Source organism: Ruegeria sp. C5 (assembly GCF_056537605.1).
On record NZ_JBQFRX010000011.1, the window covers coordinates 1 to 48,787 of the forward strand.

The 48,787-nt window shown below is 50.8% G+C and carries 34 protein-coding genes and 2 pseudogenes; 23 read left to right on the forward strand and 13 right to left on the reverse strand.

All coding sequences use genetic code 11. The annotated features are described in order from the left end of the window. From ACR0AW_RS20680 to ACR0AW_RS20710, 7 genes are all read left to right on the forward strand, one after another. Window positions 1–1,021, forward strand: a 1,021-nt coding sequence (locus tag ACR0AW_RS20680) for a class I SAM-dependent methyltransferase (RefSeq protein ID WP_480776508.1), incomplete at its 5' end; no start/stop codon positions are given. Next, window positions 1,018–2,181 carry a class I SAM-dependent methyltransferase gene (locus tag ACR0AW_RS20685; RefSeq protein ID WP_170734190.1) on the forward strand — a complete coding sequence of 388 codons (1,164 nt, stop codon included), beginning with the start codon at window positions 1,018–1,020 and terminating at the stop codon, window positions 2,179–2,181. The genes ACR0AW_RS20680 and ACR0AW_RS20685, both read left to right, overlap by 4 nt. 3 nt (window positions 2,182–2,184) lie before the next feature. Continuing rightward, window positions 2,185–3,723: an MATE family efflux transporter gene (locus ACR0AW_RS20690; protein WP_170734191.1), complete on the forward strand. Its 1,539-nt coding sequence runs from the start codon at window positions 2,185–2,187 to the stop codon at window positions 3,721–3,723. Window positions 3,724–3,797: 74 nt separating this feature from the next. Continuing rightward, entirely contained in the window at window positions 3,798–4,682 is an 885-nt protein-coding gene (locus tag ACR0AW_RS20695) for a glycosyltransferase family 2 protein (protein ID WP_170734192.1), read from the forward strand. A 62-nt stretch (window positions 4,683–4,744) separates the two neighbouring features. Continuing rightward, window positions 4,745–6,208 (forward strand): O-antigen ligase family protein, encoded by a 1,464-nt coding sequence (locus ACR0AW_RS20700; protein WP_170734193.1) that lies wholly within the window; start codon window positions 4,745–4,747, stop codon window positions 6,206–6,208. 110 nt (window positions 6,209–6,318) lie between these two features. Continuing rightward, window positions 6,319–7,239: a glycosyltransferase family 2 protein gene (locus ACR0AW_RS20705; protein WP_170734194.1), complete on the forward strand. Its 921-nt coding sequence runs from the start codon at window positions 6,319–6,321 to the stop codon at window positions 7,237–7,239. A 1,113-nt stretch (window positions 7,240–8,352) separates the two neighbouring features. Then, window positions 8,353–8,496 (forward strand): hypothetical protein, encoded by a 144-nt coding sequence (locus ACR0AW_RS20710; RefSeq protein WP_170776420.1) that lies wholly within the window; start codon window positions 8,353–8,355, stop codon window positions 8,494–8,496. A 394-nt stretch (window positions 8,497–8,890) separates the two neighbouring features. On the opposite strand, the gene ACR0AW_RS20715 is transcribed toward ACR0AW_RS20710, so the two are convergent. Then, entirely contained in the window at window positions 8,891–10,453 is a 1,563-nt protein-coding gene (locus ACR0AW_RS20715; RefSeq protein ID WP_170734196.1) for a sulfatase-like hydrolase/transferase, read from the reverse strand. Between the two features lie 449 nt (window positions 10,454–10,902). Here ACR0AW_RS20715 and ACR0AW_RS20720 point away from each other — a divergent pair. Continuing rightward, a pseudogene (locus ACR0AW_RS20720) lies at window positions 10,903–11,016 on the forward strand (IS5/IS1182 family transposase); the annotation flags it as partial. A gap of 414 nt (window positions 11,017–11,430) precedes the next feature. Beyond that, window positions 11,431–12,426, forward strand: coding sequence for a glycosyltransferase family 2 protein (locus ACR0AW_RS20725; RefSeq protein WP_170734197.1), 996 nt, complete (start codon window positions 11,431–11,433; stop codon window positions 12,424–12,426). A 658-nt stretch (window positions 12,427–13,084) separates the two neighbouring features. Here ACR0AW_RS20725 and ACR0AW_RS20730 read toward each other — a convergent pair. Further along, window positions 13,085–14,104 (reverse strand): replication initiator protein A, encoded by a 1,020-nt coding sequence (locus ACR0AW_RS20730; protein WP_170734198.1) that lies wholly within the window; start codon window positions 14,102–14,104, stop codon window positions 13,085–13,087. A gap of 420 nt (window positions 14,105–14,524) precedes the next feature. On the opposite strand from ACR0AW_RS20730, the gene ACR0AW_RS20735 reads away from it, so the two are divergent. The 3 genes and pseudogenes from ACR0AW_RS20735 (at window position 14,525) to ACR0AW_RS20745 (ending at window position 17,710) form a co-directional block, all read left to right on the forward strand. Beyond that, on the forward strand, window positions 14,525–15,913 hold the full coding sequence (locus ACR0AW_RS20735; protein ID WP_170734199.1) for an AAA family ATPase: 1,389 nt from the start codon (window positions 14,525–14,527) through the stop codon (window positions 15,911–15,913). A gap of 45 nt (window positions 15,914–15,958) precedes the next feature. Continuing rightward, window positions 15,959–17,014, forward strand: a complete 1,056-nt coding sequence (locus ACR0AW_RS20740) for a ParB N-terminal domain-containing protein (protein ID WP_170734200.1) — start codon at window positions 15,959–15,961, stop codon at window positions 17,012–17,014. A 188-nt stretch (window positions 17,015–17,202) separates the two neighbouring features. Further along, window positions 17,203–17,710, forward strand: a pseudogene (locus ACR0AW_RS20745) (transposase). Window positions 17,711–17,768: 58 nt separating this feature from the next. On the opposite strand, the gene ACR0AW_RS20750 reads toward ACR0AW_RS20745, so the two are convergent. The 4 genes from ACR0AW_RS20750 to ACR0AW_RS20765 all read right to left on the reverse strand — a co-directional run bounded on the left by ACR0AW_RS20750 (window position 17,769) and on the right by ACR0AW_RS20765 (window position 23,874). Further along, complete coding sequence (locus ACR0AW_RS20750) at window positions 17,769–18,665, reverse strand: glycosyltransferase family 2 protein (protein WP_480439588.1); 897 nt, start codon at window positions 18,663–18,665, stop codon at window positions 17,769–17,771. 3 nt (window positions 18,666–18,668) lie between these two features. Next, on the reverse strand, window positions 18,669–20,630 hold the full coding sequence (gene asnB, locus ACR0AW_RS20755; RefSeq protein WP_170734201.1) for an asparagine synthase (glutamine-hydrolyzing): 1,962 nt from the start codon (window positions 20,628–20,630) through the stop codon (window positions 18,669–18,671). A gap of 138 nt (window positions 20,631–20,768) precedes the next feature. Further along, entirely contained in the window at window positions 20,769–22,271 is a 1,503-nt protein-coding gene (xrtD, locus tag ACR0AW_RS20760; RefSeq protein ID WP_480444289.1) for a VPLPA-CTERM-specific exosortase XrtD, read from the reverse strand. 208 nt (window positions 22,272–22,479) lie between these two features. Beyond that, window positions 22,480–23,874 carry a porin family protein gene (locus tag ACR0AW_RS20765; RefSeq protein WP_170734203.1) on the reverse strand — a complete coding sequence of 465 codons (1,395 nt, stop codon included), beginning with the start codon at window positions 23,872–23,874 and terminating at the stop codon, window positions 22,480–22,482. 318 nt (window positions 23,875–24,192) lie between these two features. On the opposite strand from ACR0AW_RS20765, the gene rfbC reads away from it, so the two are divergent. Genes rfbC through rfbA form a run of 4 tightly spaced genes read left to right on the forward strand, consistent with a single transcriptional unit; the run spans window position 24,193 to window position 27,504 of the window. Beyond that, window positions 24,193–24,753 carry a dTDP-4-dehydrorhamnose 3,5-epimerase gene (gene rfbC / locus ACR0AW_RS20770; protein ID WP_170734204.1) on the forward strand — a complete coding sequence of 187 codons (561 nt, stop codon included), beginning with the start codon at window positions 24,193–24,195 and terminating at the stop codon, window positions 24,751–24,753. Continuing rightward, entirely contained in the window at window positions 24,750–25,790 is a 1,041-nt protein-coding gene (gene rfbB, locus ACR0AW_RS20775; protein ID WP_170734205.1) for a dTDP-glucose 4,6-dehydratase, read from the forward strand. The genes rfbC and rfbB overlap by 4 nt, the downstream gene beginning before the upstream one ends. Beyond that, window positions 25,787–26,632: a dTDP-4-dehydrorhamnose reductase gene (rfbD, locus tag ACR0AW_RS20780; RefSeq protein WP_170734206.1), complete on the forward strand. Its 846-nt coding sequence runs from the start codon at window positions 25,787–25,789 to the stop codon at window positions 26,630–26,632. The genes rfbB and rfbD overlap by 4 nt, the downstream gene beginning before the upstream one ends. Further along, a complete protein-coding gene (gene rfbA / locus ACR0AW_RS20785) occupies window positions 26,632–27,504 on the forward strand; it encodes a glucose-1-phosphate thymidylyltransferase RfbA (protein ID WP_170734207.1) in 873 nt (290 codons plus the stop codon). The genes rfbD and rfbA overlap by 1 nt, the downstream gene beginning before the upstream one ends. 62 nt (window positions 27,505–27,566) lie before the next feature. Here the strand turns inward: rfbA and ACR0AW_RS20790 are convergent, their stop codons facing one another. The 5 genes from ACR0AW_RS20790 to ACR0AW_RS20810 form a co-directional block, all read right to left on the reverse strand. Continuing rightward, window positions 27,567–28,157 (reverse strand): polysaccharide biosynthesis/export family protein, encoded by a 591-nt coding sequence (locus tag ACR0AW_RS20790; RefSeq protein ID WP_170734208.1) that lies wholly within the window; start codon window positions 28,155–28,157, stop codon window positions 27,567–27,569. 116 nt (window positions 28,158–28,273) lie between these two features. After that, the gene (locus ACR0AW_RS20795) at window positions 28,274–30,706 is read right to left on the reverse strand and encodes a tetratricopeptide repeat protein (protein ID WP_170734209.1); all 2,433 of its coding nucleotides are present in this window, start codon (window positions 30,704–30,706) and stop codon (window positions 28,274–28,276) included. 71 nt (window positions 30,707–30,777) lie between these two features. Beyond that, window positions 30,778–31,455 carry a sugar transferase gene (locus ACR0AW_RS20800; RefSeq protein ID WP_170734210.1) on the reverse strand — a complete coding sequence of 226 codons (678 nt, stop codon included), beginning with the start codon at window positions 31,453–31,455 and terminating at the stop codon, window positions 30,778–30,780. A 329-nt stretch (window positions 31,456–31,784) separates the two neighbouring features. Beyond that, the gene (locus ACR0AW_RS20805) at window positions 31,785–32,906 is read right to left on the reverse strand and encodes a Coenzyme F420 hydrogenase/dehydrogenase, beta subunit C-terminal domain (RefSeq protein WP_170734211.1); all 1,122 of its coding nucleotides are present in this window, start codon (window positions 32,904–32,906) and stop codon (window positions 31,785–31,787) included. A 110-nt stretch (window positions 32,907–33,016) separates the two neighbouring features. Continuing rightward, the gene (locus ACR0AW_RS20810) at window positions 33,017–34,162 is read right to left on the reverse strand and encodes a polysaccharide pyruvyl transferase family protein (protein ID WP_170734212.1); all 1,146 of its coding nucleotides are present in this window, start codon (window positions 34,160–34,162) and stop codon (window positions 33,017–33,019) included. Between the two features lie 501 nt (window positions 34,163–34,663). On the opposite strand from ACR0AW_RS20810, the gene ACR0AW_RS20815 reads away from it, so the two are divergent. Then, window positions 34,664–37,057, forward strand: coding sequence for a right-handed parallel beta-helix repeat-containing protein (locus ACR0AW_RS20815; RefSeq protein WP_170734213.1), 2,394 nt, complete (start codon window positions 34,664–34,666; stop codon window positions 37,055–37,057). A gap of 104 nt (window positions 37,058–37,161) precedes the next feature. Here the strand turns inward: ACR0AW_RS20815 and ACR0AW_RS20820 are convergent, their stop codons facing one another. Together ACR0AW_RS20820 and ACR0AW_RS20825 are read right to left on the reverse strand one after the other, a co-directional pair. Further along, window positions 37,162–37,338 (reverse strand): hypothetical protein, encoded by a 177-nt coding sequence (locus tag ACR0AW_RS20820; RefSeq protein WP_170734214.1) that lies wholly within the window; start codon window positions 37,336–37,338, stop codon window positions 37,162–37,164. Window positions 37,339–37,525: 187 nt separating this feature from the next. Further along, on the reverse strand, window positions 37,526–38,224 hold the full coding sequence (locus tag ACR0AW_RS20825; protein WP_480439594.1) for a VPLPA-CTERM sorting domain-containing protein: 699 nt from the start codon (window positions 38,222–38,224) through the stop codon (window positions 37,526–37,528). 629 nt (window positions 38,225–38,853) lie between these two features. On the opposite strand from ACR0AW_RS20825, the gene ACR0AW_RS20830 reads away from it, so the two are divergent. The 6 genes from ACR0AW_RS20830 to ACR0AW_RS20855 all read left to right on the forward strand — a co-directional run. Continuing rightward, window positions 38,854–40,065 (forward strand): glycosyltransferase family 4 protein, encoded by a 1,212-nt coding sequence (locus ACR0AW_RS20830; RefSeq protein ID WP_480439596.1) that lies wholly within the window; start codon window positions 38,854–38,856, stop codon window positions 40,063–40,065. A gap of 347 nt (window positions 40,066–40,412) precedes the next feature. Then, on the forward strand, window positions 40,413–41,354 hold the full coding sequence (locus ACR0AW_RS20835) for an ExeA family protein (protein WP_480439598.1): 942 nt from the start codon (window positions 40,413–40,415) through the stop codon (window positions 41,352–41,354). A 52-nt stretch (window positions 41,355–41,406) separates the two neighbouring features. Beyond that, the gene (locus ACR0AW_RS20840; RefSeq protein WP_170734215.1) at window positions 41,407–42,930 is read left to right on the forward strand and encodes a lipopolysaccharide biosynthesis; all 1,524 of its coding nucleotides are present in this window, start codon (window positions 41,407–41,409) and stop codon (window positions 42,928–42,930) included. Window positions 42,931–42,971: 41 nt separating this feature from the next. After that, on the forward strand, window positions 42,972–43,802 hold the full coding sequence (locus ACR0AW_RS20845) for a CpsD/CapB family tyrosine-protein kinase (RefSeq protein ID WP_170734216.1): 831 nt from the start codon (window positions 42,972–42,974) through the stop codon (window positions 43,800–43,802). A 54-nt stretch (window positions 43,803–43,856) separates the two neighbouring features. Then, the gene (locus ACR0AW_RS20850; RefSeq protein WP_170734217.1) at window positions 43,857–45,251 is read left to right on the forward strand and encodes a mannose-1-phosphate guanylyltransferase/mannose-6-phosphate isomerase; all 1,395 of its coding nucleotides are present in this window, start codon (window positions 43,857–43,859) and stop codon (window positions 45,249–45,251) included. 441 nt (window positions 45,252–45,692) lie between these two features. After that, window positions 45,693–48,787, forward strand: a 3,095-nt coding sequence (locus ACR0AW_RS20855; protein WP_480776509.1) for an Ig-like domain-containing protein, incomplete at its 3' end; no start/stop codon positions are given.

Genomic DNA, 48,787 nt, shown 5'->3' on the forward strand with positions numbered 1-48,787 from the left:
CGATTGCGGCTTTGTCTTCAATTCCGTTTTCGATCTGTCCAAGGTCGATTACGCCTCGACCACCGAGGAAAGCCAGCATTTTTCCGGCACGTTCAACCGGTTTGCCCGCGAGCTGGCGACCGAGGTGGCCTCGCTTTATGATCTCAAGGGCAAGCGCACGCTGGAGATCGGCTGCGGCAAGGGCGAGTTCCTGCAGGAGCTGGCGGATCAGACCAGCACGATCGGTCTGGGCGTCGATCCCGGTTTCATCCCCGAACGCCTGCCCGGCGCGGATGGTCACGAGATCACCTTTCAGCGCGAATATTTCGATCCCGCCACCATTGCCGAGACCCCTGATTTCGTTGCCTGCCGTCACACGCTGGAACATATCCCCGAGGTCGGCCGGTTCATGAACGAGATCGCGCAGGTGATCGGCGAACGCTCGGATGTGGGTGTCTTCTTCGAGACCCCGGATGTGTACAGGGTGCTTGCGGAAGGCGCGTTCTGGGACATCTATTTCGAACATTGCTCGTATTTCACCCAAGGCAGCCATGCACGGCTGTTCCGGCGGGCCGGTTTCGATGTGACCAAGCTGTATCTGGCTTATGACGATCAATATATCATCCAGTATGCGGAGCCGGCAGCAAGCCGTCCGGTGTTGGCGCAAGAGGATGATCTGGACGCGGTGCGCGCCCTGGCTGCGGCCTTCCCGCAGAAAGTGGCCGAGATCCGCGCCCACTGGACCGATTTCGTGCGATCGCGCCATGGTGCGGGCAAGCGGGTGGCCATCTGGGGCGGTGGCTCGAAGGGTGTGTCCTTCCTGACCACCAATGATCTGGGGGCTGAGGTGGCGCAGGTCATCGACATCAACCCGTTCAAGCAGGGCAAATACCTGCCGGGCACCGGGCATCTGGTGTCCAGCCCTGAAAGCCTGAAAGACGCCCCGCCCGACACGGTGATTGTGATGAACCCGATCTACCTGCCTGAAATTGGCGCGCAACTGGCCGATATGGGCCTGAACCCGGAGCTTGTGGCGGTATGACCATAACCTTTCCCCTCTGCACCGCCGAGAACGCGCAAGACATCTTTCGGCTGGATCAGGTGCCGGTCATCTGCAACCAGCTCTGGCCTGATGCCGATGCCGCCCGCGCCGCCCCTGCCGGAACGGTGGATCTGAAGCTCTGCCCAGAAACCGGGTTCATCTGGAACGGTGCTTTTGATCCCGCGCGCATGGTCTATGCGCCGGGCTATGAGAACGCGCTGCATTTCTCGCCCAAATTCCAGGCCTTTGCCGAAGAGCTGGCCGCCGGTCTGGTGGACCGTCACGGCCTGAAAGGCAAACATGTGGTCGAGATCGGCTGCGGCGACGGGCATATGCTGGACCTGATGGCCAAATACGGCGTGGCCACCGCCACCGGGTTCGACCCCTCGATGGACGGTCAGCAGACCCCCTTTACCGCCCGCGACAATGTCGAGATTGTGGGTGAATATTTCCGCTCGGATCAGCTGGACCGGCCCTTTGATGCCATCCTCTGCCGTCATGTGCTGGAACATGTGGATGCGCCGGTGCCGCTGATGACCGATATCCGCCGCGCCATCGGGGATCGCGATGTACCGATCTATTTCGAGGTGCCAAATGCCGGATGGATGCTGGATGCGGTGTCCATGTGGGACGTGATCTATGAACATGTGGGCTATTGGAGCGCCCCTGCCATCACCACCCTGTTCCGCCGCACCGGGTTCGAGCCGATCTCGCTCAGCGCCGGGTATGGTGAGCAATTCCTGATGGTCGAGGCCCGGCCTGCCGCGCCCCAGCCGGATTATCTGGATCCCGGGGCCGCCGATATCGCCCGCGCCGCCCATGCCTTTGGCCAGGCCGCCACTGCGGAACTGGATCTCTGGCGCGACCGGCTGTCCGGGTTCGAGGGCAATGTGGTCATCTGGGGCGCGGGGTCCAAGGGGATCACATTCGCCAACGCCTTGGGCAACGCGGCCCGACCGCTGGCGGCGCTGGTCGATCTGAACACGCGCAAACACGGGCTGGTGGCCCCCGGCGTCGCCCTGCCGGTGATCGCCCCCGAGGCCCTGCCCGGTGTCAGCCCCGATCTGGTCCTGATCTCAAACGCGCTTTACGAGGCCGAGATCACCGAACAGGTGCGCAGCATGGGCCTGAATCCGGATTTCGCCGTCATCGCGGGATAGGACATGGCGGTCGAGCACAAGAATATCGCCATTTCCAAAAAACTGGTCGCGATCAATTCCCTCAGCTCGGTGGCCGCCAAAATCGTGAACTTCCTGGTGCTGATGTGGGTCTATCAGTACCTTCTGGCGCGCCTGCCTGCTGCGGAATTCGCGGTTCTGCCGGTGGTCACTTCGCTGATGGTCTTTGCGCCGCTGTTCTTCTCCTTCTTTTCGGGCGGGATCAGCCGCTACATTCTAGACGCCTATGCCAAGGGCGATTTCACCGAGGTTCGGCGAATCGTATCATCTCTGTTCCCGACATTGCTGCTGGCCAGCGCGGTTTTTGTCCCGGCCGGGCTGATCTTTGCCGCCAATATCGAAAAGGTATTCAATATCATCCCCGAGATGGTCTGGGATGCGCGCCTGATGCTAACCCTGCTGGTCACCAGCTTTGCGGCGCAGATGGTCATCATCCCGTTCAGCACCGCTTATCTGGTACGACAGCGCTACGTAGAACTGAAATCGCTTGAGATCGCCCGAGACCTGCTGCGCGCGGCGCTAGTCGTGGTTTTGCTTCTGATGATCGACGCTTCGGTGCTTTGGGTTGTGGTCTCGACATTCGTCTCCGAAGTGGTCTTTACAACGGTTGTCCTGCTGCGATCGTTCAAACTGGTCCCCGAATTGCGGGTGCAGCGGGGGCTGTTCAGCCCAGCCAAAGCGCGCGAACTGATTTCCTTTGGAATGTGGACCACGGTCGGACGGTTGGGGGCGATCATGTACACCAATGCAGCAACGTTGCTGCTGAACCTCTATGGCACCCCGATCGGCGTTACTAGTTACCATATTGGCGCGACTATTTTCAGCCAGATGCAGAGTACAGTCAGCCTAGCTGCCTCACCGTTGCAACCCGCAATCACGGCAATGAATGCGCTGCAGGATAGCCAGAGATTGGCTTCGACGGTGCTGCGAGGAGGGCGCTATGCGCTCTGGGCCTCGATGGCCATTGCAACACCCCTATCAATTTACGCGGATATCTTCATCAATCTTTATCTTGGCTCAAAATATGCCGAAGCGAGCATGGTCATCATACTCTTCATGATCATTTTCCCATTCTCGCACGCTACAGTGCTATTGCCTATCACTTCAACGGCAATGGCCAAGGTACGTGAATTCTGCTTACCGGCTTTCCTGTTCCAACTAGCAGGGCTTTTCCTGATGCTGATCTTTCTCAAAGTCTTCGGTTTTGGTGCCATCGGTGTGGCTGCGGCGCTGACACTGATCACAATATTTGCCCAACTGACCTATTTCTGGAGTTTTTGTCTGAAGCTAATCGATGTCCCATTCGGACAATTTGCCCGGAGCGTGCTGGTGCGGGGCCTCATGCCCGCCGCCTGTGGTGCGGTTGTCTGGGCAGGGTTGAGACTAATTCGGGTACCCGAGGGCTGGGTTGAGTTGTTTTCCTACAGTTTCGCAGGTGGGGCGGTGTATCTGATCATATTGTACAGTTGGGGGTTAGACCAAAAAGAACGCCAGCAACTAGGAAAGATTCTACGACGCTCGTGATGATGCCATAATCTGGGTTTAAGAGAGCAACCAAAGGAGCTTCTGCACCGGGCCTGCTTCTAGGAGAAAATGTAATGAGTACAGTTTTTATTGGATTGCCCGTCTATAATGGCGAGAATTTTCTCGAGACCGCTTTACAAAGCCTCGTGGACCAAACCTATACTGATTTTCACGTCCTGATTTCCGACAATGCTTCGACTGATCGAACCGAAAAGATCTGCCGCCGCTTCGCAGAAAACGACCACCGGATCACTTACTATCGACAGGAAAAGAATCTAGGGGCGGCAGGTAACTTTAATTTCTGTGTCGAACGGGCTCACGGGACTTACTTCAAATGGATGGCTCACGACGACGGCTGCGAACCGGAATATCTAGAACGATGCGTCCACATACTTGAACAAGATGCCGGGGCTGTTTTGGTTCAGGCTCGCGCCAAGTGTATTGATGACACTGGCGCTGTAACAGGCAGCTATACACGAGAATGGAATTTCAATTCACCCGACCCGGTGACTCGGTTTTCACGAGCTATGGCCCTTAATCATTCCTGTTTGACCGTCTTCGGAGTGATGCGACTGGATGTACTTAAAAACACGCCAGCGATTGCCCCCTTTGTAGGTTCAGACCGGGCCCTTCTAGCAGAACTCGCCCTGAATGGCCGACTGGAATATGTACCCGATGAGTTGTTTTTATGGCGCGATCACAAAAACCGATCAGTGCGCATCACCAGCCGAAAACACCTAGCTACTTGGTTCGATTCAAGCACAAACAGCGTAATCCCGACACTCTATGCTCAACAATTCTGGGCTCATCAAAAGGCGATATCCCGCACGGAGCTTCCACTAAAGTCCAAAGTGAAAGCTGTTGTGATGACGTTTCGCTGGGCGGTACAGTATCATAAAATCTGGATACGAGACTTACGATCTCTGGGTGGGCTTATTTTACGCCGTCGCACTTCGTGACTTGACTTGGCTGGAATAGGTTAGTCAAACCAGATTGGGAGTGTCAGAAGGAAAACGTCATAATGGCGGCTGAAACATCAGCACAGGCACCAAGTCAATCTAATTCAAGAACTGACGTGGTCGCAAATTCACATCCACGGCTATTATGGCCTGTGCGTCTCTTTCTCATATCTCTGACGCTTCCATTTTTTCTACAATTGGGCCCGATTCAACTTTTTCCATATAGAATTATTTTGCTCGTCACGTTCATTCCATCCTTTCTATTTTGGCTTCGAGGTCGAGCTGGCCCTATACGAGTTGCTGATATAGCTCTCATTTCAATGTGCTTGTGGGGCGTATTGAGCTTTTTCAAGATTCACGGCGCCAACGTAGCTTTGGAAGCAGGTGGCATCGCATTCCTAGAAACAATGGGAGCCTATTTACTTGCCCGGTGCTGTATTTCGAGTGCTGACGATTTCTACGCGTTGGTACGATTTCTGTTTAGGCTGGTGGCGCTACTACTGCCTTTTGCCGTGTATGAGACAATAACATCTACAAATATCTTGCTGGAAATAGCCAACAAGATTGGCAGTTCACATGATACTGTTCCAAAAGAACCACGCTGGGGATTTGATCGAGTGCAAGCTATCTTCTCTCACCCAATCCTGTTTGGAATATTCTGTGGCAGCACCCCAGCATTGGTATTCTACGTACTTGGCTATGGATCGAAGACCATGAGTCGGATCTACAAAACAACTCTTGTGACGTTCACTGCCATTTTATCATTGTCATCGGGGCCACTTACATCTCTTGTTGCACAGATCTTGCTGATTGGCTGGGATAAAGCCCTGGCCTCTATAAAAAGTAAGTGGCAACTTCTGTCCGGCGGAATCTTGTCAATAGTTGTAGCAATTGAGATTGCTGCAAATCGATCTACCCCAGAAATTTTCATCTCCTATTTTGCATTTAATACCAGCACAGCGACAAATCGAATAAGGATTTGGAAGTTTGGGACAATGTCGGTTGAAAACCATCCTTTTTTTGGGATCGGTAGAAATGATTGGGTACGCCCATACTGGATGAGTTCAAGTATGGACATGTTTTGGTTAGTACCGGCTGTGCGTCATGGATTACCTTCCGCACTTCTACTGCAGCTTGCTTTTTGGTCTCTTTTTCTTTTGGTAGCGTTCAAAAAAAATTTACCGCGCAGGATATCAGAGTATCGAAAAGGGTACTTAATTTGCTTGGTTGGGTTCTACCTAGGGGGCTGGACCGTCCACTATTGGAAAGATATTTATGTGATGTTTATTTTCCTCTTAGGCAGTGGTGCTTGGTTCTTAAATGAAAAAAGCGAACAAAGCCGCTGCGATCCGACTCCGAGCGATCCGATAAACCCGAGAAACAAACTCAGACAGTCAAAATATGAATCCGCTGGAAAGTCCCAAGCTTCAAATCAAGCAACAGCCAATAAATCGAGGGACAGGTCAAAAATCCTGTATTCCAGGTTTCGGCCTAATGAACAAAAAAAAACCAAGAATTTCGATTAAATTTGTTAAGAGGTAATTTCACTTATGCGACGTGACCACTCTGAGTTAGCTGCAGAAAATCATAAAGCCCGTGAGGTGCATAAAGTAGCCTCCAAATTCTGGAGCAGACAATGAATTTTACTGTTTCTGTAATACTGCCAACTTATAATCGATCCCAGAGCTTAAAAGCAGCCAGTGAAAGCGTATTATCACAGTCTTTTAGAAATTTAGAGTTGATAATTGTCGATGACGCGTCCAGCGAAGACATAATGTCAATTGTCGAATCATTGAATGACGATAGGGTGCGTTATGTGCGACATGAGAATAATGAAGGAGCTTCCACGGCTCGAAATACAGGTTTAGCCTTGGCCAAAGGTGATTTTTTTGCCTTCCAAGATAGTGACGATCTTTGGCTGCCCGGAAAACTCGCTAAACAATTAGCCTTGTTCGAAAAACTTCCTGAAGAAGTCGGTGTAGTATTTGGATCAAAGATACTCTATGGGCGAGATTCTGAGCACAATTACGGACCTGGAAAGGTTACCTGCGCGCCCCCGCCGCAGCGGTGCCTAAAACTTACCGAAGACCAAGTTAAGAGATTCTTAGAAGAAAACCGAATTAGCTTGCAGAATGCGATGTTTCGCAGGAATTGCTTTCCAAATATACGATGGTTCGATCCTTGTGCAAAGGCCAACGCAGACTGGGAGTTTACGTCAAGATTGGCGCAGCACACCCTCATTTATGAAGACACCGAGCCCGTCGTGGTTGCCTTTATTTCTGAAGACAGTATCTCAAAAAACCCCCGTAAAAAAGGCCTTGGCCTCATTAGAATAATAAAGAAAAATAAATCTGTTTTGGAGACATACCCTGACACCTATGCGAAAAACCTATTTAGTCTTTCCGGCATAATGTGGCGCTTGGGGAAAAGAAAAACTGCACGGGGGATTTTGCTTCTTTCTGTTCGCAAGCACCTCCGCACAAGCCTTTCCTTGGCGGTTCAAAAATTTATTAAGTTACTACGCTCTCGGGTGTCATTATTTCTATTCAGAGCATAAACTTTTTTACGTTTTTTGCGGCACAGCCCCTGGGTCTTAACCCTGGCTTCGTGCCCCTTAGGGTCTGAACCGGTAGGGGCAGGATGGTACGCTAAGCTGGATTGGCTATCGTTTTAGCCACCTGTACTCGCCGGTCAACAGAATATGCGCCTATGCGGCGGTCAGGCTGGTCATGAGTTAACTTTCACCTTTGGTGACACACGCGCCGCGCGCTGTTTCTCCGCAAGCCGCTCTATCTCTAATGCACTGGTAAAAGATCGCTCATGCGCGGCGTCGGAATAGTCTTCGAACAATTGGCTTAACACATGGATCTCGAACTTCATGGCCTCAATCTGATCCTCGGTGCGCTTGGTGAGCCGCAATTTTCTGGCATTGGCGGCACGGTCAACTGGTTGAGGTTGTTCGCCATACCGACCAGCTGAGCCAAGTGCTCTTTGAATTACTGGGTTCGAAACTCTTCTTTTGACCGAATACCAAAGGCTACGCGGATACAGACAGCACCAGTCCGGTCACATTGCGCAGCTGCATAACTTTTCCGTATTGCTTGAGGAACGCCAATTCGTCCTAATAAAGCGCATGGTTGTCGTGACTGATTTAGGTACGCCTTTTGATATCGGTGCTTTCTCCACGATCAGAAATCGTGCGTGGCTTCGCCACACCGCGCGTATGTAGATTCATTTTTAAGTTGAAATGATAGCCGACTGCAATTCCAAAAGATTGTCGATAGCACAATCTGTATTATCCCGCAAAGTAAGCATAGGATGTGGACGGTCTGTAGCACGAGGCACGACCGTTTGCCACCGGCCGATCACCAACTGCCGCATGGCGTCCAGCCCCTGGCAAATGCCCTTATGCTGTCGCCGTTTGGTCGCCGGGCGTTGCCACTTGGCACGCGGCATTTTACTTTTTGGCGGCTGCCATATGGCACGAGGCAAATGTCTGCTGGTAATAGTAATTTGGCTTTCTAGGTGGTTGGTGCTTGATGATTGCTTAGAAAAGCAAGAGCGTTGGGATCAGCGCGGGTGACGGGTCGCGCGATAACTTGCAATCGCGAGCCCGGTGGTGGCGCGCCTCTACGTGGTGTGGCTTTCGGGCGCAGACCCGGAGGCCAAATTGAAAATCTATGCCGCTGTAAACTCCAAGGGCGAGCCTAGCATGACCGCTACGATGGCTATGGCCGTTGCAGACATGATGCTGTGCCCATCGGCAGAATACAAGCCCATCATGGTCACTTACAGATCCTGTGAAGCGACATAGCAGCAAATCGGCAGAACCACGGACCCGAAAGAGAAATTCCGCATCATGTTTACCCGCCAGTCCATCGCGTAGTCAGCCGGTACTCAAAAGGGCAAACAGGCTTTGGAAAAGCAGTTCACCTGCATTGGCGGCATTGCGGATGCCGCCGCGATGGATTTGAGCAAACGAAAACAAACCGAACCTGCGGCTGAGCCAAAGCCTGACCTTGCCAAAGAGAAAAAGATTGAACAGGTGGAAGGCAAAGCGCTGACCGCAATACCCAAAAAGTCTAAGCCACCCCCTTGATCATTCCAATGACCTGCTCCTCGCTAAATCTGTGTCTCATAGTCCATCTTTGCTTGGATGGATCACCAACTTCTAAATGCCTGATTTCAGGGAGCCGAGTCGCTCACTGTCATTCCCCAGTCAAAGCTTCTACTGTAAATGGACGAAAATCGTTTTCTGTTAAGTTACGCTCGCTAACACGCCCCTCTGGGTGAGATAGTAATGACTGGCCGAATGCGAATTCTGCACCACGCATTCCAATAGCTTCTAACAAAGTAGGTGCGACATCAAAGTGACTGGCTGGACCGTCGCGAACTTCACCTGTGCGAGAGGGGTCTATAATCATGAAAAAAATACGCCTGTCCAATTCAGAAAGCAGCTCCTTAGCTTTGCCTTGGATCAACAAATGATCCGACATCAAAGCAATTATTGTGTTCTCTGCATTGTTTGACTTCTGTATGTGGCGAATAAACTCAGAGACGAGTTGATCGGAACAATGCAACGCTTCCAACATTAAGAGTGCGTTATCCCCTAATGACTTACACGACGGTGAAGGCGTTCCGTATGGATGGTGAGTGTCAAGGGTCAACACAGTTAAGAGAAATGGCGCGTCGGCACTGTTAAGGCCATCAAACAACCTGGTGGCATGTTTAAAAAGGTCGGCATCGTACATGCCCCAGCTGTGCCCAGCAGAGTTAGGCAGTTCGTCAATGCCTAAGACACTATCGTAACCATTGTCGCGGAAGAAATGACGCTTTCCGGCAAAATCCAGCGATGCGCCACCAATATATGCGGTGCGGTATCCGGCACGCGTCATATACTCACCAAGACATGTTATTTCTTTGAAGGGATTATCTACTTCGTTCAAGATACTGTTGCCATGGCGCTGACTCAGCAAGGGAACACCGCATTGACTACTTACAATGCCGCCAATCGTCCAGCTAGTCCCAGGGTATTGACGTACATCGGTAAAGACTACAGCTGCATCACGGCGCAAAGCGCTAAGCTGTGGTAGAAGGCTAGGAAACACCGTTTCATCGAAATAGGTCTGCTCCATGCTTTCCAAGTAAATTAAAACTAAGTTCTTCGGCTGATCAATCTCAATCGAAACGGGTGCAGACCGCAGCTTGAGCGCTTTGATTTCAGCTTCCAACCGTAACGACGTTTGTGCCACCGTGCGATGATGTGCTGTAAAGGCCGAGATTGGATAATTAACCCCAAAACATAAAATCAAACTGCATACGAGAAACGCTCGCATAAAATTCTTAGAGGTTCGATTTAATAATTGGCTTATAATGTTGGGGGCGCTCGTAATCCACCATATAAGAAATGGGCCTAAAACTATATAAATAAATAAGACTAATAAACGAAGGGTATCGGTTTGCCATGCAATTCTCAAAGTAGTGAGATCCATGTGTGAGAAGAACGCATCATTGAAAGGTGTTCCTTGTATTATAAATGACACCGTAAGTGAAAGATTTATAAAGGTAAAAATGGTCACCAAACCCGCTATCGCAGCGCGAACAACGTTGCGTGTTTCAGTCATCCCTGCAACAAAAAGCGTCATAAAGGTGACAGACGCCGCCCACTCTAATCCGCTCTGCCTTGCTGCGGGCCCTAAGTTAACAACAGGGCCGATTACTATTATTGCAGGCAAAGCGATGTATAAAAACAATAGAAACAGCTTGGTCAAAGATCTTTCTCGTACAAATGTTACCGGAGACACCAAAATTTGGTACTACACGGCATGAATCTAAGTCTTTTGAAGGATAGATTTCAAGGAGAATTGAAAACAACTCCCTCAGGCGAAACAGCTTTCTTGCATATTTTTAGAGGAAAGGCTCTAGGGTCAGGACCTATTTATCTTCGCTATGCTGCGTGTTTCGTCGCATCCAAAACAGGCGGTGAACATGTCTGACCTTTTCTAGCTGAGCGGCGGGCAGATGTCACGTTTGGAATCTTTTCCTCAAGTCAAATGGCTAGCCTCGTGTGTATGGTGGGTGAGTATTATTTTCATCAATCGCAACAGTTTATGATGGTCCAACGCACCGAAAGAGTGCAGCCCACATAAGATCTTCCAAAACCGTTGGTAACGGTGAAGCAATAAAGGCATCTTCGCTGGGATACTGATGAGTTTGGCTGCGTATCGAGATCATGCTTAGCAGACTGAAGGATTGGCGACATGTCGCTACCCGATACGACAGATATCCACAGATCCGCCTGTCAACCATCGCTCTCTCAGTTCTTGCCATCTAATGGTCATGAGTCCTGAGCCTAAATTCGCAAAACAATCACGGCACCACAAAGAGGTTGTTTCCGATTTGTCGCAAATTGCAACCCTGGCAGAGCCAAGCACACGTCATTCGAAAGCGAAAAGGTAGAGTAGTTTAATTTTGAGGAAGCATCGCCGCTTCAGTTCAAATAGCAACCTGTCCAGCAGGGCAAGCCAAAATAGTGGATATGTAAGGCTACATCCAAACTTGACGCTCACAATAAAACGGAAGTGTATAGTATCACTCTATGATAAATGAGCCGAAGCGTTGACATGAAGCTCATCAATCGCCGCTGTCCTCAACGTCAGATTTTAGGAACAAATGTATAGCACTAGACTTTAAAGGAACACGGCATCATGTTTTCATCAAATGTGACCGGACAGGAGTCCTTTGATTAATGATTGGCGTAATTATTGTAACGTTTCGATCCGCAGATGTGATTGTAGGTTGTTTAGACAGCCTGAAAAAATCGAACCATTTTAATCTTCGAATTGTGGTCTGTGACAACAACTCATCAGATCAGACTGTTGACGTGATCCGCGATTGGGCAGTGCAAAACGCACTTCATTTGGCGGAAGCAACACCTGCTAGTGAGGACAATCAGGGAACTGTTACCTTATTACACACTGGTGGTAATCTGGGCTTTGCGGGCGGTGTTAATGCGGGGTTGAGCTTTCTTCTGAAAGATCCTGACATTGATCTATTCTGGATACTCAACCCAGATTGTGAAGCACTTCCTGACACTGCTGAGCACTATGCACGATGTGCGTCCGAAACAGAGTCATTCTCAATTATGGGCGGACGTATCTTTCACCACGAACCTTGCCCACGGCGCATTCAGTCTGATGGTGGCCGCATCTCTCGTTGGTCTGGGATTTGTCATAACGTCAACTCAGGAAAACTAGAAGATGAGGCCGCATTTCCCAGTGCAGAGGAGATCGACTACATTTCAGGAGCCAACATGTTGGTTTCCCGTGATTTTATACATCAAGTTGGTTTATTGGAAGAAAACTATTTTTTGTATTATGAAGAAGTAGACTGGGCAGTACGACGCGGAACTCTATCCTTGGTCTTATGTCCAGAGGCTAGAGTTCTCCATCATGGTGGCACATCCATTGGATCAGGCACATTGGCGCGGCGACCGAACCCATTTTCAGAGTACTTTAACAACCGCAATCGAATGCGTTTTATGCGCCGGTTTCGGTATATGGCGCTGCCAGTTTCTTGGTTGATTTCGATGTCACGCGTTGGGAAATTGATTCTGATTGGCTCATGGCATGAAGCTTGGGCCGCATTTTGTGGTTTGAATGGCTTAACGCCCCCAAGGGAAATAAGAAGCACTATTGCGCCGGAAGATCAGAAACGTGCATTTTCCAAGACTCGCATTCACTGATATGTTTTACTAATCCTCCCCCACTGAAGTGGTCCGCTTTTATATTCAGGAAAACTGAGGAACCACATGGCCGGATGATGGCAGGGATCGCACAGTTTGAACGTGACTTGCTCAGCCAGCGCGAAATCCAGTCTGGCAGCCACTCGTGCACGCGGAAAGAAAATCGGTCGACAGCCGGGTAAACGCCAAAAAACTGACAAACTCACCCTGCATGTCATCCAAGCCGTTGCTGATAGACGATCATATCGCTGGATTGCTCGATATCTGGATATTTTCAAATACACCGTAGCGGAAATCATAATGCAGCATAGGCAGGCTCAATGATAGAAAGGAAGAACGATGGCAGAACAAGTGGTTTGGTTGCGACTCCGCTTTCTGAAGGACAAACGCGTGAGCCAAACTGAAGAAGAGAAAAGAGCTGAGTTTAGGCACGCGTCGCTCGAATAAATGACGTCCAGGAAGGAGCGTCACGAGAATGGGAAAGTTATTTCGCGACGGGAGCGTTGGAAAACGCCGATCCACTTGTAAAATCCTATCATGCCTATATCCAGACCTTGATGGAGCAATTGTAAAAAGGCCGCCGCCATCCCGAACATGATCGCGCAGTCAAGGTGTAGCAAAGCTACATTGGTCCCTAGGTTTAGGATACATTGCTAAATCACCCCCCTGCCCGCTTGCGCACCCAACCCAGAAACGCGGCATCCGGCTTCCGCAACCGTGGCGTGCCTGACCGGACCCAGACCCCGCGCCATTCCGCTTCCAGCCCGTAGACATCAACACCGGGCATGAGACGGCGCGCCTCCTTCAGGGTTTCCGCATCCAATACCGGCGGAGGCATGTCCGGCTCAATCAGCCCTGCACGCGGAGTAAACCGGATCAGATCCCCCGGATTCTCGCGCATTTCGTAATCGGGCAAGTGGTCCGCCTCGATCATATCGCGGAGCATCTTTCGGAAAACACGCCGCGGCGACGCGCTGCCTGACTTCTTCAAAAGCGTGTCCACCGAAACCGCCCAACCAGGCTGACGCCCGCAATGTTTGCGCGCCAACTCGTAAATCCTCCGTTCCAGAGGTTTACGCAGACGAAAGTAATCACGCGACAGCGTAAGCACGGATTTCGACAACACCGCCCGATATAACCAATCAGACAGGGTCACCGCCACACTGACCATCCGGCCTCCGCGGGTTTTGCGCACAATCTCCCAGCTTTCGATCAAACCGAAACCCCTGGTGGTCTCTTCCTCTCCGGTGACGATGTTGGTGGTGATGCGAGTGCCCGCCAACCGCTCAAAAGCCTCGCGCAGCCGCCGGTAGGCGTCACCACTGGTCTCACGGTTGGTTGCCACCAGCAAATCATGCGCCTTCAGCTGCAGCGTTCGGCTAACCGTACGCCCGGCGTTGATCGCCGCCATAAGCTGACTGATGCAGAAAATCAGGATGTCTTTGTCATGAATCGTCGCCAGCCCTTTGATCGACGGCGTCACCGTGATTTGCACGCCGTTGTGCTGGTATTCCAGAATGCGTCGATCCGGACGGGTCGCCAGCGAGAACAGCGGGTGCTCCATACTGGCGAGATCATCCTTGGGAATCGCATCGAAAACATCGCAGACGAAGAAATCGCCCTGCTGCCTGCGGTCTGGAAGAAGCCCTCCGACCGTATCTGTGACTGCCCTGCCCATGGCCCTCTTTCCTGCAGCTCTCTTTCGGAGCCTTCGTGTCGAACTGCTATCCGACTCGTTTTTTCGTGGTTTTAGTGACACCTATCGTAGAGTTATCCACAAGTCCGCACAACGGGGGTTCAGAGTCACCAGATCGGGGGATCGGAGTCATTCTATCGGGGTTTCAGAGTCAGTATGTAAAGAAAAAGGTAGATCAGTTACCTGATTTTTAAAGATAATTTCTGGTCAATGAGGACCCTATAACTATAATTAACACAAAAATAACTTAAAAAGAAAATCCACAGCATCCTAAAATGCGCTATATTCGCACCATTACCCCCTTATTTTGCTTAGAAAAATCGACGTTGTGCGCATTTCTCTTTCATGTGCTGTGTTTTTGCGTATTATGGGAAAAAGGCGATACATCAGGCGGTAATCATCATGGCTAAGGATGGAACTTCCCCTCCCCCCTATTTCAATATTGATCCAGATTCCGCGCTTGCCGATTTGGACTTACCCACAGGCTCAGAGGGTTTTGAATCCATCGCTCAAGCCTGCGCTCAAGGTCGAGCCGATCTTGCGAGTCGAGGTTTGAACGATGAGGGACATAAGTCTTTACGCCTGTTTTCCACCTGGGAAATCACCCGCTATCTGATCCCTGTTGCCCAAGCGCATTTCCGCCGCGTCTTGAAGCAAAACCCTGATCTACCCCAAGGGCGATCCGAGACCGAAGGGGGGGCCAAGTGGTTCAGTCTGGAGGAGGTGTTGCGCCTGCGTGCGTTCTTCGGTGCGCAAGGTTCAAAGTCAAAGAACTACCTGCCGTATCGGCCGGAGAAACAGCCCGCCAAATTGGTTGCCGTGGCCAACTTCAAAGGTGGCGTAGGTAAAACATCCACTGCGGCGCATCTGGCGATGTCTGCGGCGCTTGATGGGTACAAAGTACTTGTCGTCGATCTCGACAGTCAGGGCTCAATGACTTCGATCTTCAGTGGTCACGTCGAAGATGAATGGCAAACAGCCTTTCCCTTGCTGGCCCGTCACTACGGTGAATATCTGCGCATAGAAAATCAGCGGCGCTTGGATCGCGGGGACCCGCCGCAGCCGCTCGACGACACATTGAGTGGGGCTTTGGAAATGACAGCCGAAGATGTCATCCAAAAAACCCACTGGCCCAATATCGATCTGATCGGAGCACAGCTGAACCTGTACTGGGCCGAGTTCCAGATCCCGGTCTGGCGCATGCAGGCGAGAGGGTGGAAACTTTGGGACGCTCTTAGCGACCGGTTAGCTGCAGATGGCGTGCTGGAGAACTATGATCTCGTTTTCATAGATACCCCCCCTGCCCTGGGCTATCTGACTATAAACGGCCTCTCGGCAGCCGATATTCTGCTGGTACCGCTTGGGGCCTCTTTTCTGGAGTTTGACTCTACAGGGCGGTTCTTCGACATGTTGCATTCGACATTTGCCAGCATAGAAGATGGTGAGAATGTTGCAGCCCGAGCCTTGGGGCGACCTGAAATGGCATTCGAATGGGATGCCGTCCGCGCGGTTATCACCCGATATGACGGAGCGCAGCAAGGGGAGCTTTCGGCTCTGATGCAGGCCTATCTGGGTAAAACGCTTTCTCCGCACCGACAGGATTTTACCGCCTTGATCGGGCAAGCTGGCGAACAGGTAAGCGGGATTTATGAAGCTGACTACCGCGATTTCAACCGTGAAACCTATGCTCGCGGTCGAGAAACATTCGACGCGACCTATGCTGCATTCAAGCGACTGTTGATCGGTGTATGGCGGCGGGATGAACTGGTAGCGCAACAGGCGGCAGAATAACGATCCCGGGACAAGACACTGCAGGGCATGTGAGGAGAAGCAGAGATGGCAAAACGCAAGCGATTGACCCCGGCCCAACCGAGCTATTTGGACGCGGTGCCCGAGGTGAAATCTGCACCATTAGGGGCCAGTGCGGCCCCTATCGCACAGGTCGCCGGAGAAGCGTCAACCGTGGCCGCGCTTGAAGAAGTTACCCAGGTCTTGCAAAGCGCTCGAAAGGAAGGGCGCATGATTGAGCTATTGCCTTTGGAGGCTATAGATGAGCGTCATCTGGTGCGTGACCGTCTGGAGCAAAACGAAGAAGAAATGGCTTCATTGGTCGACAGCTTGCGCGCCAGGGGGCAGCAAATGCCCATAGAGGTTGTCGTTTTGCCAGATGCAAAAAAGGGGGGGGCACTTACCTATGGCTTGATTTCAGGCTGGCGCCGTCTAACGGCGCTACGCATGCTTTATCAGGAAACTTCGGATTCTAAGTTTGCATATGTAAAGGCGATAGTGATCACTCCAGACACCGCCCAGGATGCTTACGTGGCGATGGTTGAGGAAAACGAGATTCGGGTGAACCTAAGCCACTACGAGCGCGCACGGATTGCAGTGCGGGCAATAAAAGAGGGCGTTTATTCCACACAAAGATCTGCGCTGCAAGGATTATTCGGTAATGCGACCCGATCTAAGCGGTCCAAGATTGGTTCCTTTATCACATTGGTGGAAGCCTTTGATACGTCATTATATTTTCCTTCCGCTATCAGCGAAAAACTTGGGCTGGCGCTGGTTCGCGAAATGACTCACGATCCGGGGTTTGTCAAAGCGTTGAAAACAAAGCTTAATGATAATCCTCGGGACAGTGCTGAGGCTGAAATCCAACTCTTGTTATCTGGACTCGCTGAGCGGCAGGCACCATCTATATCTCCCAAGCCGCCTTCTTACTCTCGGATGCGCCAGGCTAGGTCGACGTCCGAGCGAAGCGAGCAGATAATAACTCATACAGAAAATGGCATCGAAATGCGTTTCACACCGGATCAGGGGCATTTAGAATTGGTGGGTGATGCAATTTCTGATCGGTTTGTTGAGGCGTTAAAGGATTGGTTGCGAAGTCATTGACGGTGCTCTGGATGTTTCGCGCGCGAAACATATTTTGGTGTACATGCTGACCGTCCTACGCGTGCCCCTCTTCCCAAGAAATGTACTGAATCCAGTCTGTCGTCGTTCAGTCTAGGCTCTGGACCTATTGATTTGGTTGCCGTCGTCTCGGCTGAATGATTCAAGCCCGTGAGTTTCAGGGGTATATCATAGGCAACCTATTCTGGCTGACCGACGAGCAGATGGCGGGGCTTCAGCCTTAGTTTCCAAAGAGATATGGCAAACCGGGAGTTGATGATCGTCGCGTAATGAGCGGGATTATTTCCACCAACTGCAATGGGTTACGTTGATCCGATGCGCTGCGTGAATATAGGCCGCCAAAGACGCTGTACAATCGCTGGAAACGATGGAGCGATATGGATGTATTCGCTCGGATCATGAACGGGCTGGCTACTGGGAGATCGTGGCTATGACGCAGACGGGTTCCGCGAAGCCCTCAATGACAGGAGAATTGGACCCTGCATCCCAGATCGAAAATCTCGCGACAAGCCTGTCTGATGCGATAAGCGGCGCTGCAAACGCAGAAACCGCATCGAGATCATGTGCGGACGACAGAAGGATTGGCGGCGCGTCGCCACCCGATATGATCCATGCCCAAAGGTATTACTCCCGGCTATAGCCCTCGCTGCTACAGTCCTATTTTCGGCTGGAACCTAGGGCCAGAATCTATCTTTGGGAATTCTAATACAAATGCGTTCCGGTCTATTTTATATGTTTACCTTCCCCAATCACCTTCGACATGCAGAGATTTTGGTGTCACCAGTACCTGAAGCATTTTGCGCGCGCGATAGAGGCGAATTCTACTTAGGCATATAAAGGCTAGCGCCCTTTCCTGCACACCTTCCACACGCTTTGAAGATAAGACTGTTCCTAATTCTCCTGCTGGGGAGCCGGCAATCGCAATAGCCCGCAATAGCCAACGTGTCTTTCCGAGAGGAGCCTTGGAGTAATCTAAATAGTCGTGGATAATATGTCGGTCCCATTTGCCGGTCAGTTCTGCGAAAGATCTGCGAGCGGGGTGAAAAACGATCATGTTTTCAATATAAGTTGCTCCATAGCCGAGCTCCTTTGCACGCAATCCCCAATCCCGATCTTCGGCAACCCCCAATCCAGCGAAGAGCCCAACTTTTTTAAAGACCTCAGAGCGCATAGCTAGATTGCCAGTGCCAGAAAATCCTTCAGCAATATGCTCGTTATTCCGATAGGAATAGATGCTTTCATAAGGTTCCAAAAAAGTAGGATACCCAGGTGTTGCGTATTTCACCTGAACATCGCCGCCAATAACTTGAGTAGCTGACGTCTCAAATGCAGTTTCGATGGCAGACAGCCAGTTATGGTCAGCATGACAATCTGCGTCGATAAACGCTAGAATATCTCCCTTTGCATGTTTGGCCCCGAGATTGCGGGCTGGGCCAGGGCCGGGAGTATTTTCTAGGTGGAGTTTCACTCCGGGGAAGTTGCTGCATACGTCTTCCGGAAAATGCTTGGAGGCATTGTCAACGACAAGGATTTCTACATCTGATTTGTAGTTGATTTGCCTATGCAGATTATCCAAGCACACATCCAGATACTGTGGCTGGTTGAAATGTGGGATAATGACAGAAATCAACATTTCTCAAAAGAACTCCTGTAGGAAAGTTTCAAGTGCATAGATTGCCCACAGGGTTTTTGAGTGGTCGGCCTTTCCGGTACGATGCTCGTCAGCCAGAGAAATTATCAGCGACTTATCTAGATAGTCCGAAGCTACACTACCCTGAGAGGAAATCAGATCTGTCAGCTGATGGTTGAGTTCTCCACGGAACCAGGTGTCAACAGGCATCCGAAAACCTATTTTACGGCGTTTAAGTACTGCATCTGGGACCCGAGATTGCATTGCCGTGCGTAGGATGCGTTTCGTTGTGCGCCCTTGGATACGCCAACTCTCTGGCAGAGAAGTAGCAAACTCTGCGAGGCGGATGTCCATAAATGGCGCCCTTCCTTCAATTGACGCGGCCATGGTCATAGAGTCCATTCTTTCCAAGAGATTATCTGGCAACCAAGAGGTTTGATCGAACTGCAGCATACGTCGTAGAGGGGAAGCCCCCGGTGCTGCGGTGAACGGTATTATATCTCTCGTTCTATTACTTTCTGGCCCTCTCCACAGCTTGCGACGCTCCTCGTCTGACATAATGCCGAACCAGCGTATCATTCTATTTTCAAAACAAGGCTCTTTCAGAGCGCGAGCGGCTATGCGCAAACGCTTGGTTCGTAGTGGCGCGATAGAGGTGGTCGAAAGAACGGCCTTAGAAGCAAGCGGCCAAAGAGAAGTGGGTAAGAAGCGGCTCAGCTGTGCTTCGGCAAAGTGTTTCGGGTACCCGCCAAATAACTCATCCGAACCTTCCCCGGATAGCACGACTTTGACATGTTTCGCAGCCTCCAAAGACATCATGTACAGTGGAAAATCAGCGCTGTCGGCCATGGGGGCGCCGCGGTGTCGACTGAGCTCTGGCAATGTCGCTATGATCTGATCGGACTTCAGTACAACAGAAGTGTGGTTTGTTCCTATCAGTCGAGCGGTTTCTGCAGCCGCGGTAAGCTCTGTGTTCTTATCTCCTTCAAATCCAATTGAGAAAGTTCTGATTTCTGGAGTTCCCAGATGTGCGAGTGTGGCCACGATAGACGAAGAATCCAATCCGCTAGATAAGAAGGCTCCGACCGGAACGTCAGAGCGCAACCGCAAGCGGACAGCTTCATCAAAAACGTTCAGAAAATCTTCTACCGGGTTCTCGGGCTCAGCAAACTCACTAACTCCCCTCTCTTCAGGCGGAATCCAATAACGATCTTCTTGTATGCGGCCGCTCCTCCAGGAAAGTAAACTGCCGGGGCGTAGCTTTTGTATACCCCGAAAAAATGTTTTGGGCGCAGAGACATAGCGTTGGCAGAGGTATTCGTAAATTGAATCGACATCTAGGGATGTCTCGAATCGCGGATGCTGTCGGAAGCTGGAAATTTCCGAAGCAAAAAGCAGACCCGCACCATCCGGAGTGGTGAATTTATAGAGAAATAGCGGCTTTTTTCCGAAGGGATCCCGAGCTAGTACTACGGAACGATCAGTCAGGTCATATAAGGCGAATGCAAACATTCCCCGCAACCGCGGCAAACTATCTGCGCCCCAGTGGCGCCAAGCTTCCAGTATGACCTCGGTGTCGGAATTTGTTTGAAAGATTGCTCCCTTTTCGCGGAGTTCAGCTTGCAGCTCAAGGTAGTTATATATTTCACCGTTGAAGATGATGGTGAACCGACCATCATGGCTGGTCATTGGCTGATCCCCGCCTGACAGATCGATAATCGAGAGGCGGCGGTGCCCAAAGGCCGCAACATTTTCGTTTGATAGGTCCAAAAACGAAAATCCTGCTCCGTCTGGGCCGCGATGCGAAATTGTGTCCGCCATTTTTTGAAGGACAATCTTATCAGCTGGCGCGTTAACCCATCCTACAATGCCACACATGCTGAATCCCTCGTAAATACAGGCCTTAAAATTCTTACTAACTATAAGTAAATGAAACTGTTTCATATAGAAAGTAGACAAGCCAAACATCGTCAGAACGTATTGGCGCCGGGGGTATTTCTCAAACACCAATGGCGTAATCACCGAAAATATCGTGTCGCAACACCTCGAAAACCACATCGCTGATCCTACCGACATCAGCCGGCAGTGGTTACGTAATACGAGGCACTACATAGGCACAAAGCGCTCCAAGTTGTCTAAGCTTTTGGATATAAATTCGATCAGCCGTTCATCCGCGTCGGCTTCGGTTTCGTCTGGAGCAATCGGAGTAATGTAGCGGACCAGCGCACCGTCCGTGCGGCCCATCATGATACTGTCCATGACAACGCCCATTTTAACCTGAAAATCATTGGTCTGACGTTTTCCGCGCTGTTCGAACCAATAATATACGAGTTGCTGGTTTGAACCTTTCTGAATAACTGCGCGGATCACATCGAAAGTACCATACCCTTCGACATCTGGATTTATTTCAATAGTGTTAAGGCTGAAGATTTCCCAGCCGTCGGCCGGCAGGCACACTTCCGGGGAATGAATGTAAGATCCTTCAGTTTGCTTATCATAGAACGCTACGAACATGTTGACGTAATCTGGTTCTCCAGATCGAGTGTATAGCACATTTAGGTATTCGGTCGCATCCAGGGATTTCTCAACTTCGGGCTCCAATCGAACGCTCGACCCGGACCAGTCATCAAACTGCTGTGGGAAAAGGGCAAACGGTTCACGATCAATCTGTCGGATGTCAGAGGTGGGCTGCAAGGCCCAGGCTGCTGAAACAGTCACTGTCAAAAGCGTTGCAACTGCCAATGCACGTGAGGGGCGGATCGAAAGAATTTCAGCCAGGATCGGGACAAAACCATGTGTGTCTAAGTCTATTGCTTCGGCAAGTGGTTTTGGATTTGGAGAGAGGCGCTGCAATGCAATTGCCATGGTAAATAGAATTGCTATGCAGATAAGAAAAATCACCCAGCCTTCAAAAAAGTGTAAGAAGCCTTCTGCAGCCGCGATACCATAACTGTCCACAAGAATTCCGATAATTCCTATCCTGACCGAGTTCATTAATATGGTCAGAGGGACAGCCGACAAAAGTAAGACTAACTTATGCCAAAGGGGGCCACGATAGAGCAGCGCGAACAGATAGGAAAAACTGAGGATTGGAAACAAATAACGTAACCCAGAACAGGCCTCAGCAACTTGTAGCTTGTAGACTCCCAGATCAATTATGTTCCCCTCCAGAAAGACGGTTACACCTGCTAAATCGACCAGCCAGACACCTATTACGGAGGATACCCACTGAAGAAAAATTGTTAATTTCCAATACAGAAACTGTGGTAAAGGCAGCATGAACACTAGATGCACCACGGGCAATTGATGATGCCATCCGCGTTTCCAGCCAAAGATGCTCAACACCACCCCTCCGATCCAGATGATCATTGCATAGGTTACGATGTCGGGAATGCGGGTTAGATTTCCGAAGACCGCCAACATTAAAGCGGCAAACACGATGATTATTCCAGGCCAGCGATCCGTCACATGCGGGTCGGGTGGTGGCAGTTGACGCATTTCTCGGAGGAAAAGATACAACGAGATGACCGGGATCAGGGGGCCGTGGCTATACTCTGGTGTCGACCAAGCCTGAACCAGTGAGACAAGGCCGATCCAAAAAATCGGCACAGACCCCACCATAAGCAATAAGAACCAGGCCAACCCCGCTGGGTTTATCGTGGGTAGGCCATATGAGTATGAGTCAAAATCGCGTGCGTTAGGCATATAAACTAGCCGTTTTCAAACCAATACTAAAGCCACTAGGAAACGAGGATACTCCGGCTCTGCTGGAGAGCATCATAGGTTCGAGCCGCTGGGAAAGCGAGTCTTCTCGTTGTCAACGGGTTGTGAAGGTCCGCGAAAGTGTGAAGAAAACCTCGTTCGACTGTGTGCGAGGATCGCTTTCGGATTCGTAGTCTATATATTCATAGCCAACTGAAAGATCCCAATCTTCGGTAATCTCACGTACATATGCAGTGCGGAATGTTCCGATCTGGTTGTTTTCCGCGCTGCCAATTCCAATTGAGGAAACGCTGGCATAGTCAAGATTGAAGGTCATGAGGGAAAGCGGATTGATGGCGACTTCGTAGCCCAGAAAGGCGCGGGTGCGACGGGTTTCCTCGCTACGGTCATTGGTACGATAACTGCGATCAAATCCAACGGTTAATCTGGTACGCGACCGTTCGTGAACATATAGGACGCTGCCGATTGGGTTGGTATCGCCCAGCGGTCCACGTGTAAATCCCAGGCTTGTCTCAAGCTCACCTAGTGGCAATTCAAGATCGCGCGCGAACAGGATTGTGTTGCGGCGTCCATTGATACTTAGATTCGACCCAAACTCGACCCCGGCGCTGCCATTGGGCAGTTCGCGAAGCAGCCCTAGACTTCCGACCACTCCGCTTTCACGTATGTCCGGCCCGAACTCTAAGGTTTCATCAATGTCGGTGTAACCAATCGTAGCCTCAAGCGCAGTCGTTGGATCAATATCATATGTCAGCGAAAAGTCGGTGAACCTGCTGGTGCGATCTGTGCCTTCTGTATCCTCTGCTTCATAGTCCTCTTGTGCAAAGATTAGCCGACCTTCCAGTACCGGCGAAAACCTAAAGCGTCCAAACACCTCATTAAAAGTAGTCTCGCGGTCAAAAAGATCAGGATCAGTCGTGTCGTCATAATCGATGCGTGAATAATTTGAAGATAGGCCAACACCAAAAGGATCGTTCACCCCTGTTTCAAATTCCAATCCTGCGCGGGTTGCTTTCCGGGTCCCATCGTCCCGAATGAGTTCATCATCCGTATTATCGAAATCTTCGTCAATGCGTCTCAGAGGGTCTTCAAAGTTCAGGTCAATCTCACTGTAATCCAAATTTAAATCAAGCAGACTGTTGGCTCCGAAACGACCATAGTTGAATGCTGCAGAAGGTGCGTCGAATTCGAATCCACTGGCTTGTTGGGGGGTATCAGAAAATCGAAAAATGCCGCTGAGGCCAAGTGACAGCCGATCCAGAGTTGTTTCTTTCAGCAGATCATAGGTTACGGTATTGTCCCACAGTGTAGTGGTTCCCGGTGACGGCTCGTCCAGTCCGAAGTTGTCGTTAGCCCGCAGAGACGAAGAAATGCCGAAGCTTTGGGTTATCCCGCTTGCTTCAGTCTCTTGAGGCGTCGCGGGTTGGGCTGCAGTAACGATGCAGAGCGCCAAGAAAATACCGGTCGCCCTTTTGCTGCTCATCCTCATTCGGATATCTTCCGTTTATTCTATTTATATATTCACTAACGCTGTTGCTGTGTGAAATCATTCAAGAAGCGTGCGGTAACAGCGCCTGTCTTTCCGGGCGTAACGTTAAAGCCACAATAACCGTAGAGACGTTATATTGTTGATTGGCGCTTAGGAGGAATTGCGTGTGCAGAGCTCTATCCAGAAGGATGGGCGGAATCTCAAGAAAATTGCTACTATTTTGAATAATATCGCTTCAGAGTGCCTACAGGTCCAAATAGATATCAAGTGAATTTCAAAGAAGCACCTCTATGAGGCGTTTGAGCTGTGAGGAGTTAGATGAAAATAGAAGACACGCATTTGTCAGGCGTGCGTATTCTTTGTCCTAGCCGTTTCGGGGACACGCGAGGTTTCTTTAGTGAAAGTTGGAACCGCAAGGTCTTATCCGAACATGGGGTTGACCTGGAATTCGTGCAAGACAATCTTTCGCTCTCTGTCACTTCGGGGACGGTCCGCGGCCTGCATTTTCAGGCACCACCTCACGCACAAGACAAGCTGGTGCGCTGCGGACGTGGGCGTTTGTTTGATGTCGTCGTCGATATCCGCAAGGGATCACCTACTTTCGGGCAATGGTTTGGAGTTGAATTGTCGGCTGAGAATGGGCGCCAACTTTTAGTACCAAAAGGTTTCCTGCACGGGTTCGTCACGCGCGAACCCAACACCGAAATCTGCTACAAGTGTACCGACTATTATGCGCCTGATTGCGATGGCGCTGTACGGTGGGACAGTTGTGGCATCGATTGGGGGCTGACAGGCGATCCGGTCCTGTCTAAAAAAGACGCTGCCGCTCCGGCGCTGGCCAACTTCGACAGTCCTTTTGTATGGGAGGGCGCGGCGTGAAAATCCTTGTGACCGGCGGGGCCGGGTTCATCGGATCGGCTGTGGTCCGGCAGGCCATTGCCGCAGGGCATCAGGTGATCAATCTGGACGCGCTGACCTATGCAGCCTGTCTCGACAATGTGGCGAGCGTGGGCAATTCGCCCGATTATGCCTTTGTAGAGGCTGATATTCGTGACCGTGCGGCGATTGATAGGGTCTTTGCGGACCATAGCCCGGACGCCGTGATGCACCTGGCGGCGGAATCCCATGTGGACCGTTCGATCGACGGGCCCGGAACCTTTATCGAGACCAATATCACCGGCACCTATACATTGCTCGAAGCCGCGCGCGCCTACTGGCAGGCGCAGAACCGGCCCGACGGCTTCCGCTTTCACCACATCTCGACCGACGAGGTGTTCGGCTCGCTTGGCGAAAGCGGTGCGTTCACTGAAGAAACGCCTTACGATCCGCGCTCGCCCTATTCGGCCTCGAAAGCGGCCAGCGACCATCTGGTCCGCGCCTGGCACGAGACCTATGGGTTGCCGGTGGTGCTGTCCAATTGCTCGAACAATTACGGGCCGTTTCATTTCCCCGAGAAACTCATCCCTGTGGTGATCCTGAACGCCTTGGCGGGCAAACCGATCCCGGTCTACGGCAAGGGTGAGAATGTGCGCGACTGGCTGTATGTCGAGGACCACGCCGACGCGCTGCTGACCGTACTGCAGAAGGGCAGGGTAGGGCAGTCCTACAATATCGGTGGTGAGAACGAAGCCTGCAACATCGATCTGGTCCGCATGATCTGTGCTATTCTTGACAAAAAATGTCCGCGAAACAGACCCTATTCCGAGCAAATTAGCTTTGTTTCCGATCGCCCGGGTCACGATCTGCGCTATGCCATCGACCCGACCCGTATCCGTGATGAGCTGGGCTGGCGCCCCTCGGTCACGTTGGAGGAAGGGTTGGAAAAGACGGTGCAGTGGTATCTGGACAATGAAAGCTGGTGGCGGGCCCTGCAAGATCGGCAGGGCGTGGGTGAACGGCTGGGGGTAAAGGCGTGATCCTTGTCTTCGGCCGGACCGGTCAGGTGGCACGGGAACTGGCGGCATATGGGGATGTAGTCTGTCTGGACCGGGCCGGGGCTGAACTGTCGGACCCTGAAGCATGCGCCCAGGCCATCTGCGAACGAAACCCAAAGGCGGTGATCAATGCCGCCGCCTATACCGCCGTGGACCGCGCCGAGGACGAGGAGGCACTGGCCACGGTCATCAATGGCGATGCGCCGGGCGCAATGGCGCAGGCCTGTGCCGATCTGGGGGTGCCCCTAGTTCAGATTTCAACTGATTACGTGTTCGATGGTGGTGGAGATACGCCTTGGACACCGAAAAGCGCCACCGACCCGCTTGGGGCGTATGGGCGGTCGAAGCTGAAAGGCGAACAGGCAGTGAGCGGGGCAGGGGGGTGTTATGCGATCCTGCGGACCTCCTGGGTGGTCTCGGCGCAAGGTGCGAATTTCGTCAAGACTATGCTTAGGCTGGGCAAGGAACGTGACCGGCTGACCATCGTTGCCGATCAGATAGGCGGGCCAACCCCGGCGCGCGCCATTGCGGCGGCCTGCATGGAGATTGCCGGGCAGCTTGCCGCTGATCCGGGCAAAACCGGAGCTTACCATTTCGCAGGCGCTCCAGATGTCAGCTGGGCCGGGTTCGCGCGTGAAATCTTTGCGCAGTCGGGCATCACCTGTGACGTCGCGGATATTCCCAGTTCGGATTATCCGACCCCGGCCAGACGACCGCTGAATTCACGGCTGGATTGCACAACATTAGAGACTGTTTTCAGCATTTCCCGCCCCGACTGGCGGCAGGGTTTGAAAGATATTCTGAAGGATTTGGGAGAGATCTGATGACACAGCGCAAAGGGATCATCCTGGCGGGCGGCAGCGGGACGCGGCTTTATCCGATCACCATGGGTCTGTCGAAGCAATTGCTGCCGATCTATGACAAGCCGATGATTTATTACCCGCTCAGCGTGTTGATGCTGGCCGGTATCCGCGAGATCTGCATCATCACCACACCGCAGGATCAGGAGCAGTTTCAGCGCACGCTGGGGGACGGATCGCAGTGGGGCGTAATGCTCAGCTATCTGGTACAGCCTAGCCCCGACGGGCTGGCGCAGGCCTATATTCTGGCCGAGGCGTTTCTGGCTGGCGTGCCATCGGCGATGATCCTCGGCGATAACATCTTTTTTGGCCACGGGCTGCCAAAACTGATGGCTGCCGCAGACGCCAAATCCTCAGGGGGGACGGTGTTTGGCTATCACGTGGCCGATCCCGAGCGCTATGGCGTGGTGGCCTTCGACGATGCAGGCCGGGCGCGCGAGATCGTTGAAAAGCCGAAGATGCCGCCTTCAAAATATGCGGTGACGGGACTCTACTTCCTGGATGCCACGGCTTCCGAGCGTGCACGGGCAGTGAAGCCTTCGCCACGAGGCGAACTGGAGATTACTGATCTGCTGCAATCTTATCTGGAAGAGGGTGCGCTGCAGGTTGAAACGATGGGGCGTGGATATGCCTGGTTGGATACGGGCACCCATGCCTCGCTGCTGGATGCGGGAAATTTCGTGCGCACCCTGGAGGAACGGCAGGGGTTGCAGACTGGCTGCCCCGAAGAGGTCGCCTTTCAAAAAGGGTGGATCAATTCAAGCGAGTTGGCCCAACAGGCAGAAAAATTTACCAAGAATGGCTATGGGGAATACCTGACCCGGTTGCTAAAATAAGGTAGCGGAGTTTGCCTCTGTGCTTGTTTGCAACATGCGGCAAACCCCGAGAATCAGCGTGTTTATTCGAACAGGCGTCGTTGCGGAACGACGATTACATCACCGGGATTCAGGACGGTGTTGCCCGCGATGCTGGGCTTTTTGCCGGTGCGATGGAAATCGTAATTCATGACCTGATTGTTTCGGCGCAACTGGATGCGTTTGGCTGCGGCAAATCTGGTTAGGCCGCCCGCTTGTGCCAGGGCCTGCAACAGTGTCGTACCCGGTCTCGCGTCGATCAGACCGGGTGCGTTGACTTCTCCCATTACATAAATTTCATCCGTATCTGGATTGGTGACCGCGCCGGAAAACGTGGGTAACGCTCTTGCCGCAACAGCGACATAGACATTGGGGGGAGACTGGAACTGCGAGGAAAGGTTGGAAGTCAGGTCACCGCGGATAGCGGCAACAGATCGACCGCCTGCTCGAACGGCTCCAACGAACGGAAAGTTGAAGGAACCGTCGGGCAACACCAGAACATTCCGGTTGAGGCCGGGATCCTCTAAAACCTCGATTCGCAGTGTGTCGCCGGGGGTCACTTGATACCCGCTCTGTGCTTGCGTGACAGTTGCGGACAGGATCAAGCTGAGAAGGCCGATCAATATTCTTAGCATCTTATGTGTCCTCGAAAACTGAATTTCTTATTGAGCCTAGCGCGGATGATGAGTCCATGTAAGACATCCGTTGCGCGTCGAGTTGGTGTTGTGGTGAAATTGTTCCGCCTTCTGAATCAGTTACCGTCCTGAGTTGGGGTCGGCAAAGCTGCCATCGCATCCTGCACTTGCCGGGCAAGATCGCTGGACATTTGCAACCCGGCGATCTGTTCAAAGGTAGTCAGCGCCTCTGTGTTGCGACCGAGCGCGGCATAGGTTACCCCCAAATGATACAGAACGGTGGCTTCCTCGGGCAGTTGACGGGCCGCGAATTGCAGATGTTTCAAAGCTGCCTCGTAGTCGCCTCGCCTATAGGCGATCCAGCCATATGTATCGTTGAAATGTGGAACCGTACTGTTTTGCAAGCGTCTGGCAATGCGATAGGCTTGGTCCAAGCTTTCCGCATCATCACTATAGCTGGCGAGCAGGCTAGCTAGATTGTTGGCGACAATCTCCGAATTGCTATCTGCCGCATATAGGCTTTTGTAAACTTCTATTGCGCCTTCAATGTCGCCTTCTGTTTCTAACAAGCCGGCTTGCAACCATCTTAAATCCGTACTTTCGGGCAAGGCCTCAATTGCCTGTTCCAAAACTTCGGTCGATTGTTCCGGATTAGTGTTGGACAGCAGTACATAGAGAGCCACCCAAGTGCGCTCGCTATATGGTCTTTCTTTGAGCAGCGCGCGATATAGAGCGACGGCTTGGTCCTGCTCTCCGAGGCCTGCCAAAATTGAGGCTTGAAGGAAACGGAGCATGAAATCCGATGGGGATGCCTCCAATGCGTTTTCCAGATACTCTCGTGCAGAGTTAAGATCTCCGTTGTCTACGTGCGTGCTTACTATTCCAATCTCACTTACATAGTCCCGGCTGTTCTCTCCGTCTGCGATCTCTCCTAGATAACTTAGCAGGGTGTCGTTCTGACCTCGGGCGCTAATTAGGTTGGCAGTCATAACCTGAGCTGGTTGCCGACCCGTCTCACCTAAAGCTTCCAGTGTGTTAATGACGGATTGTGCTCGTTTCCAATCTTCTTGATGAATATGAAAATGTCCAAGTAGAGTCAGCAGTTGAATATTGTTCGGCTGACGTGTTAACGCATCGTTCAACACACTGACTGCGAGGTCGTGCTGTCCTTCACTGGCCAAGAATTCTGCATAACTTTTGGCTTCGTCAGGAGCACTATTCGACGCTTCGACGGCCAGAGACATCATATCTGCCATCAGATTCCGATTGCCGTCGCGTTCGTGCGCCCGAGCTAGCAATGTCATTATTTTTGGGTCTCTGGGGCTGTCGCGTAGCGCTGTGCGCAATATGATGATGGCATCGCCTGCACGGTCCTCTTCAATCAGTTGGCTTGCCTGGATCTTAATGGCTTCGACATGGCCCGGGTCTTCTGTCAGCACCTCTTCCACAAGAGGGTAAGCCTCGACCGGGCTACCCGTTGCAAGCAGCATATGCGTCAGTACGATCTTTGCATCGTTCAAATCCGCCGATGGTTCTGATTGGTTGATAAAGGCTTGCAGATCGGCAATCGCCGCTTCAGGCTTGCCCGCTTCCATCAGTTGGCCTGCGCGTAGTGCTTGGTAAAGCGGCTCCCGAGGCAAATCTTGGGCAAGCATTTTGTCCACTTCTTCTATGGCAGCTTCAGGACCTTGGCTCGACGAAAGAAAGCGTAACAAAGCCATCCGGCTTTTCGTGCCATCTTCTTGTGAGTCGATACGTTTACGTAGAAATTCTTCTACGGCTGCTAAATTACCATGTGACATGTACCAATCGACAAGGCTCTCCTGAATCTCATCATCGGCGGGAAATTGGCGCACCATTTCCTCAAGAGTCCAACCAATTTCATCAGTTCTATTAAGCCTATCTAGAACACCTAGACGTAAATTATAAAAACCTCTCGTGTCAGGGGATACGGTGATGGCTGCGTCCAGCGCATTCAACGCGGCAGACCAGTCCTTTCCCCTAATTCTTTCATTTATAACAATGAAATGGGGGATCACTAAGTCAGGGGCTTCGACTGTTAGTGCCAGCCCTTGTTTTGCAGCGGCTAGTATCGCTGCTTTGTCGTCTGCTGCGATGGCATCGCGATAAGCTATGCTGGTTAGCACAGCCCGAACAATTGGGTCTTGTGGAGCTTGCTCAGCGGCCACTTTAATGTGCCGCTCGACCTCGTTCCAATCTTGGTCCAATGTTGCCATCTGCGCCAAAGCGCGCCGACCTTCTAGATTGTTGGGGTATTGCTCCACCAAGCGTAGATACTGGCTGTAAGCTTTAGATATGTCGCCAGATTCGCGGTGCATTTTTGCATAAGCAAGCCGTGCCTCTTTATGTTTATCATTTAGCTTGAATACATTGCGGAATTCTACAGTAGCCCTGGCGAGATCGCCGTTTTCCAGATACTCCAGAGCAGCTTGATAATGCTTTTCTGCCCGCTCTTCAGCTGAATCACAGGCAGTTAAAAGAAAAAGGGCCGCCCCTAAAGAAGCGCCCCTGACAATCTGTTGTATCATGCTCGCTTTCCTGTTGCCCCTGAGCTACGGTGCAGTTTCATTGAAAGTCAGTCAAGAAGGATTGATTGGCCTCAATGCCCGGTACATCGCACAACAACACCTACTGTGCGTATCAGGATGGAAAGATCTTTCGCGAGAGACATTTCCGCCAAATAGCGCGCGTCATATTTTGCCCGCGCCGCAAAACTAGTCATGTTGCGGTCAGAGACTTGCCATGGTCCTGTAATCCCCGGATCCAGACGGAAATAGGCCTGACCTGGATAGAGTGATTTCTGATCGAGCATCATCGGGCGCGGTCCGACAATGGACATGTCGCCCTTAAGTACATTCCAGAGCTGGGGCAATTCATCCAGGGAGGTTTGGCGCAGAAGCTTTCCAAACGGTGTAATACGAGGATCACATTTTAGTTTTTGATCTCTTTCCCATTCTACGCGCGCCTCGGGATTCTCGGCTAAATACTTTCCAAGCCTTCTGTCGGCATCTGCAACCATGGTTCTAATCTTGAACATGCGGAACGTCTTTCCGCCGCGGCCAACACGCTCCTGTATATAGAATGGATTACCTCCGTCGCGCATCACCAATAGAGCCATGACGGCAATCAGAAACAGTGAAAACGGTGCTGTGAGGATAACAAAAAGAAAATCGAAAACACGCTTACCCGCGAGGGAATAAAAAGTCTCTTGCGATGCTACTGGATAGTTCGGTGTGTTCTGATCAACTCTATCCACACCCTTAACGTAAAACGTCATAATCAACACACTCCGGCAATAACACGACCACAAAATTGTGATCTGCCTACTCATTACACCTCGGGCCACATAACACTCTTTCGAGTGGCCGCAGAACTACACTGCTTCTGTTTCAGAATGCAGCCATCGTTTCTTAACTATAGCAAATTTTTATCTGATTCTCGCCATATTTCAATCGAAATTTCTAGTTTTTTGGGGCGTCTTCAGAGAAGTTATTCAAGTTATGTAAGTAGTTACATCGAATATGCGGTGCGTTTATGTTCGTGTCCCCCCTACTTTGCACAACAATCAGGCTGAATTCGTCTTTATTGTTGTTTCTGATAGAGACTTCAGAGCTTGCCACCTAGCGCACGACGGAAAATGCCCAACATGTTCTTTAAGTTTGGCCAAACACCCGCGCTGGCGGCGTTGTATGCGAGATTGAACCCTGCGAAACGTGGCCAAGGCCGTCTTAAGATACGAAGAGCGAGAATACGGCTAAATGCATAGCGTCGCTTTTGTGTTTGACCTGGTTGGATGCGCTCAAGTGCGGAGATGTCAAATTCGGAGAGCGTGATGCGTTTTTTGTATGCAGCCTCTCTTATTAGTGCCTCTCCTTTCTCTGTTCGGCTGATTATCAGGCTGATGCCATCTCGCTCTTCAAACAGAGGATACCCTTTGTCGTCTGTCTCCCAAGCGTCGGCACAAACAATGTCAGCAAGACCTCCAGTGCCGTCTGGGCACAGTTTGCATCTGAGTTGAATGTGTTTGGACAATATTCCGCCCCAGCTATTTGCATAACTCATTTGCTTTTGGCTGCCATCACGGCACGTCGCTGTGGCAAAACCGGGCCATCCATTGCCTCGATAACGGAAGGAAGCGACATTCTCCTCTTCGACTTCCAAAGCAGATAGAATTCCCCGGGCACCGGAAAGGCTTGGCACACCTGCGCAAAAGAATGACAGCATATATGGAAAACACTCCGTTATTCTCGGATCTATATTTTCCATCGATCGAAGTGCTGCAACATCGCAAGGCTTCCCAACAAATGCGTACCTGCCGCCGCTTTCAATACATTCCTGGATTTTTTCCAACGGTGCTGAAGGCGCATACCTCGATCCTGCGGCTTTAGATATCGCGACTGCATCTGCATTTAGAGCAGTTCTGTTGCCAATAGGTAATTTAGAATCCTCTGTAGTTTGCAAAACAGAATCTATAGCTCCGGTTTCTACGAGGTGAACCAAAAGAGCTGACAGTCCCCCTCCGGACGAGGCTTGATGACGCAAATAGGCGTCATTTGCATAACCCTGGTACACTCCGGTCGTTGGACCCCATAGTTTGTGGTGGGTGCTTGGATGAAGGGCTTGGTTGTAGCCCAAGCCTGGGCAAACCGCGGCGACGGCTTCTTCCTGCTTGTTAGTAAGTGGTTCTTTTTGAACGGGGCGAAGGAAACCGTCTGGAGAAAGTGACATTTCTAATGCCCCTGGAGCCAATGCAACGCAAGCGCCACATCCTGCACAGAGCTTCCCTCTATCTATTATATCGAGTGTAGGGGATGTCACGTGTCCGTTTTTTGAAGGCATTAACGCAAACCACGAAGGCAATCAGTAACAGCGAGTTCGTAGGTTTTGAGGCGCTCTAAACCCTGCTTAAGAGAGGTTTCTGTTTGTTGGCGCAGTGCCTCTCTATTTTCGAGGGCATCTCGAAATTTGGTAACAATTTCTTCAGTGCTGTCTTCTGTGCAATCCGCAATGGTATCATACCCCATGGACGAGAACAGGCCTGCAAATTTTCGACTGTAGGCCATGGGGAAAACCGGGACACCAGAAGAGAATGCTGCGATGCACGCATGCATGCGGGCACCGGCAAAGAAGTCCATTCCAGAAATGTAAGATTTGGCATCGCTTGGATTTGTAAATTTTGGCGCTAGCGTGATGTTCGGGAATTCAGTCGAAAGCACTTGATTGACCCTGAAATCGTCTTCCACTTCTGAATCATTCGATATGACATGCGGAACCAGATGTACATCGTACATCGGGTTTTCTGATAACCATCGTATCAGAGCGCGTATGCTATTGGCATAGGAGCTGTGCAGGCCAAACATATTTTTCCGAGAATAGCCGCCATTGAAAAGCAATCCGGAAACATTGAGGCCAATTTTTATTTTTTGGTTGGCATTGTTATCTAATTTTTCTGAATTATTGGAATTGAATGGCAGCCGAAGAGCGACATCGCTTGCCTCGATAATTTTTTTTTCAAAACCGATATTCTTTAAGAATTGAGTGGATAGGTCATCTCGGCTGGATACAATGTCTGCTCCTTTTATTGCCATGAGAGAGAGTTTCTTAATCCACTCTTTCTGAAAAGGGCCAATCGTTTGTGGGCTCAATATAAGCGGTCGCTTTGCTAGTAGAGTTAGGAACTTAGACGCAATAATCGTTCCAAAGCGTTTCGGTCCATAAATATCGGTAAAACTGTCACCAGCACCAATATCTAAAACGACGTCGCAAGTGCGCAGATGGCTGTACAAACCACCAACGGGCTTAATGAAGTCTTTTAGTCGCAGCCCCACAATCTCGACATTGTCCATCTTCAGGTAGTTGGGGTTTGGATCTGACCAGCCCAAGATTAAAAATTTTGGTGTGATTCCTGCGTTCTTGGCAGCCTCTTCGACGATGGCGATATTAGCTAGAGTCAGTGCTCCGACCCCTAGATTGCTGGAATTCATTGAGTGCCAAACAAGGGCAATGCGGACCGTTCGGTGTGAATGCATCATACTAATACCATTTTTTACGCGTTAATCCGCCGGTCGATATATAGCGAAGGGAATATGGTTTGCCCAGACTTAGAGGTGGCCGTGCCTTTGTTGTCCAGTCGGCAAAAATCTTCTTGCTACACTATAAACTTGGCAGGTCCTTGCTCAGAATAGCGCCTTCTGGGTGCCTACAAGTTGCCGTATTTGGATCCAATTGTTATGCGATCCCAAGTTTGTTGCCGAATGAGCGGCAATGAGAAAGGCACTGCAGCAAGGCGGGATAAGAAGTGTTCATAAATTTCTGCAGGTAAAAAGTTTTCCATGTGTTGGGGATGCACATGGAAGTCAGTTTTTCTCCCACACGAGGATAAGCGGGTAAATGACCAAGTGTCAGACGCCGCTTTATTGAGGTTGGACAGGCCAAGGTGCGCTCATGGGGATGCGTGATGGCTAATGAAGAGAGCAAGATACGCTATGAATGAGATCTATGTTTCAAGTGCATCTGAATTGATGACGGCGCTATCGTCGGCCAAAGGCGGTGATGTTGTACTTCTTGAGTCGGGTAATTACGGATCTATTGATTTGAGCAATGTGAAGTTCAACGATTATGTCACATTGCGCTCAGCTGATCCTGACAATAAAGCCGTACTGCAGACTATCGACTTCAACAATTCGAGTCATATCCGCATTGATGGTTTAGTTGTTGATAAAGGACCTCAATCAAGCGGGCGACTGGTTGATATCTATAACAGTGATAACATTGAAGTCGTCAACTCTGAAATTGTCGGAGATGGGCCGACTAGTGGCACTTACGGTATATATACTAAGGAATCGAGTGATATTACCGTAACCAATAACTATGTGCATGATCTGGATGTAGGTATTTCGACATTTTCTACTAAGAATGTGACGGTAAATGAAAATTACGTCGATTATGTGCACTCAGACTATTATAAGTTTGGGGGCGTCCAGGGCGCTCTGTTTGAAAACAATACTGGCGGCGGCCATACCTATCCAAATTCCGACACTCATTCAGATTTTCTCCAGTTCCAGGGCTCGGCATCTGATGTTGTAATTCGAGGAAATCTGTTCCTTGCACAGACAACAGAGCGGCCGCAAGGAATCTTTTTGGCAGACTCAACCTACAACAACATTCTGATTGAACAGAATATTATTTATTCTGGGAAAATAAATGCGATTGTGATTTCCGATGGCAGCGGGATTGTTGTTCGAGATAACACGTTGCTGTCCACACCATTCAAAGGTCATAAAGCTGCGGCAATTATCGTTCCCGATGGCGCAACGGTTCAGAACAATATTACCACAAGCTACAATGGCGGCTTCTCGGGATCGAACGTAGTCGCACAATACGATGATCCGAGCGATGTAAACTACTACAATGATCTGTTTGTGAATGCGGATAAGGGGCTTGGTGTAACGCTTGAGGACCTTAGACCGATCCCAGGTAGTGTAGCAGAGACCACTGGGGCCTATGACCGGTTGATGGAGTTGCTTGATGGTACGCCTTATGTACCGGAGCCTAGCGATCCAACTCCGGTTGATCCGACCCCGGCAGTTCCAGATGCTAACAAGGGTGATGGAGTAGACGAAGGCACAAACGACAACGCAGAAGACAGTTTCGACCAAGGCCAGATCGAGTTTGATCAGATCGAGGGTGCAGCTTTCAGCATGGTGGGAACCAAGGGCTTCAGCAACACAGCTGATGTTGTCGAAGTGGCCCATAGCAGTGATTTGGCCCTTGATGCGGGCACTGTTGCGCTCAGCTTCAACGCAGACACCGTTTCCGGCACAATGGGTCTGGTGTCCAAAGATGCAAGCTACTACGGCGGTGGCGGCAATCACCTGGTCGCTTATATCCAAAATGGGACTCTAATCGTACGTTTTCAGGATGGTTCTGGAGATGAGATCGCGCGTATTGGTGGGATCAAAGCGAATACAGACTATGATCTTCAGATCTCATTTGGGAACGGTGAAGTTGGTGTCTGGTTGGATGGTGAACAAGTCCACTCAGCCGATTTCGAAATGTCATGGGAAAGCAATGTCGAGCATTTCCAGATCGGAGCATTGGGGTGGGCAAGCCAATCTGGCCAAGCCGGCTTCCGCAACGCCTTCGACGGGGAAATTTCTGACGTCGTCGTCGTGGAGGGTGTGTGGGAACCTGATCAGATACAAGATTTGATCCAAAATGCTCAGCCGCTACCAGACGAAAACCCGGTTCCACAACCGGACGCTCCGAGTGAACCCGAAACACCGGTTACCGAACCGGAAACACCGGTTACCGAACCGGAAACACCGGTTGCTGAGGGTGACGCAAATACTGTTTTTGAAACGGCAGAAGTCGAATTCAATGGTAAGAAAAGTAGTATCGTTAACTTGGAGCACGATTCAGATCTCGAGTTGGAGGAAGGCACAATTGCATTTATCTTCAACGCAGATGACCTGAAAGGTACTCAGGGTCTGTTGTCCAAAGACGCTAAATATTACGCCGGCGGCGGCAATCACCTGTCAGTTATGCTTAAAGGGGACGATCTGGTTCTGCGTTTCCAAGATGAAGACAGTGATGCTTATTTAACCTTCGAAGACCTGCAAGCCAATGAGGACTATGAAGTTCAGACTTGGTTCGGAGACGGCAAAATAGGCTTGGCTGTGAACGGAGAGCTAGTGGCTACTAAGGACTTTGACTTTGACCTGTCCGGCAACCAGCAGAATCTGCAGCTTGGTGGTCTTGGATGGGCCAGTTCCAATGGTGGGGACGCAGTGACCCAAGCCTTTAATGGCACAATGACCGAAGTTGCTATTTATGATGAGGTCCTGCCCATCGTTGATAGCGGTGACATGATCCTTTGAGGATAGGTCATAGAGTAGAACCAAAAGCCGCCGGGGTTTCCCGGCGGCTTTTTGGCAGGGAAAGGCATTAAAAAACAGATCGTTATAGTGGGGTTAGACTATTATTAGGCTCGCAGCTTACGAAAGATACATAGTATTGCCATAGGAAGAGCAATTACAAAGAAGCTGGAAATACCCGCAAGGAAATAGACAAGTATTGCAGACAACAGTCCGAAGCCAGAGAGCAACATCAGAAGCGCTGCGACACTACCCGTCAGAGCGGCTAGTACGAGAACTCCCATATCACATCTCCTCATTGGACTTAAGTTTGTCGGCTTAACACCTTAAAGTAGAGTAACTCTACTAAAAATCTAATAAGAAAATGTGTCAAAAAATGTCAAACTGAGAGTTTCAATACCTCACCACAATAAATAAAAGGGCCGCTTCAAAAGCGACCCTTCGTAATTATCGTACATCTCTATATGGGCTTTATGCCATCTGACGCCGTCTGCGTACTAAGGCCAACCCGCCCAAAGCACCTATCAACATTAAGCCCGCAGCAGGAAGGGGCACAGGCGAAGCAGTGACCAAGTTCTGGCGGCGGTCCCGATATCTATTTTCGTTTTGAAGGTAGCTAAGGTCCCACTTCTGGTCACCGCCATAATTGCTGGCTGCTGTTAAGTACTGATTTGCCAGGGAAACAACATCTGCATTATTTGATGCTTGGAATGAGCCTGTACCAACATCATAGTCATCATCATAAACTGCATTCCAGAGCGCAACTTGAAATGCAGCAGACGTTTTGGAGTCACCTGTTGCCAAAGCTTCACTATAATTTGCGTCAAAGATTGCTTGGATTCTGCTCAGCGCACCGCTTGCCAAGGCTATTCCTCTTGTGAACGGATTGCTCGTTATAGAATAATAGTTATCGCTTCCACGTGGAGACCGGGCGGCCAAATCCAGACAAAATGCAACAAAATTCCCAAACACGCTGTTTGGGGTCGTCGTATCAGTCAAACTAAAAGCCCCTGATGAAACACTGCCGGGCTGAAAACCAGAAACGTTGAGCCGGACGCTCTCATAGCTCCCTGCTGCTGGTCCATTCATTGTGAAAGTGAGGGCAGAGACAGGTCCACCAAGCGTAGCTGCGGCGACCACCGCTGCGACTAAAATTTTCTTAATTTTCATCCTAAGATCACCCCGTACCAACTAGGCAACAAATAACGTTCCGCAAGCAACATAGGGCTCGCTTACGACACACTCATAGATAGTGTATCCGGTTCCTCGTTCTTTCGGAAGAATTTTCTTAATTTTGACATATTTTTACAAATGACTATCAACAGCACGTTTGAAAGATTGGCAGCAACGAGAGTATTTTTATTACGGAGGTTTCCGAAATATAGCATGATTTAAGAGGCTTACCTTGTTGGCGCAACGTATTTAGTAGTGGTATGCCCTCTCGCTATCGATGACACAGCCCTCGAATTTTTGTCGCCAAAATGGAGACAAAAATGCCTCTTACGAGACATTGTGCCAAGAGACTTTTTTGCTGTCAGATATGAAGGATATTTTCACCGATCGGACCGGGTTCGCAGATTTTCACTTAGAGCGCCCAGTGCCCTAAGCGGTATTTAGTTGGATATATCTGGATTTTCTGCGGTTTACTTGGGCAAATTGTGGATGCAAATATTTGCGTGATTTCACTGAACGCTGCTTAACGTGTTTACTTTGGGGAGACTGATTTTAGTTTGGATTCTGTTGAAAGTCAGCTCAAGCGAATAAAAATGCAACAAGATGAACGAAAAGGACGGCGCCACGTGAGTGCACGCAAAGTCCTGATTGTAGTGGAAAATCTTCCTGTTCCTTTAGATCGTCGGGTTTGGTTGGAGGCAACAGCGTTGGTGACCAACGGCTATCAGGTTAGCGTGATCTGCCCAACCGGACGGGGTTGGGATAAAGAATATGAAGAGCTTGAGGGGGTACACATCCACCGATATCCCGAGCCGCCGGAAGCGCATACAGGTGCTTTTGCCTATGCGCGCGAATGGGGTTCAGCGCTGTGGCATATGTTCCGCCTTGCAGATCAGATCTGGACCGAACGTGGGTTCGATTTGATCCACGGGTGCAACCCCCCGGATCTAATATTCCTTCTGGCGTTGCGATATCGGCGGCGAGGCGTGCGGTATTTGTTCGATCACCACGATGTTTGTCCTGAGTTATTCGAAGCAAAGTTTAACAAAAAAGGCCCTCTTTATCAGGCTATGTTGTTTCTTGAGCGTCAGACATTTCGTACTGCGGACGTGTCCATCGCAACCAACCAGAGCTTTCGCGACATAGCGATACAGCGTGGGGGCATGGCACCAGAAGATGTGTTTATTGTGCGTTCGGCCCCAAAAATCGAGAAATTCAAGCTGGGCCCGGCGGATACGGAGATTCGAGCAAAAGCCGGGACACTTATCGGTTATGTTGGTGTCATTGGTCAGCAAGAAGGTATGGATTTGCTTGTGGCTGCAGCTGCACATTTGATCCGCGAGTTGGGCTTTGATGATGTCCATTTCATGATTGTAGGTTTTGGTCCGCATCTTTCTGAAGTGCAACGAGACGTAAGCGAGCACGAGTTAGACAAGTATTTTACGTTCACCGGCGCTCTATATGGGGATGATTTGTTACGGGTGTTGAATAGCATAGATATTGGTGTCAGCCCGGACCCCAAAAACCCGATGAACAACATTTCGACAATGAATAAAGTTATGGAGTATATGACGCTGGAGAAACCGGTGGTTCAATTTGACCTTGAAGAAGGTCGCGCGTCGGCTGCGAATGCATCTCTTTATGCGAGCGCCAACGATCCCGAGGATTTTGCTACTCAGGTTGCGTGGCTCATTGAGCATCGGGAGGAAGGGCGTGAGATGGGACGTAAGGGGCGGCAAAGGGTGCTAAACGCACTTAGCTGGGAACATTCTGTGTCACATCTTCTGGCCGCGTATGATCGCGCCTTTCGGAAGATTGAAGAATCTCGGATTGCCTGAATACCCGAGCCGTAATCACGCTTGAGGTGTGCGATTCGTTCTCAGAGGTGGGTTGTCTGTCTCTTCGATTTCAGGGACAATCGGGCGCCAAGAGTGCTTTAGATCAAAATTGGAAACAAAATATTAACTCAAATCGATGTGCCTTGACGCCTATCTCTTTAATGTTGGCCATGGAATCTCCAACTAAAGAGAAAGTGGTTTGAAGAGAGTTTGCCCAGGGTAGGCGGGTAGAGCCGATATTGCTACAATTGTGCAGCATATGTACCACTTAGGCGTTGCAAGGTATGAAGAGCAATTTTTCTATGATGTGCAGCGCATGCCGCGCGCTATCCCTATATTAGGTTTTGTTGGTTGAAAAAGTTGTCAGGCGTATGAGTTCAAGTGATCTTTATGTTGAGCATTTTGGGTTAACCGAGCGACCTTTTACCCTCTTGCCTGATCCAAGCTTCTTGTTTTGGTCAGAGCCGCATAAGCGCGCCTTTATGGTTCTGGAGTTCGGCCTTTTATCGCGCGCACCGATCACCCTGATCACAGGTGAAATAGGATCGGGAAAAACGACTCTTATTCAGAAATTGCTGAGTCAGATGGACGACGATACCACCACTGGGCTGATTTCAAATGCCCAGCGTGGGCGTGGCGAGATGTTGCAGTGGGTTCTGAACGCGTTGGACGTTCAGGCCAACCCTCGTGCACCTTATATACAACTTTTCCAGAAGCTGCAGGAATTTCTGGTTTCCGAGTATGCGGCGGGCCGTCGCGTGGTTCTAATTTTCGATGAAGCGCAGAATCTGTCTCGCGAAGGTTTGGAAGAACTGCGCATGCTCACCAACGTAAATTCAAATAAGGATGAACTGATACAACTGGTGCTGGTAGGGCAACCTGAATTGCGAGACATGGTTTTGGATCCCAATATGCGTCAGCTTGCCCAGAGAGTAGCCGCCAGCTTCCACCTTCCAGGCATGAATCGCGCAACCGTTGGAGATTACATCTCGCACCGATTGAAAGTTGCGGGAGGCACCGGGGAAGAGTTCTCGGAGAAAGCGTGCGATCTGGTCCATCGCGCAACTGCAGGTATTCCACGGCTGGTGAACCAGCTTTGTGAATTTGCTATGTTATACACGTGGAGTGACGGTGTTGCAGAGGTCTCTGAAAAGGCCGTGCAGGCAGTATTGGATGATGGCGTCTTCTTTGGTGGTTTGTCGCTACCTGCAGGCGAACAAAAGCAGGAATTTAAGGTGCTGAAACTCGGAAAAAATGAACGCGTGCCCCCGGAGGAAAAGACGGGATGATCATACAAGTTTTCAATCTGTTGCAGGCTATCTCGCGGCGGAAAGGCTGAACGTGGATATTAAGTACTATTGGTCGATATTTTCGCGGCGTTTGCCGGTTTTTGTGCTGGTCGCCACAGTGATTAGTGCAGCTTCGATCATTGTCGCATACTCTTTACCGCCAGCCTATGTTTCGGAAATGAAGTTGATTATCGAGGCACCCAGGATTCCTGACGAACTTGCGGCGTCTACAGTTCGAACCCCAGCCCAACAGCAGCTTGAAATTCTGGAGCAACGGTTGCTGACTCGCGCCAACTTGCTGGAAATAGCCAACGATCAGAATGTCTTCGCGGATATTTCAGATATGACACCTGACAGGATTGTCGAGGCTATGCGGGCGCGTACAACAGTACGTGCTAGCGGGCGGCGTGATCCGGTCCCGTTGATGCAAGTTGAATTCGAAGCAAGATCGGGTTCGATAGCAGCTGGCGTGCTCAACGAGTATTTGAGCCTTATTCAGCAGGAAGATGTGGAATCTCGCACTGGCCGGGCATCACAAACACTCGAATTTTTTGAACAAGAAGTATCGCGATTGAGTGAGGAACTGGCCGAGCGCAATGCCTATCTTCTTGCGTTTAAGACCGAAAACTCGGACGTCTTACCGGAGAGCCTGGACTACAAGCTCAGCAGGCAAACGCTTCTTCAGGAACGTTTAGCACAGCTTGATCGCGAAATCATCGGACTGACAGACCAAAGGCAAAACCTTGTTTTAGTATTTGAAGCCACGGGGCGTGTGGGCGGATATTCTGGAGCAGCACAGTCTTTGGAAAGTCAGCAATTGGAAGGTCTCCGGCGCCAGCTTAATGAAGCCCTGGTTTTATATTCGGAAGAAAATCCACGTGTGAAACTACTTAGAGCCCGCATTACTGAACTGGAACAGACAGTTCTCCCCTTGGAAGCTCAGGGGGAGGCCACCGGTAATACCTTTTTGGATGCACAACTGGCCGAACTTGCATCCCGTATCAGCGTACTGAATGAGCAGAAGCAATCAGTTCAAACCCAATTGGAACAGCTGACCACTAAGATCAATCGCACGCCTGCTACTGCGATTCGAGTTGAAGAATTGACCCAAGATCGGGACAATATTCAGCAGCAATACAATTTAGCAGTTGATCGGTTGTCACGGGCCAGCACAGGTGAACGTATAGAGGTGACCGCGCAAGGGCAGCGTGTATCAATTATTGAACCGCCTGTTGTTCCAAGCAAGCCATCAAAGCCTAACAGGGCTATGATCGCCGGCGGTGGTAGCTTTATGGGTATTTTGGTGGGCCTGGGCTTAGTAATCCTGCTAGAGCTGCTCAACCGCTCAGTCAGACGGCCAGAAGATTTGACGACCCATCTCGGGATCACCCCGCTAGCAACAATTCCGTATATCACGACACCTGGTGAGAAATGGCGCAGGCGTGGATTAAAAGGGGCTTTGCTTACCGTCATTTTGGTTAGTGTGTCTGTCGGGGTTTACGCACTTCATACTTACTATCAGCCGTTGGATCTGATTGCTGACCAGGTCATGGACAAGATCGGCGTGCGATGGTGATCAGCGGCCTGAGAAGCTCTGATCGGAAAGGGTGATGATCAATGGAAAAACTGCAGGCTGCCATAGAGAAGGCCCGCGAACAGCGCCAGAAAATAAAACAGCCTCAACACGTTGTTGAGCAAGAAAGAGCGCAGGGTAAAACCACGGATCAAGCAGCGGGGGAGCTTTGGGAAAGTTTGGCGGAGGTCACCGTGTCTCCGCATATTATAGCTCGGAACCGCCTTGTTGCGAGTTCTCAGGGGGCGGCAGCCGTGCCTTTTGATATGCTGCGCACACGCATCTTACAGCAATGCAGACTAAACAGTTGGAAACGAATTGCTCTGGTTTCACCTCATAGTGCATGTGGAAAAAGCACTATAGCGGCGAACCTTGCCTTCAGTTTTGAGCGCCAGTCCGATTTACGTACCATGGTGTTGGACCTTGATCTGCGGCATGGCGGATTGAGGAAAATACTTGATCAGAATTGTACACATACAATGGGTGATGTGCTGCAGGGTACAATACCCTTTTCAAAGCATGGGCAGCGTCTTGGTAAAAACCTGGCGCTTGGGTTCAACAGCAAAACTGTCCGTAATGCCGCAGAGATTTTGCAAAGTGGTAAAACCTCCGAGGTGCTGGAAGCTCTCGAAGATAACTTCAAACCGGATATCATGCTTTTAGACATGCCCCCCTTGATGGAAGTTGATGACAATTTCGGATTTCTTGGGAATGCCGATTGCGCCATTTTGTTGGTTGAAGCAGATCGTACGACCATAGAGCAAGCTGATTTTGCTGAACGCCAGCTTGCAGAACTGACGAATGTGATGGGCGTTGTTCTAAATAAAACCCACTACGCGGAAGGGGCGTATGGGTATGGGTACGGGCACAGCTAGGCAGCTTGACGGAATATTTTAACTGTAACGAATGTTGGTATCGAGGAGACAGTAGTGATTATTCCGGTCATTTTGTGCAGTGCAACGGGAGCAGCGCTTTGGCCAAGCTCACGGCTATCTCATGCCAAGCAGTTTGTCGAACTGGACGGACGGAATAGCCTTTTTCAAAATACCCTTCGACGTGTTTCCGGACCCCAATTCACAAGCCCTTTGCTTATTGCCGATCAAGAGTGCCGTTTCTTGGTTGAAGACCAAACGAAACAGTTGGGAATAGTCCCGCAACGCACCTTACTAGAGCCAGTGCCGCGGGGAACTGCATCGTCAATTCTTATTGCTGCATTGAGTATCGAGAAAACCCCCGATGCGTTGATGTTGATCTGCCAATCTGATCGCAAGGTTTCAGATGACGTTTCTTTTTGTCAGACCGTCATGTTGGCGGCAAGTGCGGCCCAGAACAGAGCGCTGGTGGTGATCGGAGCCAGGTTTGGCGGATTAGCGTCTGATGTTGATCATATGGAATTGGAGGGTCAGGCAGAGCCAGGGCGTGCGCTTAAAGTGACCGGGTTTAACGGGCTGTCAAATCCCGAAGCAGCCTTACATGTTTTGGCAAACACCGGTACGTATCTGTTTCGTGTTGATGACATTATCAAAGCCTTTCAAACATATGCTCCAGAATTGGTCGATCTGTGTCGTCAGGCTTTGGAGCGAGGCCGTTACGATCTTGATGCCTTGTGCCTAGACAATGAAAGCTATGAAAGTCTTCCAGTCGCTTCGATCGAGGGCGCGATATTGGAAACCGCCGACAATACTGTAGCCGTCCAGCTGGAAACAGACTGGTCTGATCTGGAGGGGTGGGAGCGTGTGCATGACATCATGCCGTCGGATGAAAATGGTGTCACCTGTATGGGTACGGCAACCGCTGTTAACTGTGAAAATACCCTGTTGCGCAGTGAGGAAGATAGCGTCCGGTTGGTCGGATTAGGACTTAAAAACATTGCGGCTGTTGCAACCCGTGATGCAGTCCTGGTTGCTGACATGGATTGTGCGACGGATGTGGGGGAGACTGTCGTCGCGCTCCAACATCAGGGGGTGGCTCAAGCTGCTGAATATCCGCGGTTCCATAGGCCTTGGGGGTGGTATGAGACGCTTTGTTTGGGAGATCGTTTCCAAGTCAAACGTATCATGGTGAAACCCGGTGGAATTCTCAGTTTGCAAAGCCATCACCATCGAGCCGAGCATTGGGTGGTGGTCGCTGGTACCGCGCGGGTTACGGTAGGTGACGACGTTAGGCTGCTATCAGAAAATGAGAATATTTACGTTCCTCTGGGCGCGGTTCACCGAATGGAAAACCCAGGGAAACTTCCCATGTATCTTATCGAGGTGCAGACAGGTGCCTATTTGGGTGAGGATGACATAGTGCGTTATGAAGATGTTTATAATCGCACCTAATATAGTGAGGTAGTTTTTACGGTCTGCGAATGCACAAAAATATGCCTGGCTTCGTGAGCGTCCTATGCGGTTGACTGGCTTGGGTAAGCATCACGCCTGTGTGAAGTGAGATATCATATAATAAAGCATATGGTGAGCTTGGCTGCAGAGAACTGCCAAACTGTGTTATAGTAGGCAGATGTTTAGAGGGCGTATCTTCAAACACGTTGCTCTAAGGGTGCTGTTAAATGGTTGTTGGGTGATGAGAAATGTCAATTAGTACAATTTGTGTCCTAATACATACTTTGAAAAAGTTGCTTGGGGCGGCTGAAGCTTCAGTGTTAGAAGCGCGGAAACGCATCAGGATTATTACAATAACTGTGTGGAAGGTCGCTGAATATCAGCGCAGGTGATGTAAGATTTGGCGGCAGCCAGTGTTTGTATGGTTTTTAGGGGGTAAAGATGTCTACGCCGTTGTTGGAAAGCGGACCACACGATTTTGATGGCAATGTATCGAATGCGGTGGTTTTAGCGCATGATCCTTCATATTTATTAGCTGAAGGAACACTCGGCTTTACTTTCACGGCGGATGCGGTGGATGGTCGACGGTCTTTGCTTTCGAAGGATTCCAGCGGCTACGATAATGGTGGCCATGTAGGAGTCTTTATTGAGGACGGGCAGGTTGTTGTCCGTTTTCAGGATCAGACAGAAACATACACAGTTGAAACAGGAGCCCTGATCGAACCTGGTCAAATGTATCATTTGGCCGTAACCTTCGGCGCCGAGGGCATAGTTGTCTATGTGGACGGCATTGAACAAGCCAGTGATCCATACACTGGCGGTCTGGTGGGTAACGAAGAGCCGATCGTAATTGGCGCAAATCAATGGGCCAGCGGTAACGGCGTAGCCAACAAACTACGTGATGGTTTTGATGGCACGATAGTTAGTGCTGAAATCTACGATACCGCCCTTGATGCTGCAGAAATCGCAAATTTAAGCACAGAAGCGTTGAACGATGCTCCTGTGGCTGGCGATGACTCATTGCTGGCTACACTTGATACACCTTTGTTAATCAGTGGCGCGGCTGATCTCTTGAATAATGATAGCGATCCGGATGGGGATTCGATCAACCTGCTTAGCATCACACAACCGGCCAACGGTACGTTAAGTGACAATGGTGATGGGACTTATATATACACCCCGGATTCCGGCTATGTTGGGGCTGACAGTTTTAGCTATACAATCAGTGATGGGCAGGGGGGGCAAAGCGTTGGAAGTGTATCAATTACGGTGGCTGATCCCAACAATACAGCGCCTGTCACTTCGGACGATGCCTATACGACGAATGAGGACACCACTTTAAACGTTGCTGCTGCTGCGGGCCTCCTCGCCAATGATGGCGACTCTGATGGCGACGTACTCACACCAACGGTTGTAACTGGCCCAGCCAACGGTAGTTTGACGCTCAGTCCAGATGGAAGCTTCAGTTACATTCCGGACCTAAACTTTGCTGGCGAGGACTCGTTTACTTACGAAGTTGTAGATGGCCGCGGCGGAAGCGATACGGCAACTGTGACTATTACGGTCGATCCCGTGAATGATACTCCTGTCGCAGATAATGCGGCCTTCATCGCCAGGGACACAGCGTCCATAGGCAGCGTTGTGGGCACGGTTTCAGCGTCGGATGCCGATGGCGACACGTTGACCTACCAGATTATTGCGGGCAACGATGACGGAGCTTTTGCGATCACAGCTACCGGTGTGATCACGCTTTTAGATCCTGGTATTCTCGACCCTATCGCCGAGCCCTATCGCCAGTTGACTATTGAGGTCTCCGATGGGGCACTCACAGATACCGCAACGATAGACATCAATGTTCTTGACGGCTCAACACCTGCCCCTGGAGAAATTATTTCGGATGATTTTGCAGGAGGGTCTCTTGCCGCAGACTGGGCATTTTCCGGCATAGCAGGCAATGCTTATCTTGATGCCACCCCCACAGACGGCTTCCTTACTATCGTGTCGCCTGCAGACACTCCTGTAAGTGCTTCAGATTTTCTGACGACACCACGTGTTCTACAGGATGCTGCGGATGATGATTTTCAGATTCAAGCCGGTTTCCTGACGGAGCCCAGCCAAACCTTTCAGGAACATGGTCTTCTTGTTGTTCAAGATGATAACAATTTTATCCGGTTCGACATCGCCTTCACATCGAATTCGGTTCTCAGGTTAATAGTCGGAGTCGTTGAGAATGGATCGACCGACTATCGACTGTTCCAGGGAATTCCTTACGGTAGCGTGACCGACTTTAGAATTTCCCGCGTTGGGGATAGCTGGACTTTCGAAACTTCGAATGATGGTCTGAACTGGAGTACTGCTCTGGAAATAGATCACGCGATGATGGTTTCTCAGGTCGGCGTCTTTGCAGGCAGTGCGTCGAAAAACGGCTTCACACCAGGCTACACCGCGCAGGTGGATTACTTCGAGAACACAGCCAATCCGATCACTGATGAAGATGGCACGATTTTACCAGTCGACCTTTCACCTGATGCGGTGGATGACGGGCTGGTGACACCGGTGGGCGCGGCGCTTGTGATCGATGCTGCTGCGGACCTGCTGGCCAATGACAGCGATCCGAACGGGGATGCACTGACCCTGACCGGCGTGACGCAGCCTGCCAACGGAACCCTGACAGACAACGGCAACGGAACCTATACATATACTCCAAACGCGGGCTTCAGCGGCACCGACAGCTTCGACTACACAATCTCCGATGGCACCGAGACCGATACCGCCACAGTCACCGTCACGGTAAATGACACGACCCCGCCGCCGCAGAGCGGTATCGTATCGGACGACTTCGCTTCGAACGTGCTGGGGGCCGCGTGGTCCATTCAGGGCCCTGTGGGTATTTCTCATGCATTGGGTGTCAATGCGACGGATGCCTATCTGGAACTGGTGACCCCGGACGGGTCCTATGATGTCTGGGATTCAAATAACGGCGCCCGCGCGATGCAGGCGACGGCCGATACCGATTTCCAGATCGAGACCCGCTTTCTGACAACTCCGACGGACCGGTATCAGCTTCAAGGTCTGTTGGTCGAGCAGGACGCCGACAATTGGCTGCGGTTTGATACCTATTCGGACGGCAGCAAGCTTTATGTGTTTGCAGGGATCACCGTGGACGGCGATTCCAGCCAGGCTTTCCGGACGACGATCCCGGGTGGTACCGCACCATACTTGCGGGTGACACGCACCGATGACACCTGGGCCATGGAGTATTCAGTGGATGGCGCCACATGGGTGACTGCAGGCAGCTTCACCCATGAGCTGACTGTGACCCAAACCGGCGTCTTTGCCGGCAACACCGGCTCTGCCACAGGCTACACCGCGCAGGTGGATTACTTCGAGAACACAGCCAATCCGATCACTGATGAAGATGGTTCATACACGCCTGTCAACTTTGCACCTGATGCGGTGGATGACGGGCTGGTGACACCGGTGGGCGCGGCGCTTGTGATCGATGCTGCTGCGGACCTGCTGGCCAATGACAGCGA

Coding starts and splice junctions, on each gene's coding strand:
- rfbA (WP_170734207.1), top strand. CDS start 26,632: ATGACACAGCGCAAAGGGATCATCCTGGCGGGCGGCAGCGGGACGCGG.
- ACR0AW_RS20740 (WP_170734200.1), top strand. CDS start 15,959: ATGGCAAAACGCAAGCGATTGACCCCGGCCCAACCGAGCTATTTGGAC.
- ACR0AW_RS20725 (WP_170734197.1), top strand. CDS start 11,431: ATGATTGGCGTAATTATTGTAACGTTTCGATCCGCAGATGTGATTGTA.
- ACR0AW_RS20805 (WP_170734211.1), bottom strand. CDS start 32,906: ATGTCACTTTCTCCAGACGGTTTCCTTCGCCCCGTTCAAAAAGAACCA.
- ACR0AW_RS20765 (WP_170734203.1), bottom strand. CDS start 23,874: ATGAGGATGAGCAGCAAAAGGGCGACCGGTATTTTCTTGGCGCTCTGC.
- ACR0AW_RS20695 (WP_170734192.1), top strand. CDS start 3,798: ATGAGTACAGTTTTTATTGGATTGCCCGTCTATAATGGCGAGAATTTT.
- ACR0AW_RS20800 (WP_170734210.1), bottom strand. CDS start 31,455: ATGACGTTTTACGTTAAGGGTGTGGATAGAGTTGATCAGAACACACCG.
- ACR0AW_RS20735 (WP_170734199.1), top strand. CDS start 14,525: ATGGCTAAGGATGGAACTTCCCCTCCCCCCTATTTCAATATTGATCCA.
- ACR0AW_RS20730 (WP_170734198.1), bottom strand. CDS start 14,104: ATGGGCAGGGCAGTCACAGATACGGTCGGAGGGCTTCTTCCAGACCGC.
- ACR0AW_RS20690 (WP_170734191.1), top strand. CDS start 2,185: ATGGCGGTCGAGCACAAGAATATCGCCATTTCCAAAAAACTGGTCGCG.
- ACR0AW_RS20795 (WP_170734209.1), bottom strand. CDS start 30,706: ATGATACAACAGATTGTCAGGGGCGCTTCTTTAGGGGCGGCCCTTTTT.
- ACR0AW_RS20685 (WP_170734190.1), top strand. CDS start 1,018: ATGACCATAACCTTTCCCCTCTGCACCGCCGAGAACGCGCAAGACATC.
- ACR0AW_RS20815 (WP_170734213.1), top strand. CDS start 34,664: ATGAATGAGATCTATGTTTCAAGTGCATCTGAATTGATGACGGCGCTA.
- ACR0AW_RS20845 (WP_170734216.1), top strand. CDS start 42,972: ATGGAAAAACTGCAGGCTGCCATAGAGAAGGCCCGCGAACAGCGCCAG.
- ACR0AW_RS20825 (WP_480439594.1), bottom strand. CDS start 38,224: ATGAAAATTAAGAAAATTTTAGTCGCAGCGGTGGTCGCCGCAGCTACG.
- ACR0AW_RS20700 (WP_170734193.1), top strand. CDS start 4,745: ATGGCGGCTGAAACATCAGCACAGGCACCAAGTCAATCTAATTCAAGA.
- ACR0AW_RS20810 (WP_170734212.1), bottom strand. CDS start 34,162: ATGAATTCCAGCAATCTAGGGGTCGGAGCACTGACTCTAGCTAATATC.
- rfbC (WP_170734204.1), top strand. CDS start 24,193: ATGAAAATAGAAGACACGCATTTGTCAGGCGTGCGTATTCTTTGTCCT.
- ACR0AW_RS20750 (WP_480439588.1), bottom strand. CDS start 18,665: ATGTTGATTTCTGTCATTATCCCACATTTCAACCAGCCACAGTATCTG.
- ACR0AW_RS20705 (WP_170734194.1), top strand. CDS start 6,319: ATGAATTTTACTGTTTCTGTAATACTGCCAACTTATAATCGATCCCAG.
- ACR0AW_RS20790 (WP_170734208.1), bottom strand. CDS start 28,157: ATGCTAAGAATATTGATCGGCCTTCTCAGCTTGATCCTGTCCGCAACT.
- ACR0AW_RS20820 (WP_170734214.1), bottom strand. CDS start 37,338: ATGGGAGTTCTCGTACTAGCCGCTCTGACGGGTAGTGTCGCAGCGCTT.
- asnB (WP_170734201.1), bottom strand. CDS start 20,630: ATGTTTGGCTTGTCTACTTTCTATATGAAACAGTTTCATTTACTTATA.